At 45.4% G+C, this 57671-nt stretch carries 60 protein-coding genes (2 of these 60 cut by a window edge); 53 read left to right on the top strand and 7 right to left on the bottom strand.

Features of this window, described 5'->3' with window-relative positions; all coding sequences use genetic code 11:
• A protein-coding gene (locus AC58VC_RS00560; RefSeq protein WP_497366946.1) for a DUF2334 domain-containing protein crosses the window boundary here: on the bottom strand, positions 1-340 show its 5' portion. The gene continues 545 nt to the left of window position 1, outside the view; the window shows 340 of its 885 coding nt (coding positions 1-340); it begins with the start codon at positions 338-340; its stop codon lies beyond the left edge, outside the window.
• A gap of 395 nt (positions 341-735) precedes the next feature.
• On the opposite strand from AC58VC_RS00560, the gene AC58VC_RS00555 reads away from it, so the two are divergent.
• The 11 genes from AC58VC_RS00555 to AC58VC_RS00505 all read left to right on the top strand — a co-directional run bounded on the left by AC58VC_RS00555 (position 736) and on the right by AC58VC_RS00505 (position 13461).
• The gene (locus tag AC58VC_RS00555) at positions 736-1746 is read left to right on the top strand and encodes a LacI family DNA-binding transcriptional regulator (RefSeq protein ID WP_497366945.1); all 1011 of its coding nucleotides are present in this window, start codon (positions 736-738) and stop codon (positions 1744-1746) included.
• 103 nt (positions 1747-1849) lie between these two features.
• Positions 1850-3283: an extracellular solute-binding protein gene (locus tag AC58VC_RS00550; protein ID WP_497366944.1), complete on the top strand. Its 1434-nt coding sequence runs from the start codon at positions 1850-1852 to the stop codon at positions 3281-3283.
• Between the two features lie 67 nt (positions 3284-3350).
• Positions 3351-4226 carry an ABC transporter permease subunit gene (locus tag AC58VC_RS00545; protein WP_497366943.1) on the top strand — a complete coding sequence of 292 codons (876 nt, stop codon included), beginning with the start codon at positions 3351-3353 and terminating at the stop codon, positions 4224-4226.
• A gap of 10 nt (positions 4227-4236) precedes the next feature.
• A complete protein-coding gene (locus AC58VC_RS00540) occupies positions 4237-5106 on the top strand; it encodes a carbohydrate ABC transporter permease (RefSeq protein ID WP_497366942.1) in 870 nt (289 codons plus the stop codon).
• A gap of 29 nt (positions 5107-5135) precedes the next feature.
• Complete coding sequence (locus AC58VC_RS00535; protein WP_497366941.1) at positions 5136-6416, top strand: CehA/McbA family metallohydrolase; 1281 nt, start codon at positions 5136-5138, stop codon at positions 6414-6416.
• Between the two features lie 6 nt (positions 6417-6422).
• Complete coding sequence (locus AC58VC_RS00530) at positions 6423-7214, top strand: endonuclease/exonuclease/phosphatase family protein (RefSeq protein WP_497366940.1); 792 nt, start codon at positions 6423-6425, stop codon at positions 7212-7214.
• Positions 7215-7252: 38 nt separating this feature from the next.
• Positions 7253-9871 carry a DUF5054 domain-containing protein gene (locus AC58VC_RS00525; RefSeq protein WP_497366939.1) on the top strand — a complete coding sequence of 873 codons (2619 nt, stop codon included), beginning with the start codon at positions 7253-7255 and terminating at the stop codon, positions 9869-9871.
• Between the two features lie 96 nt (positions 9872-9967).
• Entirely contained in the window at positions 9968-10972 is a 1005-nt protein-coding gene (locus AC58VC_RS00520) for a LacI family DNA-binding transcriptional regulator (protein ID WP_497366938.1), read from the top strand.
• Positions 10973-11212: 240 nt separating this feature from the next.
• Positions 11213-11674 carry a hypothetical protein gene (locus tag AC58VC_RS00515; protein ID WP_497366937.1) on the top strand — a complete coding sequence of 154 codons (462 nt, stop codon included), beginning with the start codon at positions 11213-11215 and terminating at the stop codon, positions 11672-11674.
• A complete protein-coding gene (locus AC58VC_RS00510) occupies positions 11671-12699 on the top strand; it encodes a CehA/McbA family metallohydrolase (RefSeq protein ID WP_497366936.1) in 1029 nt (342 codons plus the stop codon). Before AC58VC_RS00515 ends, AC58VC_RS00510 begins: the two co-directional genes overlap by 4 nt.
• A 12-nt stretch (positions 12700-12711) precedes the next feature.
• Entirely contained in the window at positions 12712-13461 is a 750-nt protein-coding gene (locus AC58VC_RS00505; RefSeq protein ID WP_497366935.1) for a glycerophosphodiester phosphodiesterase, read from the top strand.
• 156 nt (positions 13462-13617) lie between these two features.
• Here the strand turns inward: AC58VC_RS00505 and AC58VC_RS00500 are convergent, their stop codons facing one another.
• Positions 13618-13962, bottom strand: coding sequence for a DUF1904 family protein (locus tag AC58VC_RS00500; protein WP_497366934.1), 345 nt, complete (start codon positions 13960-13962; stop codon positions 13618-13620).
• A 211-nt stretch (positions 13963-14173) separates the two neighbouring features.
• Between AC58VC_RS00500 and AC58VC_RS00495 the strand changes: the two genes are divergently transcribed.
• Positions 14174-14524, top strand: a complete 351-nt coding sequence (locus tag AC58VC_RS00495) for a hypothetical protein (RefSeq protein WP_497366933.1) — start codon at positions 14174-14176, stop codon at positions 14522-14524.
• Between the two features lie 90 nt (positions 14525-14614).
• Here AC58VC_RS00495 and AC58VC_RS00490 read toward each other — a convergent pair whose 3' ends face one another.
• On the bottom strand, positions 14615-15094 hold the full coding sequence (locus AC58VC_RS00490) for a C40 family peptidase (RefSeq protein WP_497366932.1): 480 nt from the start codon (positions 15092-15094) through the stop codon (positions 14615-14617).
• 197 nt (positions 15095-15291) lie between these two features.
• On the opposite strand from AC58VC_RS00490, the gene AC58VC_RS00485 reads away from it, so the two are divergent.
• From AC58VC_RS00485 to AC58VC_RS00450, 8 genes are all read left to right on the top strand, one after another.
• Complete coding sequence (locus AC58VC_RS00485) at positions 15292-16107, top strand: MBL fold metallo-hydrolase (RefSeq protein ID WP_497366931.1); 816 nt, start codon at positions 15292-15294, stop codon at positions 16105-16107.
• A 51-nt stretch (positions 16108-16158) separates the two neighbouring features.
• Positions 16159-17028, top strand: coding sequence for an aminoglycoside 6-adenylyltransferase (locus tag AC58VC_RS00480; protein ID WP_497366930.1), 870 nt, complete (start codon positions 16159-16161; stop codon positions 17026-17028).
• Between the two features lie 39 nt (positions 17029-17067).
• Positions 17068-17952: a nucleoside hydrolase gene (locus AC58VC_RS00475; RefSeq protein ID WP_497366929.1), complete on the top strand. Its 885-nt coding sequence runs from the start codon at positions 17068-17070 to the stop codon at positions 17950-17952.
• A gap of 22 nt (positions 17953-17974) precedes the next feature.
• A complete protein-coding gene (locus tag AC58VC_RS00470) occupies positions 17975-18157 on the top strand; it encodes a hypothetical protein (RefSeq protein WP_497366928.1) in 183 nt (60 codons plus the stop codon).
• Positions 18132-18797 carry a zinc dependent phospholipase C family protein gene (locus AC58VC_RS00465; RefSeq protein ID WP_497366927.1) on the top strand — a complete coding sequence of 222 codons (666 nt, stop codon included), beginning with the start codon at positions 18132-18134 and terminating at the stop codon, positions 18795-18797. The genes AC58VC_RS00470 and AC58VC_RS00465 overlap by 26 nt, the downstream gene beginning before the upstream one ends.
• Positions 18798-18847: 50 nt before the next feature.
• Positions 18848-19714 (top strand): VOC family protein, encoded by an 867-nt coding sequence (locus tag AC58VC_RS00460; protein WP_497366926.1) that lies wholly within the window; start codon positions 18848-18850, stop codon positions 19712-19714.
• Between the two features lie 242 nt (positions 19715-19956).
• Positions 19957-20610 (top strand): YheC/YheD family protein, encoded by a 654-nt coding sequence (locus AC58VC_RS00455; RefSeq protein ID WP_497366925.1) that lies wholly within the window; start codon positions 19957-19959, stop codon positions 20608-20610.
• 100 nt (positions 20611-20710) lie between these two features.
• Positions 20711-21841 (top strand): L-dopachrome tautomerase-related protein, encoded by a 1131-nt coding sequence (locus AC58VC_RS00450; protein ID WP_497366924.1) that lies wholly within the window; start codon positions 20711-20713, stop codon positions 21839-21841.
• A 50-nt stretch (positions 21842-21891) separates the two neighbouring features.
• Here the strand turns inward: AC58VC_RS00450 and AC58VC_RS00445 are convergent, their stop codons facing one another.
• Complete coding sequence (locus AC58VC_RS00445; RefSeq protein ID WP_497366923.1) at positions 21892-22665, bottom strand: DUF817 domain-containing protein; 774 nt, start codon at positions 22663-22665, stop codon at positions 21892-21894.
• Between the two features lie 246 nt (positions 22666-22911).
• On the opposite strand from AC58VC_RS00445, the gene AC58VC_RS00440 reads away from it, so the two are divergent.
• The 7 genes from AC58VC_RS00440 to AC58VC_RS00410 all read left to right on the top strand — a co-directional run bounded on the left by AC58VC_RS00440 (position 22912) and on the right by AC58VC_RS00410 (position 30706).
• Positions 22912-24588 (top strand): efflux RND transporter periplasmic adaptor subunit, encoded by a 1677-nt coding sequence (locus tag AC58VC_RS00440; protein WP_497366922.1) that lies wholly within the window; start codon positions 22912-22914, stop codon positions 24586-24588.
• 30 nt (positions 24589-24618) lie between these two features.
• On the top strand, positions 24619-25341 hold the full coding sequence (locus AC58VC_RS00435; protein ID WP_497366921.1) for an ABC transporter ATP-binding protein: 723 nt from the start codon (positions 24619-24621) through the stop codon (positions 25339-25341).
• Positions 25338-26516 carry an ABC transporter permease gene (locus tag AC58VC_RS00430; protein WP_497366920.1) on the top strand — a complete coding sequence of 393 codons (1179 nt, stop codon included), beginning with the start codon at positions 25338-25340 and terminating at the stop codon, positions 26514-26516. The genes AC58VC_RS00435 and AC58VC_RS00430 overlap by 4 nt, the downstream gene beginning before the upstream one ends.
• Before the next feature lie 54 nt (positions 26517-26570).
• Complete coding sequence (locus AC58VC_RS00425) at positions 26571-28772, top strand: hypothetical protein (RefSeq protein ID WP_497366919.1); 2202 nt, start codon at positions 26571-26573, stop codon at positions 28770-28772.
• 111 nt (positions 28773-28883) lie between these two features.
• Complete coding sequence (locus AC58VC_RS00420; RefSeq protein WP_497366918.1) at positions 28884-29204, top strand: hypothetical protein; 321 nt, start codon at positions 28884-28886, stop codon at positions 29202-29204.
• A complete protein-coding gene (locus tag AC58VC_RS00415; RefSeq protein ID WP_497366917.1) occupies positions 29201-29809 on the top strand; it encodes a helix-turn-helix domain-containing protein in 609 nt (202 codons plus the stop codon). The genes AC58VC_RS00420 and AC58VC_RS00415 overlap by 4 nt, the downstream gene beginning before the upstream one ends.
• A 90-nt stretch (positions 29810-29899) precedes the next feature.
• Positions 29900-30706: an ABC transporter substrate-binding protein gene (locus tag AC58VC_RS00410; protein WP_497366916.1), complete on the top strand. Its 807-nt coding sequence runs from the start codon at positions 29900-29902 to the stop codon at positions 30704-30706.
• Positions 30707-30910: 204 nt separating this feature from the next.
• Here the strand turns inward: AC58VC_RS00410 and AC58VC_RS00405 are convergent, their stop codons facing one another.
• The gene (locus AC58VC_RS00405) at positions 30911-31072 is read right to left on the bottom strand and encodes a hypothetical protein (RefSeq protein ID WP_497366915.1); all 162 of its coding nucleotides are present in this window, start codon (positions 31070-31072) and stop codon (positions 30911-30913) included.
• A gap of 222 nt (positions 31073-31294) precedes the next feature.
• On the opposite strand from AC58VC_RS00405, the gene AC58VC_RS00400 reads away from it, so the two are divergent.
• The 21 genes from AC58VC_RS00400 to AC58VC_RS00300 all read left to right on the top strand — a co-directional run bounded on the left by AC58VC_RS00400 (position 31295) and on the right by AC58VC_RS00300 (position 52117).
• Positions 31295-32035 (top strand): class I SAM-dependent methyltransferase, encoded by a 741-nt coding sequence (locus tag AC58VC_RS00400; RefSeq protein WP_497366914.1) that lies wholly within the window; start codon positions 31295-31297, stop codon positions 32033-32035.
• 126 nt (positions 32036-32161) lie between these two features.
• Positions 32162-33142, top strand: a complete 981-nt coding sequence (locus AC58VC_RS00395) for a glycoside hydrolase family 43 protein (protein WP_497366913.1) — start codon at positions 32162-32164, stop codon at positions 33140-33142.
• Positions 33143-33306: 164 nt separating this feature from the next.
• Positions 33307-35022 (top strand): spore germination protein, encoded by a 1716-nt coding sequence (locus tag AC58VC_RS00390; protein WP_497366912.1) that lies wholly within the window; start codon positions 33307-33309, stop codon positions 35020-35022.
• On the top strand, positions 34970-36091 hold the full coding sequence (locus AC58VC_RS00385) for a GerAB/ArcD/ProY family transporter (protein WP_497366911.1): 1122 nt from the start codon (positions 34970-34972) through the stop codon (positions 36089-36091). The genes AC58VC_RS00390 and AC58VC_RS00385 overlap by 53 nt, the downstream gene beginning before the upstream one ends.
• The gene (locus AC58VC_RS00380) at positions 36072-37289 is read left to right on the top strand and encodes a Ger(x)C family spore germination protein (protein WP_497366910.1); all 1218 of its coding nucleotides are present in this window, start codon (positions 36072-36074) and stop codon (positions 37287-37289) included. Before AC58VC_RS00385 ends, AC58VC_RS00380 begins: the two co-directional genes overlap by 20 nt.
• Positions 37290-37304: 15 nt before the next feature.
• Positions 37305-37505 carry a CLC_0170 family protein gene (locus AC58VC_RS00375; RefSeq protein ID WP_497366909.1) on the top strand — a complete coding sequence of 67 codons (201 nt, stop codon included), beginning with the start codon at positions 37305-37307 and terminating at the stop codon, positions 37503-37505.
• Positions 37506-37620: 115 nt separating this feature from the next.
• Positions 37621-38604: an aldo/keto reductase gene (locus tag AC58VC_RS00370; protein ID WP_497366908.1), complete on the top strand. Its 984-nt coding sequence runs from the start codon at positions 37621-37623 to the stop codon at positions 38602-38604.
• A 14-nt stretch (positions 38605-38618) separates the two neighbouring features.
• A complete protein-coding gene (locus tag AC58VC_RS00365; protein ID WP_497366907.1) occupies positions 38619-39890 on the top strand; it encodes an ATP-binding protein in 1272 nt (423 codons plus the stop codon).
• A gap of 116 nt (positions 39891-40006) precedes the next feature.
• The gene (locus AC58VC_RS00360; protein WP_497366906.1) at positions 40007-40918 is read left to right on the top strand and encodes an alpha/beta hydrolase fold domain-containing protein; all 912 of its coding nucleotides are present in this window, start codon (positions 40007-40009) and stop codon (positions 40916-40918) included.
• A 100-nt stretch (positions 40919-41018) separates the two neighbouring features.
• A complete protein-coding gene (locus AC58VC_RS00355; protein WP_497366905.1) occupies positions 41019-42251 on the top strand; it encodes an aminopeptidase in 1233 nt (410 codons plus the stop codon).
• 19 nt (positions 42252-42270) lie between these two features.
• Positions 42271-42879, top strand: coding sequence for a TetR/AcrR family transcriptional regulator (locus AC58VC_RS00350; RefSeq protein WP_497366904.1), 609 nt, complete (start codon positions 42271-42273; stop codon positions 42877-42879).
• A gap of 26 nt (positions 42880-42905) precedes the next feature.
• Entirely contained in the window at positions 42906-43781 is an 876-nt protein-coding gene (locus AC58VC_RS00345; RefSeq protein ID WP_497366903.1) for a GNAT family N-acetyltransferase, read from the top strand.
• Between the two features lie 100 nt (positions 43782-43881).
• The gene (locus AC58VC_RS00340; protein ID WP_161411750.1) at positions 43882-44229 is read left to right on the top strand and encodes a hypothetical protein; all 348 of its coding nucleotides are present in this window, start codon (positions 43882-43884) and stop codon (positions 44227-44229) included.
• A gap of 71 nt (positions 44230-44300) precedes the next feature.
• On the top strand, positions 44301-44444 hold the full coding sequence (locus AC58VC_RS00335; protein WP_497366902.1) for a hypothetical protein: 144 nt from the start codon (positions 44301-44303) through the stop codon (positions 44442-44444).
• Positions 44445-44475: 31 nt separating this feature from the next.
• The gene (locus AC58VC_RS00330; protein WP_497366901.1) at positions 44476-45021 is read left to right on the top strand and encodes a GrpB family protein; all 546 of its coding nucleotides are present in this window, start codon (positions 44476-44478) and stop codon (positions 45019-45021) included.
• A gap of 25 nt (positions 45022-45046) precedes the next feature.
• A complete protein-coding gene (locus tag AC58VC_RS00325) occupies positions 45047-45925 on the top strand; it encodes a class I SAM-dependent methyltransferase (protein WP_497366900.1) in 879 nt (292 codons plus the stop codon).
• 549 nt (positions 45926-46474) lie between these two features.
• Positions 46475-47521: a LacI family DNA-binding transcriptional regulator gene (locus AC58VC_RS00320; RefSeq protein WP_497366899.1), complete on the top strand. Its 1047-nt coding sequence runs from the start codon at positions 46475-46477 to the stop codon at positions 47519-47521.
• A 146-nt stretch (positions 47522-47667) separates the two neighbouring features.
• Positions 47668-48978, top strand: a complete 1311-nt coding sequence (locus tag AC58VC_RS00315; protein ID WP_497366898.1) for an ABC transporter substrate-binding protein — start codon at positions 47668-47670, stop codon at positions 48976-48978.
• A 76-nt stretch (positions 48979-49054) separates the two neighbouring features.
• On the top strand, positions 49055-49939 hold the full coding sequence (locus AC58VC_RS00310; RefSeq protein WP_497366897.1) for a carbohydrate ABC transporter permease: 885 nt from the start codon (positions 49055-49057) through the stop codon (positions 49937-49939).
• Between the two features lie 13 nt (positions 49940-49952).
• A complete protein-coding gene (locus tag AC58VC_RS00305) occupies positions 49953-50792 on the top strand; it encodes a carbohydrate ABC transporter permease (protein WP_497366896.1) in 840 nt (279 codons plus the stop codon).
• A gap of 62 nt (positions 50793-50854) precedes the next feature.
• Positions 50855-52117, top strand: a complete 1263-nt coding sequence (locus AC58VC_RS00300) for a Gfo/Idh/MocA family protein (RefSeq protein WP_497366895.1) — start codon at positions 50855-50857, stop codon at positions 52115-52117.
• A gap of 43 nt (positions 52118-52160) precedes the next feature.
• On the opposite strand, the gene AC58VC_RS00295 is transcribed toward AC58VC_RS00300, so the two are convergent.
• Positions 52161-52721, bottom strand: coding sequence for a helix-turn-helix domain-containing protein (locus tag AC58VC_RS00295; RefSeq protein WP_492521152.1), 561 nt, complete (start codon positions 52719-52721; stop codon positions 52161-52163).
• Positions 52722-52863: 142 nt separating this feature from the next.
• On the opposite strand from AC58VC_RS00295, the gene tdh reads away from it, so the two are divergent.
• The 4 genes from tdh to AC58VC_RS00275 all read left to right on the top strand — a co-directional run bounded on the left by tdh (position 52864) and on the right by AC58VC_RS00275 (position 56484).
• Entirely contained in the window at positions 52864-53904 is a 1041-nt protein-coding gene (gene tdh / locus AC58VC_RS00290) for an L-threonine 3-dehydrogenase (RefSeq protein ID WP_497366894.1), read from the top strand.
• Between the two features lie 22 nt (positions 53905-53926).
• Entirely contained in the window at positions 53927-55102 is a 1176-nt protein-coding gene (locus AC58VC_RS00285) for a glycine C-acetyltransferase (protein ID WP_497366893.1), read from the top strand.
• A gap of 229 nt (positions 55103-55331) precedes the next feature.
• On the top strand, positions 55332-55967 hold the full coding sequence (locus AC58VC_RS00280; protein ID WP_497366892.1) for a 2OG-Fe(II) oxygenase: 636 nt from the start codon (positions 55332-55334) through the stop codon (positions 55965-55967).
• A 145-nt stretch (positions 55968-56112) separates the two neighbouring features.
• Complete coding sequence (locus AC58VC_RS00275; protein ID WP_497366891.1) at positions 56113-56484, top strand: iron chaperone; 372 nt, start codon at positions 56113-56115, stop codon at positions 56482-56484.
• Between the two features lie 136 nt (positions 56485-56620).
• Here the strand turns inward: AC58VC_RS00275 and AC58VC_RS00270 are convergent, their stop codons facing one another.
• On the bottom strand, positions 56621-57172 hold the full coding sequence (locus tag AC58VC_RS00270; protein ID WP_497366890.1) for a TetR/AcrR family transcriptional regulator: 552 nt from the start codon (positions 57170-57172) through the stop codon (positions 56621-56623).
• A 180-nt stretch (positions 57173-57352) separates the two neighbouring features.
• Here AC58VC_RS00270 and AC58VC_RS00265 point away from each other — a divergent pair, with 180 nt between their 5' ends.
• Positions 57353-57671, top strand: partial view of an SDR family oxidoreductase gene (locus AC58VC_RS00265; protein ID WP_497366889.1) — the 5' portion only. It continues 425 nt past the right edge of the window; only the first 319 of its 744 coding nucleotides appear in the window; the start codon lies at positions 57353-57355; its stop codon lies beyond the right edge, outside the window.

The following is a 57671-nucleotide window of genomic DNA, read 5'->3' as shown; positions in this document are numbered from 1 at the left end:
GCGGGCAATCTTTAAGGCAATCGGGATACGCGAATTCATACCCTTCACCGCTGATGGACTGCCCATATTGATGAGAATACCCGTGAATACCCAGAGAAGCCCCACGAGTTCTTAAGGCTTGTAGGGTTTCAACGAATCTTACGGATATGGTATCAAACGGATTGCTGATCGTGCAGTCATATTGAAGACTCGGATTGATGTAACGGGGAATAACGGCAACATGAAAAGGGATTTTTTGCATATATAAATAATCCGCAACGGCACGTAACTTCATTTGGCTTTCCGCTCTTTCATAATATCCGCCAGGTCCGATATCTTCAAGCCGCAGTAATGCTTTCACGGTGTAATCCCTCCACAACGATTAAGTTGGATACTTCCAATATCATTGTATGTGTAAGACTTCTGTTTCATTTCGATGAATATAGAGGGTGAAATTTTTGTGGATTTATGTCGAAACATGTCCGAAAAAGAAGAATTCTTACTTTGAGGAAAGAAGGTTAAGGTAAGCGATTTCATTATTTGTTAAAATGGTGTAAACTCCTTATATACCATATGGTTAATCGCTTTCCTTCATTTTACTAATTATTAATAAAAAACGGGTTGTAATTTGATAATTTTCATCTATAATAGGGTTTATGAAGATCGTTAAACCGGTTTAATTAAACCGCTTTAATTAAATCGATTTTATGAATGGAAAGTGGATGCCATTTCAATTGCATAAAAGGGGGTGGAAGGATGGCTACCATTGATGATGTTGCCAAGCTAGCAGGTGTTTCCAAGGGAACCGTTTCGAGCGTTTTCAGCAAAAAGAGACCGATTTCTCAACCGGTAACGGATCGAGTACTTTCGGTAGCCAAAGAATTGGGATATTTCCCGAATCATATTGCCAGAAGCTTGGCAATTAAGAAGACGATGATTGTTGGACTCAAGATGCCAATTTCCAAAGAAGGTTCGACGACGCAATTTGAAATTCAGATGCTGAATGGAGTCATTAAGGAATGTACGAAGCATGGGTATCGCATTTTGCTAGATACGCTTCCTGAGCATGAGGATCTTACACAGTTTTCAAGCGATCCAGTCGACGGTGTCATTATGTTGAATCCGCGTAAGCACGATAAGCGCATTGAGCGATTTGAACAAATGAGAATTCCCATAGTGCTGGTAGGCAGACCTGATCCCTTAGAGAGTTCAATCAGCTATGTAGATAATGACAATGAGCAGCTGGCTTACGAGGTTGGCAGTTACTTATTGACGCAAGGCCACCGATCTATTTTATTCTTAAATGCTTCAGCGAACATGACGGTTTCGGCCGATCGTGTAAATGGGCTCAAGAAGGCTTATGAAGAGCAGGGAATTCCTTTTGATAACGTCCATGTGATGAACTTTGTCCGAAAGCAACATGCAACACCGATGGATTACGGTTACATGTCTATGACGGAAATGCACCAAAAAGGTCCTTTCACAGCGGTTGTGTCGGACACAGACAGAGTTGCACTTGGAATTCTGCGGGCCACCCGTGAGCTGGGTATAGATGTTCCAAGAGATCTTTCGATTGTGGCATTAAGCAATGATGTGAGACTGGCTGAAGAGATGACGCCGAAGTTGACTTCTGTCGAGCTTTCAGCAGAAACGCTTGGAGCGGAAGCGGGACGCATTTTAATTCAAAAGATGAAAGATGCATCTACCGTGGAACAACTAATCGTCGACGCACAACTCATTGTACGCGAATCTACCCGAAGTCTATAAGGATTAGATTCATTGAGTAAAGGTCCAACGTGTATTGTGAAAGCGCTTTATTAATATTTCGTAAAGGCTAGTCCCATAACAACGCATATAACGGAGGGGTAATATGAAAGCCAAGAAAGCGAAAGTCGTTAGTTCGATGATGGCGGCACTGCTCGTCGGAAGTTTAGCAGCGGGTTGTACATCTAACAGCAGTACAGGAACTGAAGCTCCAAAAGCATCCGATCAGTCGAAGACGGAAGGTAAAAAGGAAGAGCGCTCTTTGCGGATGATGTCCGCTGTCATTGGTGGTAAAACACCGGAAGAGAACGTCCTGTTTGAAAAGGAAATCGAACGCGTGACAGGCATCAAAGCTAAACTGGAAAAGCCTGCTTCCGATTACAATCAGAAGCTGATGGCGGCCGTTTCCTCTGGCGAGAAATATGACCTTCTTCAAGTGAGCAAAGAATTGATGAACACATTGACGGATCAAGGTATTCTAACACCTTTAACGGATCAAGTGAAAGGGTCAAAAACGCTTCAAGACCCTGAAGTTATACCAACGGCGGAGTGGGATCAAGTCAAAACGAAAGACGGCAAAATCTACGGCGTTTTCAGTAAATTCCAAGGCGGAACGATGCCGATCGTACGCGCTGACTGGCTCAAAAAGCTTAATCTGCCTGAGCCAAAAACGTTTGATGACTACTACAAGGTCATGAAAGCATTCACGGAGCAAGATCCAGATGGCAACGGGAAAAAAGATACATACGGCTTAAGCGTCGCTGGCATGTATGAACTGCAAGGTTTCTTCAGTGGAGCCGGCTTGAAACAACGTTATGTGGAGAAAGACGGGAAACTGGACGTTCCTTACTCAACAGATGCGGCCATTCCGGTCTATGAGTGGTTAAACAAGTTGTACAAAGAGGGCATTCTCGACCCTAACTTTGCAACAAACGATACGGGTAAAATGCGAAATCTATTCCTTGCTGACCGTGTCGGCATGATTACTTACTGGGATGCTTGGGTAGGCATGCTGAACAATACAAGAAAAATCGCCGATGCGAATACAACTTTTGAAGCTAAGGGCCTTCCAGGGGTAGCCGGAGCTGACGGGAAATATATGCTGCGCCGTGGAGATCCAGATGTTTGGGTAATTCCGGTTAATGCGCAAAATCCAAAAACAGCCTTTGAATTCATTGAGTGGTGGCACTCCAAAGAAGGCATTGTTCTGGGCAGCATGGGTATCAAAGATACGGATTACACAGAAAATGGCGGTAAATACGAGCTTACGCAAGCAGGGAAAGATCATGCCATGGATCACGGCGTACCTTTCTGGTATAACAAAAAGTTCCCGAATCCATTCGGTTTACTTCCAGGTGTGAAAGAAGCTCAGGACCTTGTTATTAAAAATGCAACACTTGAGCTAACCCCACCAAAATGGGCAGATGCCGAGAAAATTATTAATGAATATTCCTTCAAAGCTATTCTTGGCGAAATGCCAGCTGCCGATGCGGTGAAGAAAATGCGCGAACAATTAAAAGCTGCGAAATTGATCGACTAGTTCATAGGGACAGGGGAGTATGCACGACATACTCCCTTTACAATTAACGGCAAGGTGGTGACTTCGTTTGAAAGTTATATGGAGATTCAAAGCCCTGTACTTGATGATGCTTCCAATCATGGCTTATTTTCTTGTTTTCTCTTATTATCCGCTCGTTCGCGGCTTTATCATTTCCTTCCAAGAGTTCCGATTGATCGGGAACCGGCCGTTTATCGGATTTGATAACTATATTACGGTGCTTAAAGATCATGCTTTCTGGGAAATGCTGCAAAATACATTACTGCTAGGCGGAGGCATGCTGGTGATCGGCTTCATTATGCCAATCTTGCTTGCGCTGTCACTCAATGAGATCCTCCAAGCATGGTTTAAAAAAGTGGTTCAGATGATTGTTTACATCCCCCATTTGTTCTCATGGGTTGTCGTAGGTGGCATGTGGATTCTTATGCTTTCTCCAGACACAGGGATTGTGAATGGAATCCTCAAGCTGGTTGGCGCAGAGAAACCGATTGCTTTCATGTCCAGTTCGGAGTCAGCCCGCTGGGTCATGGTGCTTACCTCGGTGTGGAAAGAGATGGGCTTTATCTGCATCCTTTATCTGGCGACGATTGTAGCGATCAATCCAGCGTTATATGAGGCTGCTCGCATCGATGGGGCGAACCGCTGGCAGCAGGTTCGTTATGTTACATTGCCATCGCTGGTGTCGACGATGAAAGTTGTCATTATGCTGAATGTGCTTAGCATTCTGCGTATCTTTGATCAAATCATCGTGATGCGAAACGGTGCTATTGCCAAGAAGGTCGACGTCATCATGATGTATACGTACCAAAAAGGGATTCTGGAATTCAAAGTTGGTTTAGCAACATCAGCAGGATTTTTAGTGATTTTCGCGACATTGCTCATTACGCTTGTGACCAGAGCGATCATTCGCTATGACGAGGGGTGAAGGGATCTCCATGAAAACAAACAAACTGCCCACGAGCTGGGGAAGCCGGTTATTCGATGGGGTTAATCTATTATTTTTATTCATTCTACTGGCCACCATGCTCATTCCGTTATTGAATACATTCGCGCTGGCCTTCTCATCCAATTTTGCTTCCATGCAGCCAGGCATTATTTTATATCCGAAAGAATTCAGTGTTCAAGGCTTTACGACGGTTTGGAATCGCATGCAATTGTACACGCCGTTCTTGAATAATGTGATCGTCACGCTTGTTGGTACAGTTTGTCATGTACTGCTGTGCTCGATGGCTGGTTATGTATTGATCCAAAAAGGGTTGCCAGGGAAAAAGTTAATGGTTTCTGCTATCCTCCTTACGATGACGATTCCAGGCGAAGCGATTATGATCCCCGTTTATGTGGTGAACAAAGAACTTGGCTTGTTAAATTCTTTAACGGCATTAATTATGTCGGGGTTAGTATCTGGCTTCAGTATTTTACTTATGCGTAATTTCTTTCTATCTGTCCCTGTGGAAATGTCGGAGTCTGCGACGATGGACGGAGCGGGAGCATTCCGTATTTTCATTACCATGTACATCCCATTAGCTGCTGCTGGGCTTGCTACGGTGACGCTTTTCGAATTCGTTAGCCGTTGGAACCAATTTACGCCAGCGCTTTTATTTATTAGCGATCATGCGAAATATACGCTGCAAATCGCCTTGAAATCCTTAATCGTAGATACCGATTCCACATCCAGCAATTTTATTGTCACTACGAATGTGAGGATGGCAGGGATTGTAATTGCGCTTCTACCTCTCGTCATTATTTATCCCTATGTGCAGAAATATTTCGTCAAAGGCATCTTGGTTGGTGCGAACAAGGAGTAATTATATGAAAAAGGAGCGTGGAGTTCGTCATGCCGCAGACGAATCGAAGACAACAAGTCACGACTTACCGCAGAGAGATTCATCACTTTGAGCAAAGTACGTATGTGGAAGTTCCTTTCGAAATGCCTGAACAGGTGGAAGAGGTTCATGTGCAGTTTAGCGTTCAATCCCACGGCGAAGCAAAACCTGTCATTGATCTTGGCGTCAGAGACAGCCATAAGGTGCGAGGCTGGAGCGGAGGTGCGCGTTCCGAGTTTGTGATCGGACTCGAGAAGGCGACTCCCGGCTATTTGCCTGGCGAACTTCAAGCTGGCGATTGGGCCGTTCTTCATAATGCCTATAAGGTTCCTGCTGAAGGTTGTGAAGTTACGATCACCATCACGTTCTATTTTCATACAGCGCGCTGGCTCAAAGGGGATCTGCATACGCACAGTATAAACAGCGATGGCAGTTATACGTTAGAGGAAAATGCGGCGATCATGGAGCAGCTAGGCTGTGATTTCATTGCTATGACGGATCACAATGCGGTTAGTCAAAATTATTCGTATCCTCGCAATACGCCGGTAGTCATGATACCAGGCATGGAGTTTACGACGAATTTTGGGCATAGCAATTTTCTGGGTGTTTTAGAGCCAATTGATGATTTTCGGGTAAAAAATCAAGAGGATGTCAACCTTCGAATCGCAACTGCACGCGAGCGCGGGGCGAAAATCGTACTTAACCATCCCCATTGTGATTATTGCCCGTGGGAGTGGGATTTCAATACGGATCACGACTGGTGGGAAGTCTGGAATGGTCCTTGGACCGCTCGTAATGAACGAGCACTAGCTTGGTGGCAGGAGCAGCTCGCATCAGGCAGAAAGCTTGTCGCAACTGGCGGCAGCGATGTGCACCGTCCTGAACGTTATGTTAAACATGCGATGCCGTGTACGTGGGTTTTTGCCGAAACGAAGACGGTAAATGGCATTCTTCAAGGGATTGATAAAGGGCATGTTGCAATTAGCTACTCACCGGAAGGCCCCTTCGCACAATTAACTTGTGGAGGCTTTATGACGGGAGATACGGTATCAAACGGCGTGTCTGATAACGTACTTGTTACGATTGAACACATCCGTGAAGGTGATCAAATTAAGCTCATTAGTGAACACGGCGTAGAGTTAACGGAAGTTTGCTCATCGACAGGATCATGGGAATTTGCAGTTGAGCAAAAGGGGAGAGCGTTTTACCGCATTGAAGTATGGCGTCACTTTGAGGAAGTTGATATGACATTAATGGCGATGTTAACGAATCCAATCTATTTTCAGAGGTGAGTGCAGATGATATATACCGTAATGACTTTTAACCTAAGATACAACAATCCAGGAGATGGCCTTAACGCTTGGCCGAATCGCATAGACCGAGTTGCAGAAATGATTCATGCGCATGCGCCGCTTGTTGTCGGAACGCAAGAAGGCTATTATGACATGTTGAACGATCTGCAACCGAAATTATCCGAATATACGTGGATTGGCGAAGGACGTTTTGGCGCTCACGAGAATGAACATTGTGCGATTTTTTACAAGCAAGAGGAACTGAACCTTCAGCAGCATGGGCAGTTTTGGCTGTCAGAAACGCCGGAAGTGACCGCTTCCATTTCGTGGAACAGCAGCTTTCCTCGCGTCTGCACTTGGGCTATTTTCGAACATAAGGAAACTGGGGAGCGCTTTATTGTATATAATACGCATCTGGATCATCAAAGCCAACAAGCCAGAGATCTCGGCACCAAAGTAATCTGGGAGTACATTACGGCACATCACAAGGAACATGCTCTTCCCGTGATCTTAATGGGAGATTTCAATAGTCGTCCTGCTGATTTACCGATTCGTTTCCTTCGCGGGGAAATCGACCTGGAAGGCGAGCAATCTTGGCTAAAAGATGCTTATACAGAGCTCCCTGGCCCGATTGGATGGACGGCACATGACTTTCAAGGCGGCGAAGCAGGAGAGCCTATCGATTACATTTTTGTATCGCCAGATGTGGAAGTGGTGCGAGCTCTTGTAGATCGAAGAGAAATTGGCGGGCGGTATCCGTCCGATCATTATCCGGTCATTGCTCAGATTAACCTCTAAGAAGAACAACGAGATTGCAGTCAGAAGGAGATAGAGGCATGACACTTGAGAAGATTTATGTCGTCTTTAAGACGCATTTTGATATTGGTTTTACGGGATTAGTGTCAGATGTTGTGGGGCGCTATCGCACCGAGATGCTGAAAGATGTTATTGAGATTTGTGACCAAACGCATACGAATGATGAGCATGAGAAATACGTTTGGACCATGTCAGCTTGGCCACTGCTTCAATCCTTGAAGGGTAGTGGTGAGGAAGAGAAGCAGAAGGCATTAGCCTATCTGGAGAATCGACAGCTGATTTGGCATAAGCTTCCTTATACCACACATACGGAATTTTGCGGCTTAGAGGAATGGATTCGGGGGATGTATGTATCGGAAGGACTTACCAACCTCTACGGATACGATCCGAAGGACGCCAAAATGACGGATGTACCAGGTCATACCTGGATAGTGCCATCGCTGCTTAAAAAAGCGGGTGTAGAATTCCTGCATCTCGGCTGCAATCCGGCCACAACACCGCCTGACGTTCCGCCGGTCTTTTACTGGGAAGGTCCGGATGGCGAACGTTTATTGACGTTTTATTCAAAAGGGTCCTATGGGACAGGCATTTTGCCGCCGGAAGAATGGATGCATCCTGTGTGGCTCGCGATGATTCAGACCAGCGATAATCATGGCCCGCATGACGCGAGTATCATCGAAGAAATGAAAGCCTCGATTCGTGAAAGCGGTTCAACGGCTGAGCTGCACATCGGCAGCTTGGGCGACTTCGCGGCGGATTTCTTAGCGCGAAATCCGGAATTGCCGGTTATTCGGGGCGATATGGCCGATTCTTGGATTCATGGGGTTGGGACTGCGCCGCGTGAGGTGGCAAGGGTAAGAGCGCTAAGAAGCCAAGTCACAGCAGTGGAAAGCGCGGTAGCTGTGAATCATTTTACAGAGGCAAAGCAAGAGTCTGAACAGGAAGTAAAAGCCTTAATCGACGCAAGCTACGAGCACACGCTGCTGTTTGGCGAGCATACTTGGGGGATGGACTGCAAGACCTTCCTTTTTCCCAGAGTCGCTTACGATAAGAAGTCATTCCTGCAGTTAAAGCAGAGTGAACGCTATCAACGGATGGAACAATCCTGGGCTGAACAGGTTGACTACTTGAATAAAGCGGAGAGCTCCTTGCAAGAGGCAAAAGCTGTCTTGACGACCCAGCAGTCGGCAGGCAATCAGGCAGCTAAGGTGCTGCGAGTCCATTCTAATTTGGGTTGGAGCCGCACGGCCACAACATGGATTCAAGAGAGTGATCTGCCTGCTGGCGATGAAGTGCTGATCGATTCAGAAACAGGCGATGTGATTCCTTTGCAGCTATCCGAGGGTGGCGCAGAAGCACAGATTTCTGGCTTACCTGCACTCGGCTATAAGACGCTGTATTATGCAAAGAAAGATGCTCAATCGCTTATTGCTGAAAATAAAGGACAAGCGCGCGCTTATTTAACGGAGACGCAGGCGGTTATCGAGAATCCTTTTATCATCGTAAAAGTAGATCGACAAACAGGCTGGATTCAAAGCCTCTGGGATAAGAAGCTGCGTAAGGAATGGATTGATGATCGCGCGGAAACCGGTTTTGGTCAGTATAAATACGATATATACTCCAGTAAAGAGATCACGCGTTATTTGAAGAAATATGCGTATCGCTTTTACGATTGGGGCGTACATGACTTTGGCAAAACGGATTATCCAGAACAGCAGAAAAGGCTTTCGTTCACTACACAAGCGGCGGATATTCAAATTTGGGAAAATGGAGGTTCTGTTGGCCTTACTTGTATAGCAGTCACAGACGCTGTAACTACTGCTGAGTATGGCAATGCTGGCTCCATCGAATGGACATTCTCATTATCCGATAATGCACCGCATCTGGATGTTGCCTACAAGCTGCATGGTAAACAGGAAACACCGCTGGCAGAGTCGGGACATATCGTCTTCCCTCTGAAGCTGGAGCGCCCGCAGTTCAGCATCAACAAGCTGGGCTCAGTCGTGAATCCGCTCACGGATACGATTGGTTCCTCCAGCACGCTGCTTCACTGTTGTGAGAATTTTGTGGATATTTCCAACGGATTCGCTGGCATGGCGATTATTCCGCTCGACTCGCCGCTCTTTTTTATCGGGACAAATGGCATGTGGGATTTCGAGCATGACTATAAGCCGGAGAAGCCAGAGCTGCATTTTAATTTATTCAACAATTGGTGGGGGACGAATTTCCCGCAATGGAGCGGCGGCGATTTGAGCTATCGCTATCGACTGGTGCCGCATGCCGGTGATTGGCGAGAAGGCGAAGTTTGGAAAGTCGCTCAGGAAACGATGACTGGGACCGTGACGACTTCAGCACTTGCGGGTGAGCACTTGACCACCCAAGAAATACTTCCAGCGGGGCTGGATGGAATGGCCGTTAGCTGCTGGAAAGTAGCAGAAAATGGGGATGGCTGCATTCTGCGTATTCGCGAGTGCACAGGCGTTCTAAGAGAAGTGGAGATCGTTCTCCCGGAGCAGGTCAAAGAAGTTCGTGTTACGAATCTCCTGGAACGCGATCAAACGAATATACAATTGAGCAATAATCGTCTTCGAATAGTTACGAAACCTTTCGAAGTTCATACTTTTAGAATTATCAATTAATTGCTATTCTCACGTTTACAGCGCGGCAGTTCTTGTCGTATGATATAGCCAATATGGATTGTCAGTGATAGGAACGTATACGGAGAGGGGCAAGGAATGAAACCGACCATCTATGATGTTGCCCAAGCCGCCGGGGTGTCCATCGCAACCGTATCCAAAGTCATAAACGCTACGGGCCGAATTAGCGATAAGACGCGGAAGCATGTACATAGCGTTATGGAGCAGCTGAAATACCAGCCAAGTATGGTAGCGGCAGCGTTAACGGGCAAAAGCACTTACACAATCGGACTCACGCTCCCCGATTTGGCGAATCCTTTCTTCGCCGAGATTGCCCGATCTGTAGAGGATCGGGGTCATGAGCATGGGTTTAGCGTGTTTATATGCAACACCGATAACGATCCGGACAAAGAAGTGAAATATTTATCGCTGCTCTCTCAAAAGCGGGTAGACGGAATCATCTCCGCAACCCGGATTCAGAATGATCAGTTTCTAAAAAAACTGATCCAACAAAACATCCCGATTGCTTTAATTACGGGCGAAATGCCAACTCTTGCTGTGGATACGGTGATGGTTGATGACTACCTTGGAGGCTTCCAAGCGGGCAATCATCTCGTAGAGCTAGGCCATAAGCGAATTGCGATCCTCGTGGAGGATATGGATAATATGAGTAATCGGGAGCGGATTCGAGGCTGTAAGCAAGCTTTGATCCAGGCCGGTTTGCAGGTAGAGGAGCAGCTGATCGCGACTGGCGGATTTTCAGTAGAGTCCGGCCAACAGGCCATGTCCCAGCTGCTCCAGCTGGAAGACAGGCCTTCGGCCGTATTCGCTTGCAATGATCTGCTAGCTATCGGCGCCATTCGCGCGGCTAGAGTGGCGGGCATGCAGCTGCCGAGTGAGTTATCAGTCGTCGGCTTCGACAATACGATTCTAGCAACGTTAATTGATCCGCCGCTCACCACCATCGCGCAACCTATTCAAGAAATTGGGCGCAGGGCAGTTGATCTGCTTGTTCAGGAGATTAAAGGAGAGAAAGTACTTAAACAGCGGGTAGTTTTGCTGCCAGAGCTAGTTTTACGGAATTCATCTGCATCTTATCATTGAGAAATAATGAAGACCGTTCTACCAGATAGGTTAAAGGTTCGATAAGGTAGAGCGGTCTATGTTTTTTGACATTAGGTTAAGCGCTATCCCTATTGGTCGCATGAAGACCTATGCCAGTTGCTATTTCGTTGATCTCCGCGATGCTGCGAGGTTTGTGTACCGAACTAAGGGTAATGCTATGGAATGAGCACCTGTCCCTAAAAGGGGCTAGGTGCTATTTATTTAGAAGGAGGATATAAGATGAAAACTTTGTTGATTGCAGAAGGAACTGTGACACCAAGCTGTTCGAAAAGCCATATTACCTATACGCTTCATCTGCCGAAAGATTGTCATGAGCTTCATGTAGAGTTCGCTTATGATCCTAAAAAACTGGAAGATGAGGTACAAGCTGAGGCGCTTATTCGCGAAGGGCTTAACCAATATATATTAGAGGAGCACAGAGCCTCATACAACTGGCGTGAGTTTCTGCCATTGCAAAACTTATTGACACTTTCCTTCGATGATGAACATGGTTTTCGAGGCGCTGGCCACCGTCATGATCCTGTCCAGCACCTCACGGTTACTACCACAGAGGCATCTCCTGGATTTACAACGGGCGTCTTCCCAAGGGGGCAATTGAAAATCATGATTAATGTTCATTGTGTTGTAACCGAGGAATGCCGCTATCGCTTGAAGGTATGGGATGGAGGTGCTGACGCATGATGCAATGGCAGCCATTTGAACTTCACTGTCACACCTTTCATAGCGATGGCAAGCAGTCCCTAATCGAGCTGGCTGAAGCGGCCAAAGAATTAGGGCTGCGAGGAGTTGCCCTAACAGACCATAACACGATGACTGGTCTTGCGAATCGTGAAGAAGTCGTAACCGCAACAGGAGTCGAAGTGATCCCAGGTTTGGAATGGACCACTTTCTTCGGTCACATGCTCACACTCGGATTGTCCGAGTATGTCGATTGGCGAAACTTAAGCCCGTTTCACATCCATAGAGGCATAGATGGTGTCCATCGCCAAGGCGGGCTTGTCGGACTAGCGCATCCCTTTCGTGTCGGCAGTCCAATGTGCACGGGATGTTATTGGGAATTCGAGGTCTCGGACTGGAACGAGATCGATTATATCGAGGTATGGTCGGGATTATTTCCATCCATTCGCAGAAATAATGCACGCGCATTCGAGATGTGGACGGATCTGCTTAATCAAGGCAATAAGATAGCAGCAACCAGCGGCAGAGATTGGCATGTGTCCGACCCGGTTTCAGAGCCGATCTCGGCGACCTATTTAGGTCTTCGCGATTCCGTTGTGGCCAGCTCAGGCATTGTCGCAGCTGCGCTTGATGCGTTGAAACGCGGGGCGGTTGCTGTTTCGATGGGACCGCTGCCACTGCTCCGCATTGGCCAAATTGGCAGCGAATCGGCAGCTATCGGCGATAGCGTCCAAATAAAGCCGGGTGTGCCGATGGAAGTCACGGTTGGCGTCGATTTTACGGCAAGAGAAGGTCACTGGGAGCTTCCAGATCATCCGTTAGAGATGAAGCTGGTTAGTAATAAGGGGGAGCTAGCCTTATTCAAACTCACGCGAGACCAGTCCCAGCTGACTACGGAGCTTGATCTGGCGGGAGTAAAGTGGATGCGAGCCGAGATGTCTGGTGTTTTTTGCAGCGTTAATACGTTAATTGGATTTACAAATGCGATATATATGACAGAAGAAGCCAGTTCGCCTGACGGGGATTGAGGAGGAAAGGATATGAATTCATTTCCGCGAATGACTGCCCACACAGGCTGCATGGGCACGCCGGATAATACGCTGCAATCCATCGAAACAGGATTGAACTATGGAGCCGACATTCTAGAAGAAGATGTGCTCGTTACAGCCGACGGAATTCTGGTTCTTTCCCATGATGATCATGTTCATTTGGCAGACGGCACGGAGCGCTGGATCTCACAAATGAGCTATGAACAATTACGTATACTAGATATCAAAGCCCATAACGGGGCTCAGGGCGAAACTATACGTATTCTTCCGTTGGACGCTTTGCTTCCTTACCTGCAGGAGTCTGGTGTCCAAATGAATTTGGACCTTAAATCGGATGCCTGTGTAGAGCCCATAGCTGCATGGATAGAAAAGAATCAACTTCTAGAGCAAGTTTTCTTGTCAGGTTGCGAGACAGACCGTGCCGCACTTGTTCAACGTGTAAATCCGCATTTACGCAAGCTGCTCAACGTTGATCCTGCCGTATTTATGACGGATGCTCCTTACATAGAGGTTGCTCATCATATTTGTAGAGATGCCGCGGCATCCGCCTGTTTTGGACTTAATTTGAATTATCGCGTGGTGAAACCTGAGCTGCTTCCAATCGCAGATGGGTATGGGCTAGATGTCTGCATCTGGACGGTAAATGAGCTTGATGAGATGAAGCACTTTATTCAGATGGGGGTTCAGTCGATTACGACACGCAACATAGGAGTTTTGGTCCAAATAAAAACAGAACGGTGAAAGATCATCCTCCAGGACTTTACAAAGGAAAAAGACGGCGTTTTCTCCCATATTCCGGGGACCAAACGCCGTCTTTATCTATTGATTTAGAAGGGCACAAGTTTTTCAGTGCCTTTCCGTGGAAAAGGAGGTTTTTACTTTGTCTCATGACCTAAGTCAGGTCAAGGAGATTGGTTCTTCTAGAATAGACTTCAAGGGTTGTCCTTCTTTGTAGTACAAATGAGGGGACAGTAGAATAAAAAAGATATGAACATCGCCAAAGCCATGCGCGGCTAGCAGATTATTCATCTCTTGCGCAATGCGGTCGTGCATTTCCTGATCTCTTGGAAACATAAGAATTTCCAGCGATTGCGGAGAATTGCTTAGTTGTTCAACGAGCAGAAGCTCGATTTTGACCTTTTGCTGCAAAACGCCAGTTACTTTTGAAAACTCCTGAATGACACTAGTCGAGATCGATGAAACGAAGTCCTTTTGAAAACCTTTGAAACGGAGAAACGGCATGCTGATTCCTTCTTTGCATAGTTGTTAGCGAATTTAATCATTCTATTGAAAACTAAACATAAAAACAAAACCTATTTTAGATGAAATCATTCTCAGATCTCGATAGGTCGTGTGAACGATCTTGTACACTTAATCGTATTATAGATGTTCAGATAAGTTTAGGGAAGTAATTGCTGAATGGAAAAATAAGTTGAAAGCCGGAGGTAATCCTATGCCAAGAACTGTTGAATATATGAATGACCGCCTTATTCTACATCTATCAGGTTTAACAAGCGCGGCCGCGCTGAAACGTCAAGTCGATATCCCTTTCAAAAGCATAAAAAAAGTGTCGATTGAAGATTTTAAACTATCCATGTTTCAATTCAGGGTGGGTACTTCTGTTGCTGATATTCGAGAAGGACGATTTCTGATCGGGAATAGATGGTGCTTCATTTCTTATGAAAATCATAAGGATGTCGTGGTCCTTGAATTGGAGGGACATGAATTTGGCAAAGTCGTGTTTCAGATCGATCATCCGGAGGAAATTAAAGAGCGTATTATGGAGCAAACTGTGAAATCATAATATCGTGACTCATGGTAAAAAAGAGAGAGAGTTCAAAGGAATTGAAATTCCTTGAACTCTCTTTTTAGTAAGTAAGTCTTATATATGATATTAATAATGTCTAGCTGTTATGTAGCGAGTACTCCAGTAACCTGTTTTCAATGAGGTAATCGTAACCCCGGAGCTCTTCGTATTACTTATGAAATTACCATTTCCAACATAAATCCCTACATGATCGATTTGGCCAGGCTTGCTCACACTGAACATAACGAGATCACCGATAGCTAATTGGCTCTTGCTTGGAACGCGGGAACCGAAACTTGTTTGAGCTTTGGAGCCCCATGGGATATTGATACCATTTTTCTTGAATACAAACTGTGTAAATGAGGAGCAATCAAAGGTTAGATGCGCCGGATCTTTCGTACCAAAACGGTATGTGACTCTACCGATATAAGATTTTGCTGTATTTACAAATTTATGACCATTCGTGGCATAAATCTCTTGTGCCGACGCAGAAGCAGGCATTGACACCCCAACCGTCGAAAATAGTACGGAAAGCGCTACCGTGGTAGATATAACTAATTTTTTCATATGTGATGACACATCCTTATTCCAAATTTGGTAGTATAAAGTGTTTATGGGATAACTGTACCATAGAAAATCATGGTGGGCTCTAGTGGATTAATGGGTACGTAGGGTTTATTAACCATGGTAATTGTTGTGATCAGAGTTAAATTTGAGATAAAATGATGGATACGAATAGCGTACAAAAAAGGAAGTGCAACCCTATGATTCAATTTCAAAATGAAGCCGTAACCGTGTACCAAAGCGCACTATTTCGAACCACATCGACCGTTATTCAAACGAAAGAAATGATCATCCTTGTAGATCCGAATTGGCTGCCGAATGAAATAGAAACCATCCAAACTTATGTGCATTCGATCCAAAGAGAGCGGGATCTTTATCTGCTTTTTACACATGGAGATTTCGATCATATCATTGGCTATCAGGCGTTCCCGGGCGCGAAAACAATTGGAAGTTTGGGCCTCCACAATCACCCTAAGAAAAACGATAAGCTAAAGCTTATCAGGGATTTTGACAACGAGAATTATGTGATCAGGAACTATCCAATTCAATTTCCGGAGCTAGATATTGTGATCCAAGAGGATGGTCAGCAGTTTCAGCTAGGAGAAACGACATTGACTTTCTATTTAGCGCCGGGACACACGGCAGATGGATTAATGACCATAGTTGAACCCTTGGGCATTCTGATTGCGGGGGACTATTTATCAGATTTTGAATTGCCTTTCATATACGATAGCGCGAAGGCCTATAGTGAGACACTTGATAAAAGCAACAGGGTACTTAAGATGCATAATGTTAAGTTATTAATCCCTGGACATGGCTTAGCCACTTCTGATCAAGGTGAAATGAAGAGACGTGTGGATCTGGCTGCGGATTATCTGAAAAGACTTCGTCAGTCCGTTATCGCAAGCGATGAACCGGCACTAGAGGCGCTTAATCAAGAACATGCTTTTCCATCGACCTTTACGGAAGAATGCCACAAGGAAAACGTGAGTATTATGAAACGTGAATATTTGTAGGACAAGCGCAATAACTTTGATGATTCACATTCTGGAAGTGGAGGAATCGACATGAGAACTGAAAAAGAGATGCTTGCACTCATTCTAACGTTTGCAAAAGAAAGCGAATACATTCGAGCGGTCATCATGAATGGTTCACGCGTCAATCCGAGCGTTCCACGTGATATATTTCAGGATTATGACATTGTGTACGTGGTGACATCGCTGCAATCATTTATTGAAGATCGCAGTTGGATCGATCGCTTCGGGAAGTTAATCATCATGCAAACACCGGATGAAATGAGCTCGGAAGACCCAGAACCCTTACATAAATTCGCATTTCTCATGCAATTTAATGATGGCAATCGAATCGATTTAACATTTTATGAGTCTGACCAACTCTCATCTTGGCATAGAGATAGTCTGAGCGTACTCTTGCTGGACAAGGATGGACTTATCGCGCCATTTGATGAATCAAGCAACCGCGACTATTTGACCATTCCTCCTACCGCAGCAGAGTTTGCTGATTGCTGCAATGAGTTCTGGTGGGTGAGTACCTATATAGCCAAAGGGTTATGGCGGAGGGAGCTCGCTTATGCGAAATTTATGTATGAGCGCCCCGTTAGGGATATGTTGATAAGGATGCTTCAATGGCATATTGGCATTAAAACGAATTTCGCCATAGATTCAGGAAAATGCGGCAAATATTTTGAAAGTTATCTAGCACCTGACCAGTGGTCGGCATTTGTTCAAACTTATCCAGATGGCGATTATGATCATATGTGGCAAGGGCTTTTTACCATGTGTGAGCTCTTCAGGGAAACGGCAAAGGAAGTAGCTCATTATTTTGGTCATATCTATAACATAGAGGAAGATGAGAAAGTAACAGCCCATTTGGTACATGTGAGAAAGCTGCCTGCGAATGCGGAAGGTATCTACTGAGGATTAAAGTAGGACAGAGAGAAGGGTGGGAGGTCGTCTATGAAAAAAGTATGGTTAGACACCGATATCGGCGGAGATATCGATGATGCCTTATGTTTAGCGTATTTGCTTCGACAACCGGCGTGTGAATGGGTCGGCATATCGACCGTAGGCGGTGAAGTTGAGGAAAGAGCCATGATTGCAGATAGTATCTGCAAAGTGGCTGGCCGCCATATCCCCATATTCGCTGGCGCGGATAGGCAGCTCTTACCTAGCGAGCTGTATCCGACCCCTGGCGGGGCCGTGAACCTGTCTCTTTTTCCGCATGATACACATTTTCGCAAATACCAAGCCGTGGATCGGATGCGTGCAGCAATCAGAGAACATCCCTATGAAATCTCTCTGGTTGCCATCGGACATTTAACGAATATTGCGTTGCTTTTCTCACTTGATCCGGAAGTTCCCATGCTGCTTAAAGAGTTGTACATCATGAGCGGCGTGTTTTCGGAGGCGTTGGAACAAAGTTTGAGTATGTCTCAAGATAACTGGAACGCATGGGTAGATCCTCATGCTGCGGCCATTGTTTATCATGCAAACGTTCAGCACGTGAGGACGTTCGGGCTTAATGTGACGACCAAGCTTGTCTTGGAAAAGCAGGAAAAAGAGGATCTATTTCATTCGGATCTGATGAAGGCGGTGGAAAGTTTCGGATCCCCCTGGCTGGAGAATCACCCGATGACGTTCCATGATCCGCTGGTGGCCGCTTGCTTGTTTGAACCTGATCTTTGTGACTATCAAAGAGGACGCGTCGAGGTTGATTTTATGCAAGAGAGGAAGCTTGGGATGATGAGCTTTCGTGAAAGCGCTGAGGGCAGACACGAAATAGCTTCAACTGTCGACCGAACGCGCTTTTTTGAGCATTATTTCTCGGTTGTGTGCGGATAGTCTTATCGGGGGAGGACGCAGTATGCATGAACTTGTTGGTACGTGTTCAAAGTGCGGTAAACCGATTTATTGCCGGGAAGGGTTTCTGGACGGTGTTGTTTTGGAGGACAAAAGCCTCGTTTGTTTTGAGTGTTTGGAACTCTCGAAGCCGCGGGAGCAGACGAATGGGAGTGTGTACGATGCCGTGGCCAATGGTGCATTTTAGTATCGCGGAGCAATTATGGAATCAGAATCCTTCGCCAGAGTTTTTGCTTGGCAGCATTGCGCCAGATGCGATTCACATGAGAGAAGGGACAACTAGGCAAGACAAGGGTCATACGCATCTATGTGATGACGATGGTACTATGCCTGATCTAACGGATTTCGATAATTTCTATAGAAAGTATAGAAGTAGTGATGATCTTTCCTTTAATCAATTTTTGCTAGGCTATATTTCGCATATTTTTACTGACCTCAGATGGACGGAGACGGTATGGAAAGATTATGTAGAGAAAGCGAGTGGGGAGTTTGTTGAACAAAATGAAACATTAAAGGACAGATACAATATTGAGGTCTGTCAGATCGAATATCATTTGTGCAAAAGTGAAAATTGGACGGATCGCGTGCTCACTTCTTTACTGCAGGCCAAAGCGTACTCCGTTCCGACCCTTTTACAAGAGACTGAGGTCAAACGGTATGGCGAGCATGTTGTCAGAAATTTGCGAGATACCTCCAATGAACCACATATTGCATTATGCTACATAACGGACCAAATTGTAGCTGAGTTTATCGAGCGGAGCGTTCATGAACTTAGGGGACTTGTTCGTGTTTGGGAAAGAACACTTCACCTTGACGTAATTAAATAACTTTACTAAACTTAATTACGAATAGTAAGCAATTAAAGGGGGGCTTTTCCATGTCAGCGACGCTGCCTAAGGATATGAAGCTTGGCGTCATCAAATTGTTTGTCTCCGATTTAGAGCGTTCCGTTCGCTTTTATCAAGAGATTGTTGGCTTTCGCCTAGGAAAGTCAACGTCTACTTCAGCTGAATTGACGATTGATGGCAATGAACCCTTGGTTTTACTGGAAGAAATGCCGGATGCCCAGGTCACACCTCGCAGATCTGCTGCTGGGCTTTATCATTTTGCAATCTTGCTGCCGACACGTAAAGATCTTGGCATGAGTTTAAACAATTTGGTGCAATCCGGTATCCATATCGGTCAAGCGGATCATCTAGTAAGCGAAGCTCTATATATCACCGATCCTGATCATAACGGAATTGAGATATATTGTGATCGGCCTAGGAGCACATGGCGCCGCGATGCGGAAGGAAACTATATCATGGCCGCAGATCCGATAGACTGGGAAGGCTTGCTGCATGAAGCAGAAGGCGCGGTATGGGACGGTTTACCAGTCGGCACGGTGATGGGACATATTCATTTCCATGTTCAAAATTTGCAGAAATCTAAGGAATTCTACTGCGATATCCTGGGTTTCGATATAGCGGCTGATGCACGCTTGGCGATGAATGCCTTATTCATATCCGCTGGCGGATATCATCATCACATCGGATTGAATGTTTGGGCTGGTGAAGAGGCGCCATTACGGTCTGCCAATGGAACAGGACTCGATTATTACACGCTAGTGTTTCCTAACAAAGAGTCACGCAATGAGGCCGTCCAACGCTTGAAGCTGGCGAACGTGCTAGTGAGTGAGAGCAATGATATCCTGATGGTAAAAGATCCGTCCGGCATTCCACTGAGATTGGTTTACGAACAATAGGGTGAAATTCATAAGAAGCAGATGCTGGAGAAACCCAGCCTGCTTCTTTTTTGCTATATTCAGGGAACTACAGTGCTCTATTTCACTGAAAAGCCTATTTTAAACAGGCAGCGGGAACTAAGGGCCGCTATTTTGCTGATTTTCCAAAGGTACAGAAATTAGTTCCAGATTGTCCCTTTCGAATCGGACGAACCACGCATATTTTAGCATAAAGGAAGGCATGTATAGAGGAGGAATCTTTCATGCGTCGAGTTGCTAGTAAATGGTCGAAGTTTGCTGTTCTGCTGCAGCATTCCGGCGTCGCCAAGCATATTCCAGCTATGCGTCGCTACAGCGCAGAGAACCTTGCAGCAATGCTTCGTCAATTTCAATTTGTCGTGGCCAAACCGATCGTTGGAACCGGTGGGAGCCGTGTGATGAAAATCCAAAAAGCAGGCAGCGGCTTCCTGCTCCACAACGCGGGAACGAAAAAAGTGTATAATTGGCATGAGCTTCTGCAAGCCATTAACCGGATACGCCAGAACCGCCCGTTGATGCTTCAACAGGGCATTCACTTAGCCACTATCCATGGCAGGCCGGTGGATTACCGCGTCAAGCTTGCAAAAGTTGGACGCAGCTGGGAGATTCGGGCGGTTGTCGGCCGATTAGCGCGACCAGGTCTGTTCGTCACGAACCTGTGTCAAGGCGGTACGCAGCTGAAAGGCAGGGATGCCGTTCGTCGAACGTTCCCAGCTTCGCTGGTCAAATCCAAAATCGACACCATGGTAGGCGTTTCCCGGACATGCACCATGCTGCTAGAGGCTAAATATCCCGGAATTGGCATGTTAGGGTACGATTTTGGCATCGATAAGAGGGGAACGGTCTGGATTTTTGAAGTAAATACAAAACCTCACTAATATTGGCATGATGCCTGCAGCCCACACTTCTTATTCCTGAGCGCATACCTATATGGTAGGTGTATGACTACTTTTACAAGGTCGCAGGAGGCTCACATTCATGTATAAAATAATATGCCACTGGAGCCGTTTGGATTGGCACTTTCCCAACGCTGTGATGCAGGAAGAATTCGAAACGAACCAAAGTTGGAAAAAAGCGATGCCCGCTGGCGTGAAAGTCGATCATCAGGGGCAGTATTATGTTTCGGTTCCGCGTATGTCTCAGGGTATTCCTGCTACGATGAATCGCATCGTGGTCAAGGACGGGAAGCCGCTGCTTGAAGCTTTTCCGAGTTGGGACTTCAATAAAGTTGGAGATGTGAATGCCCTGCAATCCGTCCTCGGCTATGAAATTGATGAATATAATCGTATGTGGCTGCTGGACCAAGGGAAAATCGCCTACGAGCCTTCACCAGAAGGGTCTCAGAAGCTTGTAATTTGGGATTTGAACAGGAATTCGTTGATCGACTCCATCGTCATTCCGGATGAAATCGCACCCTATCGGACTTCCTTCCTTAATGACCTCGTTGTTGATAATAAAAATGGTTTTGTTTATCTAACGGATTCTGGTTGCGGCTATCCCGACCATCCGCTTCGCGGCGGCATTATTGTCTATAACATGAAGACCAAATCGTTCCGGCGCGTGCTCGACCGTCAGTTCAGTACGCAGGATTTCCCGGATTTTCATTTTCAAATTGACTATAAGCCTGTGTTTAAGAATCAGCCCCTGCGGATCGGAGCCGACGGCATTGCTTTATCAGCGGATCGCTCTACACTATTTTATTGCCAAGTAACTGGCCGCAATTTGTACGCGATTCATACGGGATTATTGCGCAATGAGCAGATACCCTTAGAACAAATAAATGGAGCCGTGCAGGTCCTTGGGAGCAAAGGAACAACAACAGACGGGATGCACGCGGATAATCGGGGCAATTTGTTTTACACGATGTTAGAGGGGAAAGGGATTGGATTTTTCGATGCAAGGGATCGAAGCTTCCACAAATTCGTCTCGGACGACCGGATGCTGTGGGTAGATGGGGTTGCTTTTGATCAGAAGGGCTCGATCATTTTCAACAACAACCGGCTTCACGAAATGTTCGGGGGTTATGAAATCGATTGGAACAATCCATACAATTTGATTATCTGGAAAGCTTACGTTGGAAAAGATGTGAAGTCCTATTTATATGGGTAGCTTTTTATATGGCTTGCCAAATAAAACTGTCAATTAGGTAGATGTGCTACTTAAGGGACAGTTTTATTTATTTTTAGCCGTTTTAGTTCAGCGACGATGACAAAGGATACGATCACAAGCAAAAACCACGCAACAATTTTGGTCGGATGCACAAAATGCCACACGTGATCTTGATTAGGATACCGCCATGCACCGAAATAAGTCGCGATATTTTCTGCGATCCAAATGAAAAAACCGATGCACAAAAAGGATAAAGGAAGTGGCATGGCATAATCGGACTGAGAAAGCTTAAATTTGACTTTTACGGGGTAGAAGAGTATGCAAAGCAATACAATGAGCCAGTATCTCACATCGTAAATGAAATGATGCGTAAAGAAATTGAGATAAATGCAAGCACCGAAAGGAATAGTTATCCATTTAGGCGGGTACGCGTGCAAGGAAAGCGATAATCTACGCCAGGATTGACAGATGAAACTTGCTACACTTGCATACATAAAGCCACTGTAGAGAGGTACGCCCCAAAACTTGCTAAACCCATCCTCAGGATAACTCCATGATCCCATATGAACTTTAAACAATTCTAGAACAATGCCAATCACATGAAAGACGCAGATAACTTTTAATTCGTCTTTTGTTTCAAGCTTGCTAAGGTACATAAATACTTGCAATAGCAGACAGCTTGCCAAAATAAAATCATACCTTGGAACCCCAGGTATCGTGATTAATTTGCTTAATGCAAGTGTTAGGAAGATGCCTAAGGGAAATATACAAGACATCGCTTCGTGGTAAGTAAAGAGACTTAATTGTTTAATAAACAGTCTCATGCCAGGTCACCCCTTCGAGTACGGTTCACAGTTAGTATATCGGCAACCATCCTACATATTGACTCGAATTTTAAATGCTTTGTTCAAAGCATTATTTTCCATTTTCAGCAAACGTTAAGTTAGCTTTCAACTTTCTTTCAGCCCTTGCTCAGTAGGGTTTCAGCCTAAGCCCTTAGACTCCTACTTGTGAGATAGATATGACGAAGACAATCGTGGTCTTGGTACATGGGAGAGGGGAAATCAACAATGAACTTGAATCGGAAGAAAAAATGGATCATTGTCGTTGTGGCTGCGATGTTATGCGGTGCTGGAACTTATTACTACATACACAGCAATTCGAAGCCTGTAGAAGCCGCTACGGGGCAGCAATCGGCAATGAAGGTAACCAAAGGAGCCATATCGTCATCCATATCGGGAACCTCTCAGCTGGATGCAAAAGATAAGCAAAATATCGTAATACCGGTAGACGCCATCATCAAGACAATGAATTTGACGCAAAATCAAGCGGTGAAGAAGGGCGACGTGCTTGTAGAATTATCCGTTCCTTCCACAGAAACAAACTTGAAAGAAGCGCAGGTGAGTCAGCAGCAGCTGGAAAAAGAGCTTACTGAGCTGCAGACCGAGCAAAACCATATGAGTTTGTCTGCCACGATGAGCGGAAAGCTCACATTAGCTGCCAATTTGGATGTGGGCAGTCAAGTGAATAAAACGACGAAGATCGGTACGATTTCGGATACTTCACAGTTTAAGGTCAAACTTCCTTTCCCGCTGCAAGATGCCGTTCAATTGCAGCAAGGGGAAAACGTCGAGCTTACGGTAGACGGCTATTTGTTGTCTAAGGTTGGTACGGTTTCAACCGTTTCGCATGAAATGAAAGCTGATACGAACGGCAATAAGATCGTTGACGTGGAGGTTCTGGTTACGAACGACGGAACGCTTTCTTCGGGCTTAAAAGTGAAAGGCGCTATCGGAAACGGCGATAGCAAAATTGAATCTACGGAACTTGCTGCGCTAGATTACGTGCGTGCAGCACCGATTTTTTCCGAAGCGAGCGGTACGGTCAAAAGCTTGAAGTTGAAAGACGGAGATACCGTGAAGCAAGGGGATCTCATCGCGACCTTATTTAACGATGATCTCCAGCAGAACATCATCAGCAAGCAAGCAGCTATTGACAGTCAGAAAATTAAAGTGGACGATGCGCAGCAAAAGGTGAATCAATTGACGATCACAGCGCCATTCGACGGTGTATTCTCAGCGGACTTTGCGAATAGCAAAAGCAATGTGCTTCGCAACTATCCTGTAGGTGCGCAAATCACGGCCAATACCACGTTAGGGGCGGTAGCGAGCTTAAGCACGATGCAGCTAGCCATTGCTGTGGATGAGCTGGATTTAACGAGTGTGAAAGTGGGACAGAAGGCTGTCGTGAAGGTGGATGCGATCTCGGGCAAATCTTTTGAAGGTGAAGTGACATCGGTGTCAAATGTCGGCACAACTACAAATGGGGTAACGACATACGATGCGGTTGTCACCATCCCGAATCCAGAGAGTGTGCTCAAGTACGCCATGACGGCAACCGCTGAAGTATTCATTCAGGATAAAAAGGACATTCTTGTGGTCCCGATTCAGGCCATTACGACGACGAAAGGCAAGTCTACCGTTTCTTTGAAGAAAGCTGACGGTACCGTCGAAGAACAGCATGAGATTAAGACCGGTATTCGCAGTAAAACACAGGTTGAGATCTTAAGTGGTTTGGTAGAGGGCGATGAAGTTGTCATGCCGACACGCCGAGCTACAACGACAACGAACCCAGCGAATATGCAAGGCGGATTTCCTGGCGGAGAAGGCGGGCCTGCCGCTGGATTCCAACGAGGAGAAGGTGGTGGCGGCTTCCAAGGTCAAGGCGGAGGAGGAGCGCGCCAGTGATGAGTAGCTTCGAGGAAAGGAGCCAGTCGTATGAATATCATTGAATTAACAGGAGTCACTAAGAGCTACGCACGCGGAGACGAGGAGTTGCAAATTCTTAAGGGGATAACCCTGCATATTGCAAAAGGTGACTTCGTTGCTATTATCGGTCCCAGCGGATCGGGGAAATCCACGCTGATGAATACAATCGGTCTGCTGGATATACCGACTTCAGGCACATATTCGCTCGATGGCGTTTCTACGGTGAAGATGTCCGACAACGGCTTAGCCGAGCTCAGAAACCGGAAAATTGGTTTTATTTTTCAACAATTTAACCTGCTGCCTCGATTATCTGCTATAGAAAATGTGGAGTTGCCGATGATTTATGCAGGCATTACGGCCAAACAACGCCGAGAGCAAGCCCAGCGTATGCTGGAGAAGTTAGGGATGGGTCAGCGTGGACATCACAAGCCTAGTGAACTTTCGGGCGGACAGCAGCAAAGGGTGGCGATTGCCAGAGCGTTAGCCATTTCACCTTCTTTAATTTTGGCTGACGAACCAACTGGAGCTCTGGACTCCAAAACGGGGATTGAGGTGCTGGAGCTAATTCAGGAGCTCAATCAGCAGGGCAACACGATCGTGCTGATTACACATGACAATCATATTGCCGATCATGCCAAGCGAGTCGTGACGCTTCGAGATGGCGAGATCATCAAGGATGTTCGTAATCAACTCATGCCTATTTCGAAGGTAGAAGAGGCGGTGACGATATGAGACCTTGGGAGCTCTTTCAAATGGCGATGGCCACGGTTCGCTCCAATCCGCTCAGAACTGTTTTGACCATGCTCGGCGTTATTATTGGGGTTAGTTCTGTTATTACGCTGGTTTCCATCGGGCAAGGGACATCCAAGTCGATTGAGAAGCAATATGAAGGACTAGGAACGAACCTGCTGACAGTTAATTTGCTTGGCAATGGCCGGGCAACCCAGCTGAAGTACGAGGAAATCATGGAGCTCGAAGGCTCAGCCGGAATTAGTGGTATTGCACCGACGATGACCAGAGGCAGTACGAGTATTAAATATGACCGCACCACGGAGACGTATAACGTGATAGGTACAAATGACCGTTATCTGAGTATGCAAAAGGGAGAAATGGGCAGCGGGCGATTCCTCGCCGAAGCAGATTTGGACTATCGCAATCACGTAGCGGTTATAGGGACTGAGGTTGCGACGAAATTTTTTGGCAAGGATGATCCTTTGAATGAGGAGATTAACGTCAACGGCTATATGTATACGATTATCGGTGTTTTGAAAAGCAAAGGCTCCAACACGAGTGGAACCTCGCTAGACAGCTCTGTTATTGTGCCGCTGCCGACAATGAGCAGAGATTTTAAATTAGGCTCTATTCGCTCAACGTATGTAGAAGCAGCAAGCGGGGATGATGTCAGCAAGGTACAGGCAGCTCTTGAGAGATATTTGTCGAACAAATTCAAGAGTACGTCAGGTTATAACATTTTCAACTCATCCGAATTGATCAGCGCCAAACAAACAGCGTCCAGTACGCTCACGAATCAGTTAGTTGCTGTAGCTGCGATATCCCTTTTGGTTGGCGGTATCGGGATTATGAATATCATGCTCGTAACCGTTAGTGAACGAACAAGAGAGATTGGCATCCGCAAATCCATTGGGGCCAAAAGGCGGAATATTCTCTTGCAGTTCCTGGTGGAGGCCACGTTAATCAGCGGGATGGGCGGTTTCATTGGCCTCGTCGTGGGGGTAGCGTTATCGCTTGCTTGGCCATATATCAATCCAAGTCAGGCTACTAGCCTTTCAATCAACGTAGGCCTTTACGCGTTCTTATTCTCTGCATTAGTAGGTGTCATTTTTGGATTATACCCAGCCAATAAAGCTTCCAAATTAAAGCCGATCGATGCTCTTCGTTACGATTAATTCGTGACCGCTGAATGATTTCTTGACACTAAAAAGCTACGGGAGGTAGACCTCATGATTCGCAAATTAACAACACTTTCTTTGAAACATACGACCTTAGCCTTGTTATTGACTGGCAGCCTAGCCGCTGCCTCCTTACCCTCAGGGATGGTTCAAGCTGCAGGAGAAGCCGTTTATATTTCTTCTGCATCTTATTTTACAATCAGCCAAGCTGCGCTCTCGTCCTCATCGCTACAGTTCGCTGTATCCTTACATAATGGGGACCAGAATGCGATTGACTTCAATCAATATGGTGTACGCGTCACAGATACGGCAGGGCATAGTTTTACAGCTAAATTGAGTGAAAAGAAAAGCGCTAGCGTACTTCCCGGGCAAGAAGCGAGCTTCCGTTTCTACGCCAATTTGGCTGAGGGTGAATCCGCAGATCAGCTGAAGATTGATGTCTTCCGTTGGGACGCAGGGCAGGCAGATTTCATGAAACATCTGGGTCAATTGCCTGTAAGCTCCGCACTAGGAGAGGGTCAAGTGACTGTACCGGAAGAGATTATTAATCTCCGCACACTAGACAGCACATTAGCTAATGATGCCTCACTTGCTTTCCAATTGGGGCAAAGTGTTCGCGTTTCTGAGAATGGGAAATGGTATCTATATACGCAGGTATCGACGAAAAACCTTGGTTCCAGCAGTGTTAAGCTGCCAACAGGGCTTCAGCTTAGACTCGTAGATGCCAGTGGCTTGAAATACACCTCATCTATTGCAAATGGATCAGGCACAGCTTTCCTTCCAAGTGAATCGGATACTTTAACATTAAAAACGCCTATCTCCAAACAAATGGCGTTGTCAGGCGCATCGCTGGAATTTTATTATTTGAATCAAAGTGAAGATGTGACACTAGGAAATATGAGCCTTAATGCTTCGCTCCAAACTACAACTCTTGATACGAAGCAGGTGTATAGCGGGCAGCAAGAAGGGGAGCAAATGACAGTCAAAGCGAATACGGTTCAGTACTCGACGCAAGCAGACGGCGTTCATGTGCAAACCGTTGTTACGTTAAGTAATGACGGAGAAGCATCAGCGGCTGTACCCTCCTTCATTGCGACCTACCAAGTCGGAGATTCTGGCACCGCTTTGTCAGCTGCAGATAATACGGCTCGCCCTGCTTTTTTGGCTGCTAAAGAAACGACAACCTATTACTTTAATGCGATTTTACCGTCTGGCACAGATCCGAATGCGGGGCAGCTTGTCCTCTGGGAGAAGACAGCTGCTGCGACGAGCTCAGGAAGTGGGGGCAGCACAGGTAGTAATGCAGCTAGTGCTAGCAGTGCAAGCGGCGGCACAACGTCAACTACGGCTGGAACGAACGAGACAACGGAATCAGCAACAGTTTCTGCGAGTGGCGGATCTACAGGGCAGATGCCTGTAGCGGTGTTCTTGCTGAAAGGCGCAAGCGAAGCCAATAACGGCTTTACGACAGCTGCAAGCTACTCGATTGGCGATAAGCTGACTCTTAATGATAACGCTATTGTTAATAAAAATGTGGATGTTTCGCTCGTCGAGCTGCATGCTCACGAAAACGATGATCTTGGCTACAAAACCGCCATCGCCAAATACAAAATCACAAATAACGGCTCGAGCACGATTGCCTTGCCTGAGCTTCAGAATGAGCTGCTGGATAGCAGCGGCAATTCGTATACGGGCACACGCCAAAGCTCTGTCACTACGCAACTCACGCCGGGCAGCTCTTATGTTGTTAGCTATTCCTACCTGCTCCCGAATCGCAAAACAGAGGACAATGAAGCCTTTGCACTGAATATCTTCGATGATAAGTCCGTGTCTGAAGGCAAAGTGTCACTCGGAACGTATCAGGTTGCTCTGCAGAAGGAGGACGACAGCGACACGATTGACCTATATCCATTCTCTCTGAAAGTGAACGATGATTCGATTAGTTGGCTTTACAATAGCGGTTCTTATTCCTATCAGCTAAATCTGGATCTTGATATCACACATGAGGATCAAGTTATCATTGACTCGAACTTCTCGACAATTGAATTCGATATGGTGGATTCGCTTGGCCGCATCGTGGGTACTCAAACATCCACACTTGTTGGCACTGGCAAACTGACGAGCGGCAAGCAAAAAATTGTTGTCACCGGACTTAAAAACGAACAAGTAGATTCGGGTGTTGTCGTCAACATGTATGAAGTCATTAATACCCCTAATGGGACAGCGAAACGTCTGATTAAGCAATTCCATTAATTTTTGGGAAAGAGTGGGACGTCTGTATGCTTTGTGCATATAGGCGTTCTTTTGCATGCATGTCTTAACAGTTTTAGCAGTAATATCAGGAAAAACTACCGTTAATCACCTGTGATTTTCATCGTTTTCGCGCAGCCATTGAATCTGTCAAAACTTTCGCTTACGATTACAGTAATCATAAACGAAAAGAGGTGTTTCCTTCTGCTCAATCTCAATACATTAGCCGGACAGTATACAGGGAGATTGATAACTGTCATCGGTATCTTCAAAGCTACTTTACCGATGAACAGTATCTTTCACCCTTACACAGCCGATCATCTGACACCTAGCTCGGGCTTTGTGTTCATAAGTAGAGGAAACGGCTCGTTTATATGCAATGGTACAACCTATGATCTGCATCCGGGCAAGGTCATGCACGGCGGGAACACATGACAATTAGCATGTCCACGCATAATTCGGAGCTAGAGTACACCCTTGTCCGCTATCGAATAGACGACTCAGAGATGAAACATGATGCCTCCAAAATCTTTGTGACGAATGAACATTTCACTCTAGAGCCAGGCACCAATCCGAAAATAGCTGAACTTCTGAATCAACTCTATGATTCCTTCTACACCCCGGGGAATATGGCTATGATTCGGACGGGCTTCTTGTTTCAGATGACGGTATATGAGCTCTTCTCCTCTTGTCTGAATAGATTAAACAGCAATAGCAAAGAGATGATCGAAGAGGCGAAAGCTTACATCCATAATCACTATATGGAACCTCTGAGTCTGCAGAAACTTGCAGAGCGTCATGGGACAAGCGCGAAGTCTTTTTCTTATTATTTTAAAAAGTATACCGGTGTATTTCCGATCGATTATGTGATTCAGCATCGGATGAAACGAGCACAGGAGCAGCTGAGTATCGGTTATCCGACCATTAAACAGGTTGCTGAAAGTGTGGGTTATGAAGATTCACTTTACTTCAGCCGATTGTATAAAAAGCACTTTGGATATGCCCCAAGCCAATCCCAACGCAGCAATTTTAGTCAATAATCCATGCCTTTTATTCATTTGTCCATTTTCATCTCAGCAGCTCCTTTGATATAGTTGACTGGTAATGAAAATCATTATCAAGGTGATTGAGTGTATGTTTCAACAGCTCCTCCTGCCAAGAAGGGACCAACCAAAATCGTAGTCACCTATTTTCCCTATGCGGATCACTTGTTTGCGCTTGGAAAAGCCGATGCGGTGGCAGGTGTTGTCAATCTAAAATCATTGGCCGATTTTACGGTCTATGATTCCTTTTTGAAAAGCGCAAAGGTAGAAGATCTGGGAGACAAAATTAACTTCGAAAAAATTATGGCGTTGAATCCCGATCTAATTATTGCTTCTGACGCTGATCAAAAGGATTTGGAGCAATTGTCGAAGATCGCAAAAACCGTCACGGTGAAGGCTACACTAAATTGGCAGGAAACAATCCGTGGCGTGGCAGCCGCAGTAGGTGATGATGCGACAGCCGACGCTTACATTAATCAATTTCTTGCAAAGCAAGATGCCGCAGCGAAAACCTTGGAACAAGCAGGGGTAAAAGGAAAAACCGCGTTGTTTATGATGCCGTGGAAGAAATCATTTACTTATTGGAGCGGTTCAAGGATGTCCATTTATTACGAGAAGCTAGGCTTCAAGCCTTTTGAGGGTCAGAAAAATGTAGGTGAAATTACACTTGAAGGTATAAGTGAATTAAATCCGGAGTACATTTTTATCGGCAAAGATTACACGCATGGCAGTGAAATGACCTTGGAGGAACTGAATAATAATGCCGTGTGGAACTCACTGTCTGCCGTCAAAAATAAGAAGATGTTTGTGGTGGATACGGAGATTCTCGGTCCGCTCGCTATGGGGCAGTTCAAAGGCTTAGCGTACATGTCCAGCTTATTTCAACCTAAGTAAATGGTAGATTGAAAGAGGTTGTCCTAGAAGTATCCACTCTAAGAACCAGTGGACAGACTCAGGTGGTAAGAGGGTGAATAATTGAATAGGGGGCTAAGCGGCTTGTACGTGCTTAGCTCCTTTATTTTTGTCGTCCACTGACGCTTTTTCAGTAAATACCTCTAAAGAAGCCCGCTCTGTCAGCTGTAACGATGAGAAACATCGTTACAGAGAGAGCAAGTGACTGTAAAGGCACCTATAACGATGTAAAACATCGTTGTAAGCCGGCGCAGAGCGGGTGAACTCATCTTTTTCAGCTGTATCGATGAGAAACATCGTTAAGAGAGAGCAAATGGCTGCAAAGGCACCTATAACGATGTAAAACATCGTTGTAAGCCGGCGCAGAGCGGCGGAGCTCATCCTTTTCAGCTGTAACGATGAGAAAAATCGTTACAGAGAGAGCAAATGTTCGAGGACAGCTTCTTTTCTGTTTTAGTGGCAGCTGTATTTTTTTATTCTAACTAAACTTGCATTAGGCTTTTGGATGAGGTGAATTGTAAAATAGAGATGAATTGAATAAATGAAAGCCGACAGGAGCCATGGAAATTTATGAAACAAAACAAATATGATGATCTTAGCTTTTTTGAAAAATACAGCCAAATGGCGCGCTCGACAGGCGGACTGGACGCAGCAGGGGAGTGGCCTGCACTTCGCGCGCTGCTGCCCGATTTATCGGGTAAAACGGTGCTTGATCTTGGCTGCGGATATGGCTGGCACTGCCGATATGCGCGTGAAAAGGGAGCTCACCTCGTTGTAGGAGTGGATCTTTCCGAGAAAATGCTGGACCGCGCAGCGGAATTAACCGATGATGAGGCCATCACCTATCGCAGACTCGCGATTGAGGACATCGATTTTCCTGCAGACCAATTTGATGTGGTGATTTCATCACTAGCCATTCATTATGTGGAGCATTTCGGCGACCTCTGTCAAAGGGTCCATCACTGCCTGACAGAAGGAGGAAACTTCATTCTTTCTGTCGAACATCCGATGTTCACTTCGCGTGCTGAACAAGATTGGTATTATGGTCCACAGGGGGAACGCTTGCATTGGCCTGTCGACAACTATCAGGATGAGGGACTAAGGCAAGCAAGATTCCTGGAAACAGACGTCGTCAAATATCATCGAACGGTTGCAACGTATATGAATGAGCTGATCGATGCTGGATTCAAAATAAATAAGCTATCTGAGCCTAAACCAACACAAGAAACGCTCGACAAGTATCCTGAAATGCGAGACGAGACCCGGCGTCCTATTTTCCTCTTAATCGCAGCAGCTAAAAATAGTAATTAGGCTCGGTACTGATAGTTTCATGGCCTGATGCATAATTTTCTTGCTTGTTAAGCTAAGTTGGTTATAATTAGTATTGTAAGTTTATACATTAAACAAACTAAGTTTAACGACGAGGAGAATTTGGACATGAACAAGCCTGCACACCCTAAAGAACCTTTAGTTACGCATATTTACACGGCTGATCCATCTGCCCACGTGTTTGAAGGTAAAATTTATATCTACCCTTCCCATGACCTTGACCATGATGGACCTTCTAATGATAATGGCGACCAATACGCGATGGAAGATTATCATATTCTCTCCATGGACGATTTCAATTCGCCTTGTGTGGATCATGGCGAGGCTTTGCATCTGAGAGATATTCCATGGGCGAAGCAGCAATTATGGGCACCAGACGCAGCGTATAAGAACAATACGTATTATCTCTTTTTCCCAGCTCGGGACAAAGAGGATATTTTCAGACTTGGCGTCGCTACAAGCTCAACTCCAGCAGGTCCTTTCACGGCTGAAGAAAATTATATGCCTGGCAGTTACAGCATTGATCCCGCAGTGTTCATCGACGAGGACAACAAAGCTTATATTTACTTCGGCGGACTTTGGGGCGGCCAGCTTGAGAAATGGCAAACAGGAACATTTCTTCCTGATGCTAAGGGGCCAGCGGAGAATGAACCAGCTTTGGGACCAAGAGTGGCTGTTTTAAGTGAGGATATGCTCACATTCACTGACGAGCCGCAAGAAATCAAGATTGTGGATGAAGAAGGCAATCCCATTCTTGCCGGTGATGAGGACAGACGATATTTCGAAGGTCCATGGGTTCATAAATACAACGGATATTATTATCTTTCTTATTCTACCGGAACAACACATTGTCTCGTCTATGCGATGAGCGAGCATCCTCAAGGGCCTTATGTCTTCAAAGGCACGATCCTTACGCCTGTTATCGGATGGACAACGCATCATTCCATTGTTCAATTCGAGGAGAAATGGTACTTATTTTATCATGATTGTTCCCTATCGGACGGAGTCAATCACAAACGCTGCGTCAAATATACGGAACTAACGTATAACGCGGATGGTACCATCCAAACGATTGACCCATATAAATAAACAATCCAATCCATAGAACTGCTCCCAAAGGTCTAGTAAGACCTGAGGGGGCAGTTTTTATTCATGCATAGAATCTCGATTTTGGATAAAAATACATGGAAGGCAATGAATGGGAAACTGGTACGAAGAAATCATCTAGAGAGAGGTACAGGGGGCGTATTCGGATGACGATTTGGCAATGGTATAGGCGTCGGAGAAGTTTAGGATCCCAAAGTCAACAGCCTCCAAAGATTTCACGATCTGAAACCCCAGCCCATCAGTTTTTAGAAAAAAACGAAGATGCGAAAATCAGTCATTGTCTCGATGATTCACTGGACTTCGTTCAAAGCATACTTGGCGACAATGACGATTTCATCATGCGCCGTTTTTGTATATGTGACGAGCATCCGGCAGCAGCCTTATATTTCGCGGACTTAATTGATAAACAGCATTTGAACGATCATATATTAAAACCTTTGATGTTAACGACCTCGAGGGATTATCCGAGGTCTGATGACCGTTCAATGAAAGACTACCTATTGAACGATACATTGTATTCATGTGAAGGGAGAACAGAAACCGAGCTGGATGAGATCATCCAAGCCATTGTAGAAGGGAAAACCGTCATTTTGGTCGACGGCATGGCGGATGCTTTTGTTTTCAGCACCCGCCAGGTTGATAAACGTTCGATTACACAGCCGGAAACGGAACAAGTAATCAGGGGAGCAAGAGAAGGCTTTATCGAAATATTAGGTACAAATTTAGCGCTTCTTCGTTATCGGCTCCCAACGCCGGATTTCCGGATAAAAACGATACGGATTGGACGAATTACGAAATCCAAAGTGGCTCTTTGTTACATTAATGGTGTTGTGAATCCAGCACTCGTAGAAGAAGTATTTAGGCGACTATCATTGATTGATATTGACGGTGTCCTTGATGCAGGCTATTTGGAGCAATTTATCGAGGATAACCATGTCTCGCCGTTTCCGCAGATTCAAAACACAGAACGGCCAGACAAGGCGGTCGCTAATTTGCTGGAAGGCAGGGTGATTCTGCTTGTAGACGGATCACCGTTTGCTCTTATTTTGCCTACCGTCTTCAGTCAATTTTACCAAACGGTGGAGGATTACTCGGAGCGGTATCTCCTCGTTAGTTTCATACGTCTTTCTCGCCTCGTTGCGCTCGTATTCTCGTTGATTTTTCCATCGTTGTATGTGGCTCTGATCTCATTTAATCCGGAGCTGATTCCAACGGAATTCGCCGTCGCGGTAGCGGGCGGGAGAGCTGGCGTACCGTTTCCTTCTGTCATTGAAGTACTGATCATGGAGGTATCCATGGAGGTGCTAAGAGAGGCGACACTGCGATTGCCACAGCAAGTTGGCGGAGCACTCTCCATTGTGGGTGTGCTTGTCGTTGGTCAGGCAGCGGTTGCGGCAGGGTTTATATCTCCTATTACGGTTGTAATCATTGCCTTAACGACGATCGGCTCCTTCGCAACACCAGCGTATAACGCGGCGCTAGCGCTTCGGCTGTTGCGTTTTCCACTAGTGATATTATCAGGTATCTTCGGTCTGTACGGGGTGATGATCGGATTAATCCTGATCGCCAACCATATGCTTTCCTTGCGTTCATTCGGTGTTCCGTACTTGAGCCCGATTGTGCCTGGAAATTTTCAAGGGATGAAAGACACGCTGGCCCGATTACCCCTTTGGTCGATGCCCAAAAGACCTGCGCTTTTACATACACCCAATGACACTCGTCTAAGCAAATTAACAAAAGAAATGAGTGACATACCGCCCAACAATACGTTAGACCCTTTGAAAGTTGGAGATAGGAGGAACGTAACTTATGGAGCATCCTCGCCAGATAACAGTGATTCAAGCCGCGATCATACTGATTAGTACGATTATTGGAGTGGGGGTGCTGGCTCTCTCACTCTTTGCTGTACGAGCAGCCGATTCTGGTGCACCGCTAGTTACTCTTCTCGGCTTCTTGGTAGGATTAGCAGGTCTTTGGCTTTTAACAAAGCTTGGAATGCGGTTTCCCGAACAAACGATTATTGAATATAGCAAGGAATTAATCGGCAAATGGACGGCAGGCGTATTCAGCGTATTGATCATTGCCTTCTTAGCTTTACTCACTGCGTTGGCAGCACGGGAATTTGGTGAAGTCGTCGTAACGTCCGTTTTGATGAAAACACCGCTTGAAGTGACCGTTATTGTCATGCTGCTTCTTGCAGCTGTTTCTTCTCGCGCGGATATTACCACGTTTACCTATTTCCATCATTTTTATTTCCCGGTCATTGTATTTCCTTTGATATTGATCGTTGTGCTCTCACTTAAGAATGCGCATTTAGTCAACTTGCTCCCTTTGTGGGGAAATGAACCAAGTGGCAGCGGCATGTCAGGGGGCATCCTCACGATGGCAGCCTTATTTCAAGGCTCTTTTGTCATGACCATTGTTATACCTGCAATGCGGAGACCGGAGAAGGCCATGATTGCCGGCTATGTCGGCATGGGCATTTCAGGGGCTTTATATGTACTCATCGTCATTGCGACGGTTGGCGTCTTTGGAGCAGAGGAAATTAAAAAATTAGTATGGCCAACCTTGGAATTAGCCAAAACAACTTCACTGCCTGCGAATATACTGGAGCGTTTAGATGGGGCTTTTCTTGCTGTATGGGTTACGGCGGTGTTTACGACATTATTGTCGACCTATTACTTAGCCATTTATTTTTCTAGCCAGCTCTTACGACTCAAGGATCACAAGATGTTCGCCTTCTTTCTAGTGCCTTTTATTTATGTGATGGCCATGTTTCCTCAAAATTTGCTGCAGATGTATGAAATCATTCAAGTTGTCGGCCGCTGGGGATTAATCTTCACGGTGGTGTATCCGCTTGTCTTATTTATTATGGCAGTGATTCGTAAGAAAAAAAGTCGGGGTGATCAACTTGTGGCAAAATCTGATTAAACAGATTCTTGTTTTCGTGTTGGTTGCCCCTTTACTTACAGGTTGCTGGGATCGCCTTGAAATCGAAGATCGTGCCGTTGTTCTAGCCATTGGCATTGATGATGCAAAGCCGGGAGATGAGAAAGAAACGAGCAATGCAACGCATATTCTAAAGCAGAATCCTAGCACAAATAAGGGTCTAATTCGTATCACCGTACAAATTGCTGTACCAGGACGCATTCCGCTAGGTACCGGGGGCGGCACGGCGGGGCCTTCCGGTCAAAAACCGGTCTGGGTCTTGACCAGCGTAGGATACACCGTTGAGGATTGTTTAATGAATTTACAGCAGCAGCTCGCAGATCGGTTGTTCTATGGCCATTTAAGGGTCATTGTACTGTCGGAATCTGTCGCCAAGAAAGGGATTCAAAACGAAAATGACTTCTTTCGCCGTCAGCCTCAAGTCCGTAGGACGGTCTGGATGGTTGTTTCCAAAGGAGACGCAGCAGACATTATGAATGCTACTCCGCAATTGGAACGCGTACCGACCTTATATTTGCTAGCCACCTTGGAGCATGCCAGAGAAATGGGCAAGCTGCCCAACATTTTCTTAGGGGTTTTTTTCAGCGCCAGCTCAGCGAAAGGTCAGGAGGGGACCGTTCCCTACTTGGAGTTAAAGAAGGAATCAAATATCGAAATTGCCGGAATGGCTTATTTTAAAGATGATAAAATGGTTGGCACCTCTACAGCTTTGCAAATTGGCCACTATATGGCGATAAAAGAATTAAACCCTGGCGGTTACAGTATCCTTCAGGAAATGCCGGATTCCAATACTTCCGTTATGTTCAAAACTACACATCGTAAATCGAAAATAACAACAACAATCAAAAATGGAAAAGTGTTTGCCACCATAAGATGCCAAGTCGAAGGGGACTTAACGGAAAAATCGAATGAGAAGGTGCTCGTGACGAGAAATAATCTGATCAAGCTGGAACAGAAGATTCAAAAAGATGCTTCGGAGGGATTTGAAAAATTCATTCAACAGACGCAGGAAGATGGCAGTGACATTTTCGGCTTTGGGGAATATGTACGTGCGACTCAGCCAGCGTATTGGAACAAGGAAATTAAAACCAAGGAAAAGTGGGAAAGCAAATATAAAGAGATGAACGTTAGTGTCTCGATGCACGTTAAGATAAGACGGATTGGGACGAAAACCAAGTAAGGAAGGATTCGGCCAATGATCACCTTTAATAATTACACGGTTTTGCTGCTGCTGATCTCCGGACTGCTCGTTTTAGTTTTCGATGTGAAAATTTATACCAAAGCAAACAACTTGAGGGAGAAAAAAGCGGCTATTTTTGCCGGATGGTTTAATATTTGTTTGGGGGTTCTGTCGTATCTCGGCTATCTGGTGTATGAGGAGTGGTTCTGGAAATAAGGGAAGTAAATCGCTATGATGTCTCGATCAAAGAAGGGAAACAGGCTGTAGATGGAGAATTATAATGCGTTGCGCTGATGTACGAAAGCCGCAATTACGAGGAGGGGGAGTCGGAATGAAATACCGTCAACTAGGTGATACGGAACTTAACATTAGTGAGGTTAGTTTTGGAACATGGGCCATCGGTGGGAGCTGGGGACATTCTAACGATGATGAAGCCATCAAAGGCTTGCACCTGGCTATGGAGGCAGGGGTTAACTTCTTTGATACAGCCGACGTTTATGGATCGGGGCATGCGGAAGAGCTGCTAGCTAAGGCAACTAAAGGAAAAGAAGATGACATTTACATAGCAACAAAGTTTTGCCGGGCTGGAGACATCTATGATGCTCAGACGTATTCAGAGGAAACGGTTCGCGCGTATTGCGAGGATAGCTTGAGAAGATTGAATCGCGAACGTATCGATCTCTATCAAATTCACTGTCCGCCGCTAGCCATCTTGCAGGATGGCCACGTGTTCGACGTACTGGACAAACTCAAAGCTGAAGGCAAAATTCGTCACTACGGGGTTAGTGTGGAGACGGTGGAGGAAGGTTTGTTCGCACTCAGTAAGCCAGGCGTCAAGGCGCTGCAAGTGATTTATAATCTTTTCCGGCAAAAACCAGCCGAAACCTTATTTCCGCAGGCGAAAGCTTCGGGAGCAGGAATTCTGGTCAGACTTCCACTAGCCAGTGGCCTGCTGACAGGGAAATTCACAGAAACAAGCACATTTGCAGCGGATGATCACCGGAATTTCAATGCCGATGGCGCGCAGTTCAACGTTGGCGAGACGTTTGCAGGGCTTCCATTTACAAAGGGAGTGGAGCTGGCAAGGGAACTGGCATGGATCGCGGAAGGCCGCGGCAACATGGCGCAAGCTTCCATGCGCTGGATTCTGGAAAACCCGAATATTACCTGTGTAATTCCAGGTTTCAAAAACGAACGGCAAGTTGAAGAAAACCTCGGAACGGCACAAACGCCATCCTTTAACGAGGAAGAACTTGCACGTCTTCAAAGCTTTTATGAGGATAGGGTGAAAGACTACATTCGGGGGCCTTATTAGAAGATGATGTTGCCATGATTGAATTTTTTAAAGACTTTTTATTAAATATCTTCTTGATTTTCTCTCCGCTTGTTGTTTATCCCTATTTGTATAAATCTCAAAGTCATAGCATGAAGTACCGGCTGTGGCTTTGCTTTTTTTTCACTTTAGCCATTGCGTTCGCGATGTCTATTCCAGTTAACTTGAATGGTTTGATCTATGATTTTCGTTCCATTCCGCTGATTGTCGGCTCCTTATATGGTGGAATTTATGTTTCGATGTCCCTGTATGCGGCAATTATTGTTGTCCGTTATCTTCTCGGAAATCCAAATAATCTGATTTATGCTGTTTCGCTCATTCCAACCTTTATTTTTATCGTCTTGCTGCTAAAAAGATATCGACAAATGAGTCTAATCAATAAAATGATTGCTGCCATAATTGTTTGTGTCGCGGTTAAAATCGTAAGTTTTCTTATTTATTTAACGAGCGTGGGCAAGCTGGATCTTTTTACAACCAATCTAATCTCCTCCTCCCAAACCTATATCCTGCAAAGTATTGTAATAGCCGTCTATATTTATTTGATCGAGTTTCAACAAAAGTACATTCATATGCAGGAAGAAGCCGTCCATGGTGAGAAAATGAGAATTGTCAGCGAGATGGCAGCTTCGGTCGCCCATGAAATCAGGAATCCGCTCACAGCGGTGAGAGGGTTTATTCAACTCATGGGAGTGCCTCATTTGGCCCCATCAAAGCTCCAATTTTATCAGGAAATCTCGCTGGAAGAATTAGATCGGGCGCAAGTCATCATTAGTGACTATTTAGCCATCGCTAAGCCTGAGCTGGAGAAAGACGAGCTAATTCTTATGAAAGATGAAGTGCAGTACGTTTCTCAGGTGCTTTTAACAATTGCGAATTATAATGATGTCAAAATTGAGGTAACCTTGCAGGATGGACAAATGTTTATCCATGGGGACCGGAATAAGCTCAGGCAATCGCTGATCAATATCGGCAAAAATGCCATTGAGGCGATGTCGAAAAGCGGTGGTATTTTAGAAATAGGGTTAAAGGAACAGGCCAATAAAATTATCATAACGATGCGTGATAACGGGATTGGCATGACGAAGGAACAAATTAGCCGGCTCGGTACGCCGTATTTTTCCACCAAAGAGAAAGGTACTGGCCTAGGTACAATGGTCTCATTCAGTCTTATTCGAGCAATGAAGGGGAAAATAAATATTAGTAGCGAAGTAGGCAAGGGGACAGAATTTGAAATCTCATTTTCAGCGGACCCGCGAGGCTTATTATAAATGATGATCAACCGCTTACTTGAGGGGCTTGCCATTGGCAGCTCTTTTTTTGTTTATATTCATTTAAAAATTGTCCCGTATAGTTGATCGAAGGATGACATAGGGGGGCAGACAGGATGGTAAAGGGAAGCATGCAAAGCCGGCTAGTAAAAGCGGGGTTACGGTTCATACAAGTGAATGCGATATGGAAAAAGTCAGGGGAAGCTTTGCGCGCAGAAGTAGAAAAAAGGCAGCGTAAAGAAAGTTATGAACCGCCTAAGAATATGTTTAAGAAGTATGATTGTCACAAATATGAGACGAAAGGTCATGCTTATTATGTCGTGAAACCGATGGGTCGACCTGCGGGGAACAAGCATATTTTCTACCTGCATGGCGGTGGTAATGTGCTGAGAATCACCTCGCTGCATTGGGAGTTTATTGCGTATTTAGTTGATGCGCTAGATTGTACGGTCACGGTTCCCATGTATCCTCTTGCGCCAGAACATACCCACAAAGACGTTTTTGAGATGATCGTCCCTTTGTATCGCGAAGTGAGCTCGGATGTGGAGGAACGAGATCTCGTCGTGATGGGAGATTCAGCCGGAGGCGGGATGAGCTTAGCCTTGGCTCAATTGCTGCGGGAGCTGGGGCTTAAACAGCCAGGAAACATCATTTTGATCTCTCCTTTGCTCGATATGACGTTCAGCCATCCGATGATCCGAATGATTGAGAAACAAGATCCGATCTCAGCTACGCCGGCACTGCACGATATTGCCAAGTGGTATGCAGGCGAAGAAAGTGTGAAGCACTATTTGGTAAGTCCAATCTTCGGGAATTTCCATGACTTGGGAAGGATCAGCGTGTATATCGGTACGCATGATATCTTATATCCTGATGCGAATAAGTTCAGCAAGTTCGCTGGGATGCAGGGGATTCCAATAAATTATTATGAATATCCGTTCATGCTTCACGTTTGGCCGTTATTTCCTTTTCCGGAAGCTAAGAAGGCACGTGAGCAGATGATCCATACAATACGATCGACTTCATAGTGGTTTTACAAAAGGCCTTGACAGTTGTCACGATTTGGAATGATAATAAAAACGACTAAGTAGTCATTTTAAAGAGAGAGAAAAGATCGGGAGGATTTCAATGACTAAACACCAGGACAATTTAATTAAATACGCGTCTTTGGCCATACAACTAGGAATTAATGTGCAGCCGGGACAAACACTAGTCATTTTCGCACCTCTAGTATCGGTGGATTTTGTACGTTTATTAGTAAAACGTGCTTATGAAATAGGGGCAAAGCTTGTGTATGTGGAATGGTTTGATAGTGAAATTACACGTTTGAAATATGAATTAGCGCCATTCGAAGCACTACTTGAACACCCCATGTGGCAAGCAAAGGGCTATGAAGAACTAGCGAGCCAAAATGCTGCTTTCCTATATGTCTCTGCGAATAACCCGGATCTTATGAATGGCATAGATCCCAAGCGTCTCCAAACCGCAAGTAAAACATCCAGCACGGCAACAAAAGGACTAACGATGGCAAGGTTAATGAACAAAGTCAGCTGGACTATCGTCGCTGTGCCGACACCAGCCTGGGCGGATAAAGTTTTCCCACTACTACCTAAAGAGGAGCGGGTTGATGCGTTATGGAGCGCTATCTTCCAAGCAACGCGGGCCCAGAAAGAGGATCCGATCGAGGAATGGAGAAATCATGCCAATACGTTACTAACCAAGTCTGATTTGCTGACTCAGAAGCAGTATAAGGCGCTGCATTACCGCGCGGAAGGTACGGACATTACGGTCGCACTGCCTCAGGACCATATGTGGGTATCGGCTGGCAGCAAAAATCAGCAGGGAGATAGCTTTATCGCGAATATGCCGACAGAAGAAGTGTTTACATCTCCCTTACGAACTGGTGTAAATGGTACCGTAAGAAGTACGAAGCCGCTGAGCTATAACGGTGTACTTATTGAAAATTTCTCTCTAACCTTTGAAGACGGGAAAATTATTGATTTTCAAGCGGAGAAAGGCGAAGAGATGCTGCGAAGTCTCGTTGAAATGGATGAAGGATCTCATTATTTGGGGGAGGTTGCGCTTGTTCCGCATCGCTCGCCGATCTCTGATATGAACCTAATTTTCTATAATACGTTGTATGACGAAAATGCCTCCTGCCATTTTGCGATTGGCCGGGCATTCCCGTTTTGCTTGAAAGATGGCGTGACGATGAGCGCCGAGGAACTACTGAAGCGTGGGTTAAACGAAAGTTTGACACATGTAGATTTTATGATGGGTTCGGCCGATATGGACATCGATGGCATTAAGATGAATGGTGAAGTAGAGCCGTTATTTCGCAATGGGGATTGGGTAATTTAAAAGAAAACGGAGGAGCAGCATGTCACCGAAGGTTACGCAGGCCTACAAAGAAGAGAAGAAGGCGGTCATTCTAGAGGGAGCGCTTCACTGCTTCACGGAAAAAGGCTTCCAGGCTACGACGATGGATGATATTGTTCGGCATTTGGGGATTAGCAAAGGCGCTATATACAGCTATTTTGCCAGTAAGGAAGAGATGTATATCCAAATGGCCGACGATAAAATGAATGCCATGCTGGAGAATACGACAGAGCTCTTCAAGAGCATGCCAAGTGCCGCGGATCAAATTCGCCACATGTACAGCCGGTTTCGCGGCCAATCGCTGACCGAACTTCGCAAATGGATGGCCTTTCATTTGGAGTTTATGCTGTATGCTGCGCGCCAGCCTCAGTTGACGCAGCGATGGAATGAGTACGCTGACAAAGCCTTAGTGTTTATTAAGGAAATCATGGATGGCGGCAAACAAACTGGCGAATTTCGTGCAGATCTGGATTGCGCGGCTGCTTCTCGTTTATTCTGGTCAATTCGGGATGGGCTCGCGCTGCAGTACATGTTAAGTGGCGAGGAAACCGACTATAAGCGCACAATTGACGATATGGAAAGTATGGTTTTCCGTTATATCATGGGGTAACTTTTTGAACGGGAGGAGGAAAGGCTATGATTTTCAAAAGGATGAGTGAAATGTCTGCGGAAGACATGGTGACGCTTTGGAATAAAGGGTTCGAAGGGTATTATCTCAATAGTACACTTGACCTGAGCAAATTTATGGCAAGAACCGTTAATGAAGGTCTCTCACTCGAACATTCGCTCGTGATGTTTGAAAATACGGTGCCGATTGGTTTCGTTATGAACGGATTTCGCACCATTGATGGGAGCAAGGTGGCATGGAACGGCGGTACCGGAATTGTTCCTGACTACAGAGGTAAAGGATTCGGAAAACACCTAATGACCAGAAACCTGCAATTATATCAAGAGCAGGATGTAGACATTGCGTTACTTGAAGCACTTGTACAAAACGATGCTGCGATTAAACTTTACCAGAAAGTCGGTTACGAGATCACGGAACAGCTTGACTGTTTACAGCATACGGGTGAGCTTAATGTTAAACAGCTGGAAACAAAATTCCCTGGACGATATGCTTTACATAGGGGACATCCCGTTGAAGTTATCACTGTATCATTCAATAGACCGATGACAGCATGGCAGACACAGTGGGCTAGTTTGAAAGGCGGAGAAAGCATACTTGTAACTGATGTTAAGGAAGTGGTTGGTTATGCGCTCTTCAAGCGAGTTTATGCGGAGAATGGCAGCTTATCATCGTTCGTGCTCTACCAATGTGAAGCACTTCCAGGGCGTGAGGATGAAACTGAGATTCTGAAAGCGGCTTTGCGGGAAGTATTCGCGCCGCTTAGCTCATCATGTACGCGTTTAACGATGAATATTAGACATTCCAATGAGGAGTTAAGTGGACTGCTTGCGGGATTAGGTTTCACATCTTTTGCCCAGCAAGTGCACATGCTGCGACATATTTGAATGTTTGCGAGCCTGGAACATTGAACCCGACGTATTAGTTTGGCATGGGGCGCATATGAATCGTATGAGATGAAAAACGATGAAGTGGAGGGGGTACCCCATGTCTTTTTTTGACAAAGTCAAACAAGGTGCAACGGATGCCGCGAAGAAAGCTCAGCAAACTGTTGAGCTGACGAAGCTGAAAGCGCAAGTCTCTTCCAAAGAGAAGGAGATAGAGAAATTTTATAATCTCATTGGAGAGTCCGTGTACGGAGCCTATATGTCGGGAGATATAGCCCGCGCTGGTGAGATTGTAGAGAGATTCAGTCTTGGTATCGACGCGGTCAAGCAAGAAATTGCTGTTTTGGATCAAAAAATCATTGAGTTACGCAATGAGAAAGAATGCGTTTGCGGTAAAGTCGTGGTGGCCGACACCAAATTTTGTTCGGCGTGTGGCCATCAGTTTTAAGAGAGTGGAGACAGGAGACAGTCTGTTGAGACTGTCTTTTTTTGTTGTCTGGCGGAGCGGGAGCTGCAACGATGTTTTACATCGTTGTGGTTGAGCTGGAGCTCGAGGCACCCGCGTTAGTGATGTTTTTCACCGTTACAGGTGAAAAGCACTGGCTCCGCTGGAATTCTCCACTAAAATGCAGGGATATTCTGGGGTTTATTGAATTTATGTAAAGGAGTTAACATGATGCCGCAGGAGGAAACCATGCCCGAACCAATCATCGTCGTTCCCTATAGGGAAGAATGGAAGCTGGAGTTTGCTACAATTGGCCAAAGAATCCGCGAGTCACTCGGTGACCTTGCGATTCGAATCGACCATATCGGCTCGACTGCCATCTCAGGGCTCGATGCAAAGCCGATCATTGATATTCAGGTGACCGTGGAAGCATTTGAGCCAATTGATTCGTACAAGGAAGCATTCAAACAAATTGGCTACATACACAGAGCTGACAACCTGGATAAAACCAAGAGATATTTTAGAGAAAAGCCAGGTGATCAAAGAACACACATCCATGTTAGGGAACATGGGAGTTGGTCCTCGCTTTTTCCCTTATTGTTCAGGGATTATTTGCGGTGCCATCTGGATGATTGTCGTAACTACGCTGAACTCAAATACCAGTTAACGGACAAGTATAAACACGAAAGAGAGACGTATGTGGCATCGAAGGAACCAATGATCTGGGAGATTATGCGAAGGGCAAGTCATTGGAGCCAGGCAATTGGATGGAAGCCAGAGGCAAGCGACAGATAAAAGAAGTTCAAAAAGGAGTCCTACAATGTCCGATTATTACTGGGATAACAAAATTGAATATTTAAGAAACACGAGAGATTTGTATTACAACGATGATTACTTGGAGTTTCTGGTAAAGACAGTTTGGAAAATCACTCAGCCAGTGAACATCATCGATTATGGTTGCGGCTACGGATATTTGGGGCTGAAGCTGTTACCGCTTTTACCTGAGGGATCAACGTATACGGGAATAGACAAAGGAACAGATTTAATCAACACAGCAAGGAAGATTTTCGAAACCCAACCTTATAAATGTGATTTTATCGTAGCCGATGTGGAAGAGATAGCGATCGATAGAAAGTATGATATAGCCGTTTGTCATGCGTTATTATTACATCTGTCAGATGCGAAGAATTTGCTCCAAAAGATGAGTGATAGCGTTGTGGATGGGGGGATGGTGATAGGCTTTGAGCCTCATTGGATTGCCAACATGTCTAACTACAGTTTAAACGGTTCCGATCAGAGCGAAGTGATTCGCTTGGGGATTTTGCAGAAACTATTTGAAAATGATTCCAAAAACAACGGCAAAGACGGAAATATCGGAATAAAAATACCCTTTTATTTAAGCCAACTAGGCTTAACGAACGTGCAGTGCAGAGTAAGCGATAAAGTTAATTTTCTAGATTCTAATGAGAATCTACAAAGAAGTCAGCGACTGTACAGTGCATTGAGAGAGGAAGGTATTGGCGAGTTTCCTGGAGATGAACGCAAATTTATAAACAAATTGATGAACCGAGGGCTGACAGAGAGCGAAGCACAGAGTCAATACGAGGCGGAGTTATTATTTTCAAAAGTGTTGAATGAGAATTCCGTGTTAACTTATGCTCCTAACATGAAGATTTCATTTGGTACGGTGAAAAGATGAACACAGAAAGTAAAAAACTGTTTAGGAAACCGCTCATAGTTGGGGCTACAGGCTGGGCCATCTTACTTTTTTCGGTTTCTACCTGTTACCTCACTTGGTTACTTTCCAACCCATATTCGACCTTGTATTTCTCCTTATTTTTCTTTCTTATCTTTCTCGTGGTTTGGACTGTTATCTCCATATTTGGTGTTCTACAGGGTTTAGTGGATTACAAAGAGTTGCAGTTTATGAAACCCTATCTACAAAATGTCGAGGTTAAGAAGCGGAAGACACTTTTTGTGATCGGACTGCTAGTAAATTTATTATTGATCTTGTGCAACAGTACGTTAATTTTCTGGCTATACAAACTATGGCAAAGGATCTTTCCATAAATTACTGTCTATTAAACCAGGACAAACATGTCAGAATTGTGCCGCAAAACAAATCGAAGAATTCTATTCGTGACCATATTGACACATTGTAAGGGTATACATTAATATTTAAGAAAGCTCAGGAAAACGTTTGGGCAAGAAATTGGATTATGGTTTTGGACAAAAAGGAGCTGTCACTATGCCTACACTTAAGGATATCGCTGATTTAGTGGGCGTCTCCATTTCAACAGCCTCGCGGGTGGTTAGGAACGATACAAGCAGGCATATTAATCCGGAGACGAGGGCCAAAGTATGGGAGGCCGTTCGTCAGCTCGATTACACGCCGAACGAGTCAGCACGCCATCTCGTGAATAAGCAGAAAACCGAGAAGAGACAGACCAAACAAATCGGCTGCATTATTCAAACGGCAAGACTCAATGACGATCATCCGTACTATTCGCCGATTATTACAGCTTTTACGAAAAAGATTTTGGAATCAGGCTATTCGTTAGCCTTCATACATACCTCTGGCGAGCTCGCGGACGATGCCTTGCTACATCGCTGTATCCATGACATTCAAGTGGATGGCATCATCATCGTAGGCGAAGTAGGGCCAGCTATCCTGGACTATTTGCAAAAGGTAGAAGATCTAGCCTTGATTGGCATCTGCACCAATGGGACTGAAATTACAATGGTGGATTATGATCGAATCCACGCCGCCAAATCGGCTGTTGATCACCTCATTGCACAGGGGCACCACTCCATCGGATTTGTCGGCGGGCCAGGACATACGGGAGAGCTCAACAGTGAAGAGAGGTTCCAAGGCTACAAGTTCGCGTTGTATGATGCGGGTATTCCCTTACACAAAGACTGGGTGATAGACACCCGCTGGGAGATTGACCGCAGTTATGAATATGTGAAAGAGCAATTGAAACGGTCAGATGTAGAGCGTCCAACGGCTATTTTTTCGGCAAGCGATCAATTGGCCATTCCAGCAATGCGCGCTATAATCGAGAGCCAGTTGCGAATTCCAGAGGATATCGCTTTCATCTCGATGGATAATATTGATTTCGCGCAATACACAACACCGCCGCTTTCTTCGGTGCATGTGCCAAAAGTCGAGATTGGCATGACGGCCGCCGCAACCTTGTTGGAAATGTTAAGAGGAGAGCAGCTAGCTTTATCCAAAGTATTGCTGCCACATAAAATTATTGTGAGAGAATCGTCCACATTTGATAGAAATTAATTTTTTTTGGAATTCAGGATAACGTTATCCTGAATTTGGTGCCAAAATATTTTTACTACTTCAAGGAGGTGAAATCAGCTTTTACGGGTTCCAATTTGAGCAGGGTCATGTTTCTATCACAAAAATTAAAAAAGGGTGATTGCGAAATGGTAAAGAATGCAAAAAAGGTCGTCTGCTTAGCAATGTTGTCTTCAATGGTTGTTGTAAGTGCCTGCGGTAGTTCAACTTCATCTGATCCCGTCTCATCCGGTACACCCGCAAGTGATGCCAAAGCAACAGCTGCCGCTAGTGGAGAAAAAGTAACCATTACCTACGGCGGTTGGGGGCTGGATACGATGACGGAGGTTATCAAAGCCTTCCAAGCCAGTCATCCCAACATTGAAGTAAAAGCAGAGAATACACCGTATAAGCAATATTTCACCAAATTGGAAACAGCGGCACAGGGCGGAACGATGCCTGATGTCCTATGGATGAACGGTCCGAATTTCATCAAGTATGCGGAAAATAAAATGTTACTGGATTTGTCCGAAAACATTAAAAAGGACCAAGTGGATCTCAAAAATTATCCGACTTCACTCGTTTCCCTTTACAGCCTTGGCGGTAAAAACTATGGGATTCCCAAGGATTATGACACGATTGGTTTATGGTACAACAAGAAGCTCTTCGATGAAAAAGGTGTAGCATATCCAGACAGCACATGGGATTGGACGAAATTAACAGAAGCTGCTAAAAAACTGACCGACCCTGGAAAAGGCATTTATGGTTTCGCAGCGCCAATGATGAATCAAGAGGATTACTATAATACGATTCTTCAAGCCGGAGGCAGCATTATTTCTGATGACCACAAAAAGTCGGGTTATGATCAGCCAGAAGCGATCGAGGGTTTGAAATTTTTAACGGATCTCATTCAAGTACATAAAGTATCGCCTACGTTGGCGCAAATGACAGAAACGGCTCCTTCGGATTTGTTTACTTCCGGAAAGCTGGCGATGTATTTCGACGGTTCATGGGCAGCCTTCACGATTAATCAGAATGCGGAAATGAAAAACATTGCTGACGTTGCTCCGCTGCCTAAAGGAAAGAAGCAAGGCGTTGTGATTCACGGATTAGGCCATGTCATCTCAGCTAATTCGAAGCATCCGAAGGAGGCATGGGAATTCGTGAAGTTCCTTGGCTCGAAGGAGGCAGCAGAGGTTGCAGCTAAACAAGGCGGTGCGATCCCGGCGTTCAAAGGTTCTGAAACAGCCTGGTTAGCGGCATTCCCGCAATACCACGCAAAAGCTTTCATCGATATGACAGAGTATGCTTCACCGTATCCAGTCTCCAAGAACACATCCGTTTGGACAACCTATGAAACCGAGATTTTGAAAAATGCATGGACAGGAGATAAACCGGTAGCTGATGCAGCCAAAGAGCTCGGCGCCAAAATGAATCAAGCGCTAGCTGCAGAAAAATAAGCTTTAGGTAAGGAGGTTCGCTGACTCGTTGAAGCGAATCTCCCTCCTCACTACACTCATGGGAGCGTGAGTACTCATGCGAATCAGCTCGAAACGCCGGTCCGATTGGATGTGGGCGTACATCATGATTACACCTTTAATGCTTGGTTTGCTCGTTTTCTACATTTGGCCCGTGTTTCAAACTTTTTATTTCTCTTTCACGGATTGGGGTTCATTCGGCAAGTATACTTGGTCAGGCATGGCGAATTATAAGCAGCTTTTTACGGATAAAGATCTGCTTTATGCCTTTCGGAATACGGGGATCTACATCATAACGGCTGTCCCTGTCGGCATTATTTTATCCATTATATTAGCTGTTTTGCTGAATCAAAAGGTAAAAGGGTTATCGGTTTATAGAACCCTATACTTTCTTCCTGTCGTCACGATGCCAGCAGCGGTTGCGATGGTGTGGAAGTGGTTGTACAATTCCGACTTTGGACTGATTAACTATGTGCTCAGCAAATTGTCTATTACTGGACCACACTGGCTGACGGATAATCGCACGGCTTTATTATCTATCATTATCGTAGCCATCTGGAGTTCAATTGGTTCTCATATGATTATCTTTTTGTCCGGTCTACAAGGCATTTCGGAGTCCTATTATGAGGCCGCATCAATCGATGGGGCAGATTCTTTCACCAAATTCACGCGAATTACATTGCCTCTGCTAACGCCAACGATTTTTTTCGTCATGGTCACTTCTCTCATTGGTGCATTCCAGGTATTTGATTACATTTATATGATGGTTGGCGAAATTGTCATGGAATCTACGCAGTCGATTGTTTTCTTGTACTACAAATACGGGTTTCTCAAAAATGCCAAGGGGTACGCCTCTTCCATTGCTGTCATGCTCTTCATCATTATCATGCTGATTACGTATATTCAAATGAAAATTCAGAAGAAATGGGTTCACTACGAATGAGAGGGGCGAGTGTATGAATACGAAACCAGTCAATCAGAAATCGCTTCGAATCGGAGGAATCCATCTTATCCTCATATTGGGTGCAATTATCATGGTTACGCCATTTATTTGGATGTTTCTTACATCGGTTAAAACATTAGGAGAGTCAACGGCGATTCCTCCCGTTATGCTGCCAAAAGCTTTTCAATGGAGCAATTATGCGAAGGTTTTTGTAAACTTGCCGTTCTTTACTTTCTATTGGAACACATTCATTACAACTTTGATTAAGGTGATTGGTCAGCTTATCATCTGTTCGTTAGCTGCGTATGCTTTTGCCAGAATTGCTTTCCCAGGGCGTCATTTCTTCTTCATCTTGATGTTGTCGGTGCTCATGGTTCCCGGGCAAGTATTTCTCATTCCGCAATATATGATAATGAAAGATCTGGGCTGGTTGAATTCTTTGACAGCATTAATTGTGCCTGGTTTATTCAGTGCTTTCGGGACGTTCTTGCTGCGCCAATTTTTTATGACCCTACCTAATGAATTGGAAGAAGCCGCGAAGCTAGACGGCTGCAATCAGTTCCGAATTTATTGGCAAATCATGATGCCGCTAGCGAAATCCGGGATGATCGCGTTGGCCATTTTTACGATGCTGTGGTCATGGAACGATTTGATGTGGCCGCTGATCGTCAACTCATCGCCAGATAAAATGGTGCTTTCCGCAGGTATCGCTTTCCTGGAAGGAGAGCACAAAACGAATTACACGATCATTATGGCAGGCTCCATGATGGCGATTTTGCCAATGATTATTATTTTCTTTGTTTTCCAACGTTCTTTTATTCAAGGGATTGCCTTCACTGGAAGCAAGTCTTAAAGTTTGGCATATAGTAACTTATCATTACACGTACATACGAAGTCACAGGAGATGAGTATTTGATGCAAAAAGTAACGGCGATCCTGCTTGGTGCAGGTGATCGAGGGGCGCAAGCATATGCGCCATATGCACGGAATTACCCGCATGAACTACAAATTGTAGCAGTTGCTGAGCCCAATGCGGAGCGTCGCGCTGCCTTTACTTCCGCACATCAAATTGCGCCGGAACATGCTTTTGAGAATTGGGAGCAGCTGCTTGCACAGCCGAAGCTGGCTGATATCGCCATCATTTGTACGCAGGATCAAATGCACTATCAACCAACGCTACAAGCGCTGGAGCTTGGGTATCACGTTCTGCTGGAGAAACCGATGTCTCCTAGTCCGGAAGAATGTGTGGAAATGGAGCTCATGGCAAAGAAGCATAACAGGCTGCTAACCATCTGCCATGTTCTGCGCTATACGGCATTCTGGACGGCAATGAAACGAGTCATTACAGAAGGCAAAATCGGGCAAATCGTCAATATTCAGCTGAATGAAAATGTCGGTAACATGCACATGGCGCACAGCTTTGTGCGCGGGAATTGGAATAATTCCGATAAGTCTTCTCCTATGATTTTGGCCAAATCCTGCCATGACATGGATATTCTCTCTTATATTATGGGTGAGCCATGCCAACGTATCAGCTCCTTCGGCTCATTGATGCATTTCAAAGAAGAGAATGCGCCTGCGGGTGCGCCTGCGCGCTGCTTGGATGGCTGCCCAGCTGAAACGAGCTGTCAGTACTACGCACCAAAATATTATTTGGGGGCAGGCCGCCGTTGGGCGCGTAAATTTACAACAGATACGAGCAATGAAGGCATCGTTGAGGCACTGAGAACGACGCCATATGGGAAGTGCGTGTATCGCAGCGATAATAATGTTGTTGACCATCAAGTCGTCAATATGGAGTTCGCCAGCGGTGCAACTGCGATGTTCAGCATGTGCGGGTTTACTCGAGATAACACGCGAATTCTACAAATCATGGGCACGAAAGGCGATCTTCGAGGCAATATGGAAGAGAATGAATTCACCATTCATGACTTTGTGACGAATGAGAAGACAACGGTGCGTGTGCATGCATCAGAAGAAGGACACAACGGGGGAGATGCGGGGATTGTGCGCAGCTTCTTGAGCGAAGTCAGAACGTATAACGGCGGGGAAAGCAGCTCTTCCGCAGCGGTTTCCGTGCGCAGCCATTTAATGTCGTTCGCAGCGGAAGAATCCCGCTTGAATGGCGGTAAGCCAATTGCGATTGAAGAGTTCTATAATCGACTTATTACGGTATAAACAAAAATGCAAGCGGCCAGAGGGACTGGCTGCTTGCATTTTTTTAGGAAGACGGATAGTAAATAAGCGTCTTATATACTGCCTTGTGATCTGACAAATTCGTATACGTGTGAGGACGATCTGCTGTGAAATGAATCGCGTCGCCAGGCTGAAGAATGTAGCTTTCCTGCGCGATAGAGATTTGCAGCTTACCTTCGACCATTAGAATGTACTCTTCGACACCCTCGTTATGCGGCTCTGAGGCATGGGTACAGCCTTGCTCCATTTCGACGGTGTAGATTTCGAAACTTTTTTGCGGATGAAATGGGAAAAGGGGATAGGCACGATATTGACCGTCCTCCTCATCGAAGGAAGAAAGATCTTCGGAACGGACAACGGTAATCTTCGGCTCATCATCCTCAATCAAGCTCGTGAAGGAGATTTGTAGTCCGCTCACAATTTTCCATAAAACAGAGATGGTTGGGTTAGAATCTCCCCGCTCAATCTGCCCTAACATCGCCTTGCTGACACCTGTCAATTCTGCAACTTGATCTAAGCTTAAACCTCTTGTTTTCCGTATGTTCAGCAGCTTTCTGCCTACCATTTTGTGGATCGGTTCCTGCATCAAAGTGACTCCTTTTATTCAACTTTTGTCCGTAAAAATCGCCTATTTACAATATAACATACATTCGTGTACTATGGTATATATAGACAGTAAAACGCACGTATGTGTATTATATTGCATATTTGTCCTAGGAGGAATAGAGATGGGCGCAACGATGATAGGGTTGGTCAAAGAACACCGAGGCCCCGGTGCCACACTGAAAGAAGTTCCCGTTCCCACGGTTGGTGAAGATGAAGTCCTCGTTCACATTAAGGCAACTTCCATCTGTGGAACGGATCTGCACATTTACAATTGGGATGCTTGGGCTGACAAAACGGTGGTGACTCCGAACGTGTTTGGGCATGAGTTTGCAGGTATTGTAGTCGATATCGGGGACCGCGTACGAGGCGTTAAGATCGGAGATCATGTTTCGGCAGAGGGACATATGATTTGCGGCACTTGTAAGGCTTGCCGGACCGGAAATGGGCATGTTTGCCCGAATACCAAAAGTTTTGGCATTACAGCTCCAGGTTGTTTTGCCGAATATGCGGTGGTGAAAGCAAGTAATATTATTCATAATGCGCCTGAATTGCCTTTTGAAATCGCTTGTTTGCAAGACCCGTTAGGCAATGCTGTTCAAACTGTTTTGTCAGGAGACATTGTGGGTAAAACAGTTGCTATTATCGGTGTAGGACCGATCGGCTTGCTAGCCATTAAGGTAGCAAAAGCTTGTGGGGCAGGAGCGATTTATGCGGTAGATATTAATCCAAACCGTCTAAAGATGGCTTTGCAGATGGGGGCAGATGTGACGATTAATGCAATGGAAGCGCGTACATCTGAAGAACTGCGCAGATTGACGGACGGCGAGGGTGTTGAGGTTGTGCTTGAAATGTCTGGAAATCCAATGGCGATTGCTGATGCATTTGAAGCTGCGGCCAATGCGGGCAGAGTGTCCTTGCTCGGTATTCCCACGAAAGAAGTAAGTTTGGACGTAACGAATCATATTATTTTTAAAGGCTTAAAGGTAGAAGGGATCACGGGTCGTAAAATGTACCAAACGTGGTACCAAATGAAAGGTTTATTGAACCAACATCGGGTTGACCTCGCATCCGTTATCACTCACAGATTCACGTTGGATCAATATGAGGAAGCGTTCCGATTGATGCATGAAGGGCAATGCGGGAAGATCGTATTTACTCACTAAACATAATCTCGGGAGGGCAAAGATGAATTACTTAAACGATTTGGCGGCAGATATTGAAGGTTGGAAGCGCGATGGGCGTTACCGTACGATAAAAGTATGGGAAAGCGGCTCTGATACATGGATGAATCTGAACGGGCGCAGAATTCTCCAGATGTCCTCCAATAATTATTTGGGATTGACCCATCATCCCAAGTTAAAGCAAGCAGCGATTGCTGCTATCGAGACATACGGTGTCGGCAGCGGGTCTGTGCGTACCATTACGGGAACGCTGGATATCCACGAGCAGCTAGAGCTGGAGCTGGCTGCCTTCAAAGGCACGGAAGCGGCACTTGTGTTTCAATCGGGTTTTACAACAAATCAAGGCGCGTTGTCTTCGATTCTTGGTGCAGACGACGTGGTGATTAGCGATGAATTGAATCATGCGAGTATCATTGATGGTATTCGATTGACGAAGGCGAGTCGTAAGATTTTCGCCCATAAAGATATGAATCAGCTCGAAGCCGTACTGAAAGAAACACAAAAGCACCGCAAGCGCGTTATTGTTACGGATGGTGTATTTAGTATGGACGGCGATATTGCGCCGCTGCCTGAGATTGTTCAATTGGCAGAAGTTTATGATGCCATTGTGTATGTCGATGACGCCCATGCGAGCGGCGTTTTAGGTAAAAACGGCAAAGGCTCAACCGATCATTTTGGGCTTCATGGACGCGTGCACATTCAGATCGGGACACTTTCCAAAGCTATTGGCGCTGTTGGCGGCTATGTAGCCGGTGCGCAATTGCTGAAGGAACATTTGATTCATACGGCACGGCCGTTCCTGTTCAGTACTTCGCAGCCGCCAGCCGTAGCAGCTACTTGCTTAGCGGCTATTCAGGTGCTGCGCGAGAGCGGGGACCTGGTAACCAAACTATGGGAGAACGCCAATGGATTCCGCAGTGAACTGCAGCGTTTAGGCTTCGACACAGGAGCAAGTGAAACACCGATCATTCCAATCATTATCGGCGATCCTGCACTAACGATGCGTTTCTCAGATCGCTTGCTGGAAGAAGGCGTATTCGCGCAAGGGATTGTCTACCCAACCGTAGCGATGGACAAAGGACGTGTACGCCTGATTGTGACGGCTCAGCATACGAAAGAAGATTTAGCGTTTGCTATGAACAGCTTGCAGAAGGTAGGCAGGGAGTTTGGTTTGGTGTAAGGATTTTCTGCGCAGAGGAAACAAGCCGCAGTTGGTCATTCCATGGCTGTCAATCAAAGTGCCGCGTTGATCGCGGCATTTTTCTTTTGATGGCGTCAATGGACAAGATGGTTAATTCATTTCGGTGCAGTAGAATAATTATCAAGACAATTAGAGGGAACAACGGATACCACGAAGAACTGTACTAGATAGATTACTTCCTTGGTAATCAATAATGGAGGATGCACCGATGGCCATTATAGAGCAGACAATCTTCAATTCAGTTGGAAACAAGATTATTACTAAGGATAAAGAGATTCTTATTGTCGGCAAAATGGTTGAACCGCTTATTTTAATATTGGACAATGTATTAAGCTTTACAGAATGTGACGCGTTGATTGACTTGGCTAGCAACAGAATGAAGCGAGCTAAAATCGGAGGATCTCACGTAGTCAGCGATATTAGAACAAGCAGCAACATGTTTTTTGAGGAAAGCGAAAATGAAATGATTGAAAAAATTGAGACCAGAGTTTCAGAACTGATGAATATACCGATTTCACATGCGGAACCGCTGCAAATTTTACACTATAAAACGGGGGAACAGTATCATCCTCATTTCGACTATTTTACATCCGAAAATGTAGTAAACAATCGCATCAGCACACTTGTGATGTATTTAAATGACATGGCAATAGGCGGTGAAACGTATTTCCCTTCGCTTCGTTTAGCCGTATCGCCCAAAAAAGGCAGTGCTGTTTATTTTGAATATTTTTATAACGATTCTCGTTTAAATGAACTAACCTTACATGCAGGAAATCCGGTAGAGGTCGGGGAAAAATGGGTAGCAACCCAGTGGATGAGAAGACAAAGACATCGCGATATGTAAAGAACGAGGGTGGAGTTTGCAGCGATGCAGCTCCTCTTTTTCATTAAAGGGCAGTAAGTTTCATGGTAATGGGAAAAATGGTAAGTGAGGACTGGGTTTGAGGAACTTCTCAGAATGACATCATTATATTGTAGGAGGGAACAACATGGAAGTCTTTCAAGAATATTTAGATCGTATGGATAACCCCGATCACCGTGACCGAACGGAGGAAATTTTGGCGTGGGTTGCTAATAAATTCCCGAATTTGGTCCCTCTATACAAGTGGAATACGCCAATGTTTTCCGATCACGGTACCTATATCATCGGCTTTTCCACAGCGAAGCAACATTTAAGCGTTTCACCCGAAGAAGTAGGCATAGCGCACTTTGCCGATGACATTGCACAAGCTGGCTACAGCGCTACCAAAGGCTTGTTTCGAATTCCGTGGAATGAGCCGGTAAATTACGAATTACTTGAGAAAATGATCGAGTTTAATATCTTGGATAAGGCACAATATTCAACTTTTTGGAGAAAGTAAATAACACTGTCGGTGCAACAGCTCCGCGTGCGGGAGGGGGTATTACAAAGCGTCGCTCACTCTTCAAGGCAACCAGGTCACTCTCACTAGAGCGACGCCTGGCCGAGTGTGAGCGTGACGACCCTTCGGATAAGGGTTAAAGCTCGTTCTTCTCGAAGAGTTTTCTTAGTTGTTCTGCCATATACTCAGGCTGGTAAGGCATTTGATGCTGGATCCACCACTCCACGGTTCCTACGAATGCGGAAGCCATGAACTGTGAGCTCAACTCACCGTCGATCTCCGAATTTTGGTTGCGACTATCCAGTTTTTCCTTGAGACTGCTCGCAATGAACTCCATCAAGTGTTTCCGGAATAAGACGGATCTTGTCGTGGACAACGTGGCGGAGAAGAACAAAAAGTGATCACGAATATACATGAATATCATGAGAAGCTCATTAGAGAGCGGAGTGTTCTCGCTAGAATCACAGAAGGAAATTAGTTTGTTCAAATGATATTCGATTAATTTATCGAGCAGATCGTATTTGTCACTGTAGTGTAAATAGACAGTGGCCCGATTGACGTTAGCTCGATCAGCGATATCATTAATCGTAATGTTCTCGATATCCTTTTTTGCAAAAAGATCCAGGAATGCACTAGTGATCGCTTCTTTTGTCCTAATGACACGCCGGTCGACTTTGGTAGTGCTCACTATGCTATCAATCCCCTCTGTTTATAGACATTTTCGAGTAATTGTTGTTTTTACTACGAATTAGCGTTCATTAACGATTGAATCCCATTCGGAGATAATTATAATATTAATCAACGCACGAATAATATGCAACACGCGTTGTTTAACTAATACCGTATTTCCGAAAAGGAGAGGATCACTTTGGAAAATTATTCATCGAAAGTCGTAATCATTACGGGGGCCTCTAGCGGCATAGGTGAAGCTACCGCCAGGTTGTTGGCCGAGCACGGAGCAAGTGTAGTATTGGCCGCGAGAAGAGAGGATCGATTAAGGCAAATAGTAAGCGATATACGCCAATCAGGTGGAAATGCAGTTTCTTTCCAAGCCGATGTGACCTCCTCCGAGGATATGAAGAGTCTTGCTCAGTTTGTGATTGACAAGTATGGCCGGGTGGATGTGCTGGTGAACAATGCCGGAATTATGCCAGTGTCGAGCCTTAGTGAATTAAGAGTTGATGAAT

Source organism: Paenibacillus sp. J22R67 (assembly GCF_059692175.1).
Note: the sequence above shows the minus strand (reverse complement) of the source record. Positions and strands in the feature narration are given on the sequence as shown.

Coding starts and splice junctions, on each gene's coding strand:
- AC58VC_RS00555 (WP_497366945.1), top strand. CDS start 736: ATGGCTACCATTGATGATGTTGCCAAGCTAGCAGGTGTTTCCAAGGGA.
- AC58VC_RS00550 (WP_497366944.1), top strand. CDS start 1,850: ATGAAAGCCAAGAAAGCGAAAGTCGTTAGTTCGATGATGGCGGCACTG.
- AC58VC_RS00540 (WP_497366942.1), top strand. CDS start 4,237: ATGAAAACAAACAAACTGCCCACGAGCTGGGGAAGCCGGTTATTCGAT.
- AC58VC_RS00535 (WP_497366941.1), top strand. CDS start 5,136: ATGCCGCAGACGAATCGAAGACAACAAGTCACGACTTACCGCAGAGAG.
- AC58VC_RS00530 (WP_497366940.1), top strand. CDS start 6,423: ATGATATATACCGTAATGACTTTTAACCTAAGATACAACAATCCAGGA.
- AC58VC_RS00525 (WP_497366939.1), top strand. CDS start 7,253: ATGACACTTGAGAAGATTTATGTCGTCTTTAAGACGCATTTTGATATT.
- AC58VC_RS00520 (WP_497366938.1), top strand. CDS start 9,968: ATGAAACCGACCATCTATGATGTTGCCCAAGCCGCCGGGGTGTCCATC.
- AC58VC_RS00515 (WP_497366937.1), top strand. CDS start 11,213: ATGAAAACTTTGTTGATTGCAGAAGGAACTGTGACACCAAGCTGTTCG.
- AC58VC_RS00510 (WP_497366936.1), top strand. CDS start 11,671: ATGATGCAATGGCAGCCATTTGAACTTCACTGTCACACCTTTCATAGC.
- AC58VC_RS00505 (WP_497366935.1), top strand. CDS start 12,712: ATGAATTCATTTCCGCGAATGACTGCCCACACAGGCTGCATGGGCACG.
- AC58VC_RS00500 (WP_497366934.1), bottom strand. CDS start 13,962: ATGCCGTTTCTCCGTTTCAAAGGTTTTCAAAAGGACTTCGTTTCATCG.
- AC58VC_RS00495 (WP_497366933.1), top strand. CDS start 14,174: ATGCCAAGAACTGTTGAATATATGAATGACCGCCTTATTCTACATCTA.
- AC58VC_RS00490 (WP_497366932.1), bottom strand. CDS start 15,094: ATGAAAAAATTAGTTATATCTACCACGGTAGCGCTTTCCGTACTATTT.
- AC58VC_RS00485 (WP_497366931.1), top strand. CDS start 15,292: ATGATTCAATTTCAAAATGAAGCCGTAACCGTGTACCAAAGCGCACTA.
- AC58VC_RS00480 (WP_497366930.1), top strand. CDS start 16,159: ATGAGAACTGAAAAAGAGATGCTTGCACTCATTCTAACGTTTGCAAAA.
- AC58VC_RS00475 (WP_497366929.1), top strand. CDS start 17,068: ATGAAAAAAGTATGGTTAGACACCGATATCGGCGGAGATATCGATGAT.
- AC58VC_RS00470 (WP_497366928.1), top strand. CDS start 17,975: ATGCATGAACTTGTTGGTACGTGTTCAAAGTGCGGTAAACCGATTTAT.
- AC58VC_RS00465 (WP_497366927.1), top strand. CDS start 18,132: ATGCCGTGGCCAATGGTGCATTTTAGTATCGCGGAGCAATTATGGAAT.
- AC58VC_RS00460 (WP_497366926.1), top strand. CDS start 18,848: ATGTCAGCGACGCTGCCTAAGGATATGAAGCTTGGCGTCATCAAATTG.
- AC58VC_RS00455 (WP_497366925.1), top strand. CDS start 19,957: ATGCGTCGAGTTGCTAGTAAATGGTCGAAGTTTGCTGTTCTGCTGCAG.
- AC58VC_RS00450 (WP_497366924.1), top strand. CDS start 20,711: ATGTATAAAATAATATGCCACTGGAGCCGTTTGGATTGGCACTTTCCC.
- AC58VC_RS00445 (WP_497366923.1), bottom strand. CDS start 22,665: ATGAGACTGTTTATTAAACAATTAAGTCTCTTTACTTACCACGAAGCG.
- AC58VC_RS00440 (WP_497366922.1), top strand. CDS start 22,912: ATGAACTTGAATCGGAAGAAAAAATGGATCATTGTCGTTGTGGCTGCG.
- AC58VC_RS00435 (WP_497366921.1), top strand. CDS start 24,619: ATGAATATCATTGAATTAACAGGAGTCACTAAGAGCTACGCACGCGGA.
- AC58VC_RS00430 (WP_497366920.1), top strand. CDS start 25,338: ATGAGACCTTGGGAGCTCTTTCAAATGGCGATGGCCACGGTTCGCTCC.
- AC58VC_RS00425 (WP_497366919.1), top strand. CDS start 26,571: ATGATTCGCAAATTAACAACACTTTCTTTGAAACATACGACCTTAGCC.
- AC58VC_RS00415 (WP_497366917.1), top strand. CDS start 29,201: ATGACAATTAGCATGTCCACGCATAATTCGGAGCTAGAGTACACCCTT.
- AC58VC_RS00405 (WP_497366915.1), bottom strand. CDS start 31,072: ATGTTTTACATCGTTATAGGTGCCTTTGCAGCCATTTGCTCTCTCTTA.
- AC58VC_RS00400 (WP_497366914.1), top strand. CDS start 31,295: ATGAAACAAAACAAATATGATGATCTTAGCTTTTTTGAAAAATACAGC.
- AC58VC_RS00395 (WP_497366913.1), top strand. CDS start 32,162: ATGAACAAGCCTGCACACCCTAAAGAACCTTTAGTTACGCATATTTAC.
- AC58VC_RS00390 (WP_497366912.1), top strand. CDS start 33,307: ATGACGATTTGGCAATGGTATAGGCGTCGGAGAAGTTTAGGATCCCAA.
- AC58VC_RS00385 (WP_497366911.1), top strand. CDS start 34,970: ATGGAGCATCCTCGCCAGATAACAGTGATTCAAGCCGCGATCATACTG.
- AC58VC_RS00375 (WP_497366909.1), top strand. CDS start 37,305: ATGATCACCTTTAATAATTACACGGTTTTGCTGCTGCTGATCTCCGGA.
- AC58VC_RS00370 (WP_497366908.1), top strand. CDS start 37,621: ATGAAATACCGTCAACTAGGTGATACGGAACTTAACATTAGTGAGGTT.
- AC58VC_RS00365 (WP_497366907.1), top strand. CDS start 38,619: ATGATTGAATTTTTTAAAGACTTTTTATTAAATATCTTCTTGATTTTC.
- AC58VC_RS00360 (WP_497366906.1), top strand. CDS start 40,007: ATGGTAAAGGGAAGCATGCAAAGCCGGCTAGTAAAAGCGGGGTTACGG.
- AC58VC_RS00355 (WP_497366905.1), top strand. CDS start 41,019: ATGACTAAACACCAGGACAATTTAATTAAATACGCGTCTTTGGCCATA.
- AC58VC_RS00350 (WP_497366904.1), top strand. CDS start 42,271: ATGTCACCGAAGGTTACGCAGGCCTACAAAGAAGAGAAGAAGGCGGTC.
- AC58VC_RS00345 (WP_497366903.1), top strand. CDS start 42,906: ATGATTTTCAAAAGGATGAGTGAAATGTCTGCGGAAGACATGGTGACG.
- AC58VC_RS00340 (WP_161411750.1), top strand. CDS start 43,882: ATGTCTTTTTTTGACAAAGTCAAACAAGGTGCAACGGATGCCGCGAAG.
- AC58VC_RS00335 (WP_497366902.1), top strand. CDS start 44,301: ATGTTTTACATCGTTGTGGTTGAGCTGGAGCTCGAGGCACCCGCGTTA.
- AC58VC_RS00330 (WP_497366901.1), top strand. CDS start 44,476: ATGCCCGAACCAATCATCGTCGTTCCCTATAGGGAAGAATGGAAGCTG.
- AC58VC_RS00325 (WP_497366900.1), top strand. CDS start 45,047: ATGTCCGATTATTACTGGGATAACAAAATTGAATATTTAAGAAACACG.
- AC58VC_RS00320 (WP_497366899.1), top strand. CDS start 46,475: ATGCCTACACTTAAGGATATCGCTGATTTAGTGGGCGTCTCCATTTCA.
- AC58VC_RS00315 (WP_497366898.1), top strand. CDS start 47,668: ATGGTAAAGAATGCAAAAAAGGTCGTCTGCTTAGCAATGTTGTCTTCA.
- AC58VC_RS00310 (WP_497366897.1), top strand. CDS start 49,055: ATGCGAATCAGCTCGAAACGCCGGTCCGATTGGATGTGGGCGTACATC.
- AC58VC_RS00305 (WP_497366896.1), top strand. CDS start 49,953: ATGAATACGAAACCAGTCAATCAGAAATCGCTTCGAATCGGAGGAATC.
- AC58VC_RS00300 (WP_497366895.1), top strand. CDS start 50,855: ATGCAAAAAGTAACGGCGATCCTGCTTGGTGCAGGTGATCGAGGGGCG.
- AC58VC_RS00295 (WP_492521152.1), bottom strand. CDS start 52,721: ATGCAGGAACCGATCCACAAAATGGTAGGCAGAAAGCTGCTGAACATA.
- tdh (WP_497366894.1), top strand. CDS start 52,864: ATGGGCGCAACGATGATAGGGTTGGTCAAAGAACACCGAGGCCCCGGT.
- AC58VC_RS00285 (WP_497366893.1), top strand. CDS start 53,927: ATGAATTACTTAAACGATTTGGCGGCAGATATTGAAGGTTGGAAGCGC.
- AC58VC_RS00280 (WP_497366892.1), top strand. CDS start 55,332: ATGGCCATTATAGAGCAGACAATCTTCAATTCAGTTGGAAACAAGATT.
- AC58VC_RS00275 (WP_497366891.1), top strand. CDS start 56,113: ATGGAAGTCTTTCAAGAATATTTAGATCGTATGGATAACCCCGATCAC.